This is a genomic window from Mesorhizobium sp. LCM 4576, assembly GCF_001854815.1.
In the GTDB taxonomy this organism is placed as follows: domain Bacteria; phylum Pseudomonadota; class Alphaproteobacteria; order Rhizobiales; family Rhizobiaceae; genus Mesorhizobium; species Mesorhizobium plurifarium.
In genome coordinates, this window is the sequence record NZ_MDDT01000057.1 from 1 (window position 1) to 57,671 (window position 57,671).

Genomic DNA, 57,671 nt, shown 5'->3' on the forward strand with positions numbered 1-57,671 from the left:
CTGGTTTCGGGCAGCTTCTTCGGCATCTCCGCGCTTGCCTGGGCGCTGATCGTCTTCTCCGCTGTTATGATCGTGGTCGTCCACGGCACGTCGTTCGGGCTCAGGCTCTACGCGGTCGGCGGCCATCCCGAGGCGGCGCGCGCGGCGGGCATCAGCGTGCCCTTCTACGTCTCCTTCACCTATGTGCTGAGCGGCTTCTGCGCTGCGGTGGCGAGCATCCTCACCGTCTCGCGCCTGTCGGCCAGCACGCCCGGCTCCGGCGAGCTGCTCCTGTCGGTGCTGGCGGCCGCACTGCTCGGCACCGTCTTCTCCCGCCGCTTCGTGCCGACCATGGGCGGCACGCTGCTCAGCGTGCTGTTCATCGGCCTTCTGGCCAACGGCTTCCAGCTGCTCAACGTCTCCAGCTACTGGGTCAACGGCGTGCAGGGCGCGCTGATCCTGCTGGTGGTGGCCATCACATCCTTTGCCCGTGGTTCGGAGGGTTCGCGATGAGCGTCTCGGCCAACGACAACGCATCCAAGGCGAGTATGCGCGGCTTCCTCGCCAAATACAGCGTGCTCATCGCCTTCGCGGCCATCGTCATCTTCTTTTCGGTGGCGAGCCCGACTTTTCTCACGCCGGCCAACCTCTTCAACGTGCTGGTCAACAACGTCGTCATGCTRGCGATCGTGGCGCTGGGCCTTACCATCGTCATMTCGTCGGGCGGCATCGATCTCTCGGTCGGTGTCTCGGTCGACATAGCAAGCATGATCTTCGTCATGCTTCTAGCCGCCGGCTACAGCGGCGTGGTCGGCGTCGCCGGCGGGCTCGGCGCTGCTTTGATCGTCGGCATCCTCAACGCGATCCTCATCACCAGGCTGAACATCAGCCCCTTCCTGGCGACGCTCGGCGTGCTCTTCATCGGCCAGAGCACGCAGCAGCTCGCCACCAGCGGCGGCCAGCCGATCTATCTCACCAGCGGCTATGCCGCCGACCAGTTCAACGCCATCGCCCGCACCGCTTTGTTCGGGATACCGACCCCGGTCATCGTGCTGATCGTGCTCGCCGTCGCGGTCCATCTCCTGCTGCATCGTTCGGTGTTCGGCCGCTACGTGCAGGCGATGGGCGCGCAGCCGGGCGTGGCCTGGTATTCCGGCATCCGCGTGCCGCGCGAATTGTCGATGGTGCATGTGCTGTGCGCGCTGCTCGCCGGCGTCACCGGCATCCTGTTGTCGGCAACGGTGAAATCCTACGTGCCGCTGTCGGGCAATGCCTTCCTGCTCGACGCGATCGGCGCCACCTTTATCGGCACGACGCTCAGCCGCGAGCGCAAGCCCTCGGTCATCGGCACGCTGCTCGGCGTGCTCCTGCTCGCCATCGTCAAGAACGGGCTGCTGCTCGTCGGCTGGAATTTCTACTGGCAGCAGGTCGGTATCGGCCTGCTCGTCTTCCTGGTGCTGGCCGCAAGCTTCGGCCTGCGCCGCGCCGCCCATTGAGTTCGAAAGGTCAAGTCAGCCATGCCCCAGTTCGACGTCAGCTCGATCGGCTTCTACGTCCTCGACATCCTGGGACGGCCGGTCTCGCGCATTCCCGAAGGCGGCCGCGCCGACTATATCGAGGAGATCCGCATGACCGTCGCCGGCACGGCCGGCGCGACCGGCATGGACTGCGCCATCCTCGGCCTGAAGACGCGGGCCGTCACCACGCTCGGCACCGACGACATGGGTGACTGGTTCCTCGCCAAGCTGAAGAAATACGGCCTGGAGACGAGCCTCGTGCGCCGCGACGGCAGCGTCCAAACCTCGTCCACCATCCTGCCGGTGCGGCCGAACGGCGAGCGTCCCGCGCTGCATGTGCCGGGCACAGCCGCCTTGTTCGAGGTCGCCGATGGCGATCTCGATGCCGCGCTCGACGCGACCGTGGTCCATGTCGGCGGCACCGGCCTGTTGAAGCGCTTTGACGGCGAGCCGACGGTCAGACTGCTGAAGCGCGCCAAGGCGCTTGGCCRTATCACCACCTTCGACCTCATCCAGGCGACGCCGGAGACCTGGAAGCTGGTCGAACCATGCCTTCCCTATATCGACTATTTCGTGCCCAGCATCGACGAGGCCGGCGAGATGGCGCACGACCGCGATCCGGCCCGCGTCGCCGCCTTCTTCAAGGCGAGGGGCGTGAGGAACTGCATCCTCACCCTCGGCGCCGGCGGCGTCTATGTCTCGCCCGAGCATGGCGAGGATTTCCATCTGCCGGCCTTCGAGGTCGAGGTCTTCGACACCACGGGCTGCGGCGATTCCTTCACGGCCGGCATCATCGTCGGCATCGTCAAGGGCTGGGACCTGAAACAGTCCGCGCGCTTTGCCAGCGCGGTCGCCGCCAAGGTGGCGATGGGGCTGGGCTCCGACGGCAAACTCGTTTCATTCGACGACACGGTCGCGGCGATGAACTCGCTTCCGGTCAAGACATCAAAGGTGGAAGCAGCATGACAATTCTCCCTGAGGCCAAGGGCAAGACGGCTCTCGTCACCGGCGCCAGCCGCGGCATCGRCAGGGCGCTCGCCAAGGGGCTCGCCGAAGYGGGCTTCGACGTCGCCATCACCGATCTGCCGTCGCAGGCGGCGGAGCTTGACGTGACCAAAAGCGAGATCGAGGCGGCCGGCCGCAAGGCCTATGTCTACACGATGGATGTCAGCAAGAAGAAGGACATCGAAGCGACCGCGCAGGCGTTGCTTGAAGCGGCGGGCAGCATCGATGTGCTGGTCAACAATGCCGGCATCCTGAAACCCAGCCTGCTGCAGGATCTGGACGAGGCCAATTGGGACGCGCATTTCAACGTCAACGCCAAGGGCGTGCTGATGATGTGCCAGGCGGTGCTGCCGCATATGCGCGCCAGGAAGTCCGGCAGGGTGATCAACATCGCCTCGATCGCCGGTCGGCAGGGCGTGCCGACGCAGGGCCACTACGCCGCGACCAAGGCGGTGGTGATCACGCTGACGCGTGTCCTGGCGCAGGAGGTCGGCATGGACGGCGTCACCGTCAATGCGATCTGCCCAGGCATCATCCTGACCGAGATGGGCAAGAACAATCTGGGCAGCGAAGCGGCGATCCGCCATTGGGAGGATGTCGCGGCGCTGAAGCGCCTCGGCGCGCCGGAGGACATCATCGGTCCGGTGCTGTTCTTCGCCTCGGATCTCTCGGCCTTCGTCACCGGTCAAGCGCTCAACGTCGACGGCGGTATCTACTACCACTGAGGCTTGCAGCGGGCCTGCGCTACAGCCGCGGCCCCGCGACCATCCTGGCGACGCGCGCCATGTCGGCGCTCATTTCGCGATCGTCGTCGAGCGGGGCGACGAGCGCCCGCACGGCCTCATAGCTGCGCCGCGGGCCGTCGCCCATCGAGTCCAGCACGCCGCGCAACTCGACGCCGGTCGCGGCGAAGATCAGTTCCAWCGCCACCAGGTAGCGCAGGCGTTCGATGATCGCGGCGGTCTTGGCCACGACACGCGGCGCCATCGACGACTGGTCCTCGACGCCGTCCGAGATGGCAAGAGGGCTGAGCGACATCGGATTGGCGAGGTGCCGGATCTCGGCTTCAAGCGCGGCGACCGGCTTCTGCAGTTCCGCATAGCCCTGGCGGCTGCCGCCCCTGGCCGACAGGAAGCGCGGCAGCTCCGCCACCGTCGGCGACATCAGCTTCATCGAGCGGTTGGCGGTGCCGACCGCGCAATGCGCCAGCGCCTGGCCGAGGCTTTCCCAGGTCAGCGTGAAAGCGGTCAGGTCGAAATTGCCGTTGGAGACGACCCGTTCGGCCTCGGGCAGGATGACCGGATTGTCGCCGGAATGGCCGAGCTCGATCTCGGTTGCCAGCTTGGCCTGCTCATAGGCATGGAGCAGCCCGCCCCACACTTGCGGCACGCAGCGGAAGCTGAGCGGATCCTGGAGCCGCCGCGCGGCGTTGTCTTGCCACAGCCCGCTTCCGGAAAGCTCTGCCCGCAGCCGCGCGCCGATCTCGCGCTGGCCGAAGGCCGGCCGCGCCGCCAGCGCATCCTCGTCGATCGCCTTGAGCGACGCGCGAAAGGCTTCGTAGTTCAGCGCCACCGCCGCCAGCGACCAATCGATCAGGCAGGCGACCTCCTCGAGGGCAAGGCACGCCGTTCCGGTCGAGAGACTGTTGGCGACGATGATGGCGTGGCCATCCTTCTCGCGCAGGTCGAGCGGTTCGAGCCCTGCAAGCTTGAGCGCCTCGGCTGACGGCATGATCCGGCCTTGATATTCCGTCTCGCCGTCGCCGCGCAGCGCCCGCGCCAGATGGCCGAGCGGCGCAAGGTCGGCGGCGCCCACCGATCCCCAGCTCGGAATGACCGGATGGACACCGGCATTGAGCGCGGCGAGCAGGCCGAGCACCACGCCTTCCGAGGTGCCGGTGCCGCCTGCCGCCATGCCGCAGATGCGCGCGACCATCAGCGCCCGCACCGCCTCGGTCGGCAGCGACGGACCGGCGCCCATCGAGTGACTGAGCGGCACGCTGTGCTGGAAGGCGATCAGGTCGGCCTCGGCAAGCGGCGTGTCGACGCAGGCGCCGAGCCCGGTGGTGACGCCATAGAGCGGCTTGCCGAGCTGGGTGAGACGCTCGATCAGGGCGCGGCTGGCGCGGATGCGGCGCATGGCTTCCTCGCCGAGCACGAGCCGGGCATTGCGCCGCGCGATCTCGGCGACATCTTCCGTGCCMAGCGGCTTGGCGTCGAGGACGATCACTCTGGCTGTCATCGGGCAATTCCTCAGGCCTCCGGACTGGTGGCCGAACGAATGCAGGATATCCGGCATCGGAGCCGGCCATTGTCGAAAATCCGCCGTCGCGGTTGCCGTTATTTTTCCGCGGTCCGGATAAGCGGCACGGCGGCGAAAATTTCCGGCGCCGATGTCACATCGGGCCAAGCCTCGCTCGTCTTGAGATCGGAAGCAACGAAAGGAATCGACCCATGACTGTCAGACTTGACCCCCTTGCCGCCGCTCCTTCGCTGATGAAGGAGTGGCAGCGCGCTTCGCTCGCCATTTCCGGCAGCCTCGATCCGGCGCTGGCCGAGCTCATCGAGATCCGTTCCTCGCAGATCAATGGCTGCGCCAATTGCATCAATATGCATTCGACCTATGCCCGCGAGCGCGGCGAGACCGAGCAGCGCATCTATTTGTTGTCGGCCTGGCGCGAGGCGCCGTGCTATACCGATCGCGAGCGCGCCGCGCTCGGCTGGACCGAAGCGCTGACCAGAATCTCAGAAGGCCATACGCATGAAGCGGCCTATGAAGCGCTGAAGCCGCATTTCTCCGAGGAGGAGCGCGTGAAGCTCACATTGATGATCAACATAATCAATGGCTGGAACCGCATCGCGGTCGGCTTCGGCGGCTTTGTCGATCCGGCCGCCATCAAGGCCGCCAACAAGGCGGCTGCCGCCCAGGCTGCCAACAAGGCGGCCGCGGCTTGACGACGGAGCCGGCATTGACGGGCGCGGYGGCGGAGTTCGAGCCGCTGCGCCCGAAGCTGATGCGGGTCGCCTACCGCATGYTGGGCTCGGTCGCCGATGCCGAGGATGTGGTGCAGGAGGCCTTCATCCGCTGGATGCGGACCGAGCGCGCCGAGGTGCGCCAGCCCGAGGCGTTCCTGCGCCGCACGGTAACTAGGCTTTGCCTCGACCAGCTCAAATCCGCGCGGCATCAGCGCGAGACCTATGTCGGCCCGTGGCTGCCTGAGCCGCTGGTGGAGGAAGACGAGGCGGAGGACGTCACCTTGCCGCTGATGCTGGTGCTGGAGCGCCTGTCGCCGCTCGAGCGCGCAGCCTTCCTGCTGCATGACGTGTTCGGCCTGCAGTTCGAGGAGGTCGCGGCGGAGATCGAGCGCGATCCCGCCGCCTGCCGCCAGCTTGCGGCCAGAGCGCGTGAGCATGTCCGCGAGGCACGGCCGCGCTTCAAAGTCGAGAGAGAGCGCGGGCTGGAGATCGCCGAGGCCTTCTTCAACGCCTCGCGCAGCGGCGACATGAAAGCGCTCGGCGCGATGCTGAGCGCCGATGTCACCRCTCACGCCGACGGCGGCGGCAAGCGCCCGGCGGCGACCGAGCCGGCCCTCGGCTTCGAGGCGGTCATGACGCAATACGCGACCGTGGCGTCGTGGCTGAAGGACAATCCCTCGACGCTCATCCGCTACGGCTTCATCAACGGCCTGCCGGGCTTCGTCACGCTGGAGGTCGATGGCGAACTCCAGACCACGGCGCTCGATATCGAGAACGGCAACATCACGGCGATCTATGTCATGCGCAACCCCGACAAGTTGCGGCATCTGCACTAGCTGGGATGAAAGCAGCTGCGGGAACTTTTGCTCCGCTGGCGATTTTGGATATGCTGCAAGTCCAAATTGCTGGAAGGTCGCTGCCATGACGAAACATTTTGCAATCGCCGCGCTCATGCTTGCCGCGGCAGCCGCGATAGCGGGTCCCGCTGCCGCCGGCGAACATCGCTACCGCGTCGTCGAGCACGAGCGTTATGTTCCGGCCAGCGACGACATTATCGAGACGCTGTTCGGTGGTCCGCGCTACTACGACCAGCAGATGACCAACACGGCGGCGGGCGCCTGCGCGTATCACCGCGTCGGACCGGACGCGAATGCGGTGAACGACATCAACGACCACTATTGCGGGAAGTAGGGTCCCCCGGCGGCGTGCCGCGCGGGYCATTTCGATAAGCCTCGACCCCATTTGCGTTTATGATCCCTGCGAACTCATTGGAGTCGCTGGGGTGATTGTCGTTGGCCGGACCTAGCCTCCTTTGAATGTTGATCCTGTTATGGTTGGCGGGTCATCGCACACATTCGGCTCAAATATTGTATACAATACCAAAGAAAGATGTTGACAATCTGTCGCAGTCGGTTTCCCTTACGCCATACGCGCAGCCTACGAGCAAAACACAAAGCGCGATAACCAAGGGGAACTACCGATATGATCAACCGTCGCTCGACTTTGAAATCAATGGCGCTCGGCGCCGTCTCGACCCTGGCGCTTGCCGCTCTCGGCATTTCGTCCGCGCAGGCTGAAAACAAGGAACTGAAGATCGGCTTCGTCGGCGTCACCAGCGGCCCCGCGGCCGCCTGGGGCACGTCGAACGTGCGCTCGATGCAGACCCGCGCCGCCTGGATCAACGAGACCGGCGGCGTCAAGATCGGCAACGACACCTACAACATCAACATCGTCACCTTCGACGACCAGAAGGACCCCAAGCGCRCCATCGCCGGCATGGAGAAGATGGCGCAGGAAGGCGTCCACTATGTCGTCGGCCMGAATGTCGATGACGGCGCCGCGGCGGTGYGCCCCGTCGCCGAAGCCAACGGCATCATTTATTTCCCCTACGCCTTCCCCAAGGCGCTCTATCAGAAGCCGGCCTCCAATGCCGTGCTCGGTATGATCGCCAACTACCAGTCCGGTCCGGCGATCTACAAATATCTCAAGGAAAACAAAGGCGTGAAGAAGATCGCCTTCGTCGCGGCCAATGAATCCGATCCGCTCAGCCAGCGCGACAGCGGCGTCGAGGCGGCGAAAGCGCTCGGCCTGGAAATCGTCGCCCAGAACGACACCTACCAGAACGACACCCGCGACTTCACGCCGGTGCTGACGCCGATCGTCGCGCTGAAGCCCGACCTGCTCGTGCTGTCGGGCGTGGCGCCGGCCAACGCGCCGCTGCTCATCCGCGCCGCCCGCGAGCTCGGTTATGAAGGCCTGATCTCGACGGAAACCGCGCAGGACGCCAAGGTCCTGGAAGAGGGCGCCGGTGAATACGCCAACGGCTTCATCTCCGTCGGCGGCGCCTCCACGCCGGAAATCGCCTCGGACGCCATGAAGGAATTCGTCACCCGCTACACCAAGATGTTCGGCGAATACAACGACGAGTCCAACACCAAGGTCTATGCGCTCGAATACATCATCGAGACCTTGAAGGCGAACCCGGCAGCCATCAACGACGTAGCCGAATTCAAGAAGACCATGGACAGCTTCTCGGCGCCCAATCCCTTCCTCAAGGGCGACGCGAAGCTCAGCTATGTCGGCATGACGTCCTTCGGCCAGAAGCGTCAGCTTTCGGTGCCGATGGTGGTCAACGAATATAAGGACGGCGCCTTCCAGACCCTCTTCGTCGGCTCCGTCGACTAGCGTTACCTTCGAGCGCCGCTTCCTCCAGCTTGCCGCGAGGTCCGATAGGCCGGACCTCGCGGAAGATCGAAGGTATCCATGGAACAGGTCATCGCCAACGGATTGTATCTCGGTGCCCAATACGCGCTGATCGCGCTCGGGCTAACCCTGATCTTCGCCCTGATGAACGTGCTCAATTTCGCCCACGGCCAGATGTATGTGCTGGGCGGGTTCATCACCTACACCGTCTACGGCCAGCTCGGCCTGCCTTTCGTGGTGGCGCTGCTCGCCTCCGGCGTCACGCTCGCCGTCATTGGCGCGTTGATGGAGAAATTCCTCTTCCGCACCGTCATCCGGCGCAGCCACCGCGAGGAGAGCACGATGCTGCTCGCCGCCGCGACGGCCTTCTTCTTCGACGCCGTCATCCTGCTCCTGTTCGGCGAGAAGCAGCGCGGCGTTCCCAAGATCGTCAAGGGCGTCTTCAACGACGCGGGCATCATCATGCCCTACGACCGCATCGTCGTCGGCGCGCTGGCGATCGTCTTCATCGCCGCCTTCGTGCTCTACATGCAGTACAGCCGGGTCGGCCGCGCCATGCGGGCGCTCGCCCAGGACCGCGTCGCAGCCCAGCTGATGGGCGTCCGCGTCGACCGCTATTCGATGATCGGCTTTKCCATGGGCGCCATGCTCGCGGGCGTCGTCGGCGGGCTTCTGGTCACCATCACCGGCGTCAATTCCGGCATTGGCGGGCCGATCTCGATCAAGGCCTTCCTGATGGTGATGATCGGCGGCGCCGGCGTCGTCGGCGGCGCGATCGCTGGCGGTTTCATCCTCGGCATGATGGAGTCGGTCGGCCTCACCGTGCTGCGCGAATATGGCGACGTGACCTATCTCGTCATCTTCGCCGCCCTGATGGTGTTCCTGTCGGTCCGCCCCAACGGGCTGATGGGCAAGCCGTGGGGTTGATGGCGCCATGATCGTCAATCGCAACACCAGGATCGCCGCGGTCGTCGCCTTCCTAGCGATCGTCTTTGTCGCCGTGCCGGCTGCCATCTCGTCGAGCGGCCGCTTCGACCTCTATTATACGCTGACCTCGGTGGCGTTGCTCAGCATCGCCAGCGCCGGTGTCTGGCTCACTTTCTACATCGGCCGCATCAACATCGGCCAGGGTGCCTACGCGCTGATGGGCGGCTACGTCTCGGCCATACTGGTGATGAACCATGGCTGGTCGTTCTGGCTGACCTTGCCAGTGGCCGGGCTTTTCTGCGCCGCTGCAAGCGTGCTGATCGGCCTGCCGATCCTGCGGCTGCGCGGCGTCTATTTCGCCATGGTCACGCTGGTGCTGACCGAGGTGGCGCGGCTGCTTGCGCTGGCGCTGCCGATCACCAACGGCGCCAAGGGCATCGTCAGCATCCCGCTGCCCGGCGCCCTGTCGATCTTCGGCCTGACCATCATTCCGGATTTCGCCACGCTGCAGAATTCGYGGCTCGCCTTCTATCTGCTGGCGGTCACGCTGATGGTGGTCTGCTTCGCCATCATGTACCGGCTGGTTAATTCGCGCATCGGCAAGCTTTGCCAGTCGCTGCAGCAGAACGAGGAGCTCGCGTCCTCGATCGGCGTCAACATCGCCTGGCTGCGCGTCATCGCCTATGCCGTGTCGTCCTTCTTCGGCGGCGTTTCCGGCGCCATCTTCGCCGCCATCTCGCAATCGATCTACCCGTCGAGCTTCACGGTCAYCGATTCCGTCAACTTCATGCTGAACTGCTTCCTCGGCGGTCTCGGCTATGYGTTCRGTCCGATGCTCGGCAYGCTGGTGCTCTATTTCGGCTGGGACCTTCTGTTCCAGACCGGCCAGTTCCAGCTGCTCATCTATTCCGGCCTGATGATCGTGCTGATGCTGGTGCTGCCCAACGGTCTGCTCAGCCTTGCCGAAACGACCCGGAAGAAGGGTTGAGCGATGGCCGAAATGCTCGAGGTCTCCGGCATCACCAAGCGCTTCGGCGGTCTGGTTGCGGTCAACAACGTGTCCTTCTCGGTGCGCGAGAAGGAGATCCTGTCGGTGATCGGTCCGAACGGCGCCGGCAAGTCGACCTTGTTCAAGCTGATCTCGTCGTTCCTCAGGCCCACAACCGGTGAGGTGCGCCTGAAGGGCGAACGCATCTCCGGTCTCGCCCCGCATATCGCCGCCCGCAGGGGCGTGGTGCRCACCTTCCAGGAGACGACGATCTTCAAGAACATGAGCGTGCGCGACAACGTCATCATCGCGCATCATCTGCGCTCGAAGGCGAGCCTGTTCGGCTTCTTCCTCGGCACTGGCACCGCGAAGGCCGACGAAGCGGACTTCGGCCAATCGGCCGACGAGATCCTGGCGCTGCTCGGCCTCTCCTCGCTCGCCAATSAGACCGCCCGCAACCTGCCGCACGGCCATTTGCGCGCGCTGGGCATCGCCATTGGTCTCGCCACCAACCCTTCCATCCTGCTGCTCGACGAGCCTTTCGCCGGCATGAACCACGACGAGACCATGCGCATGGTGGAAATGGTGCGACGCCTGCGCGAGCGCGGCCTCACCATCCTTCTGGTCGAGCACGACATGCCGGCCGTGATGAAGATTTCGGACCGCCTCGTCGTGCTCAATTTCGGGCAGAAGATCGCCGAGGGAACGCCGTCGGAAATCCAGGCCAACGAGAAGGTGATCGAGGCCTATCTGGGCAGCGAAGACGAGGCGATCGGCCTATGAACCAGATCCTGAACTTCGCCAATGTCGAGCTCTACTACGACCACGTCTATGCGCTGAAAGGCGTTTCGCTCGAGGTCAATGAGGGCGAGACGGTCGCGCTGATCGGCGCCAACGGCGCCGGCAAATCGTCGATCCTTCGCGCCATCACCGGTCTGCGCAAGATCTGGTCCGGCGAAATCCAATACAACGGCAAGCGCATCGATGGTGCCVCCCCCGACGAGATCGTCAAGATGGGCATCGCCATGGTGCCCGAGGGACGCCGCGTCTTCCCCTTCATGTCGGTCAGAGACAACCTCCTGATGGGCGCCTTCACGCGCACCAGCAAAGCCGAGATCGCCGCGTCGATGGAGATGGTGCTGGGGCGCTTTCCGCGGCTGAAGGAGCGCTTCTCGCAGGCCGCCGGCACGATGAGCGGCGGCGAGCAGCAGATGCTGGTCATCGGCCGCGCCTTGATGGCGAAGCCGAAGCTCCTGCTGCTCGACGAGCCGTCGCTCGGCGTCGCGCCAAAGCTCGTTCAGGACATCGCCCGCTCGATCGTCRCCATCAACCGCGACGAGAAGGTCAGCGTGCTTCTGGTCGAGCAGAATTCGCGCATGGCGCTGCGCATCTCGCAGCGCGCCTATGCGCTGACCACCGGCAGTGTCGCGCTGAGCGGCAACTCCGCCGAATTGCTGACCGACGACCGGGTCAAGCGTCTTTACCTGGGCGGCGAGATCTGAGGCTGATTGGAATGCGCATTCTCGTCATCAATCCCAACACCACTCAATCCATGACCGCCAAGATCGGCGAGGCGGCGGCAAGCGTTGCGTCCCAGGCCACCCAGATCGTCGCCGTCAATCCGRCCGACGGTCCGCCCAGCATCGAGGGTTATTTCGACGAGGTCTTCGCCATTCCGGGCATCATCGCCGAAATGGGCAAGGCGCCTGCCGATGCTTATGTCATCGCCTGCTTCGACGACACAGGCCTCGATGCAGCCCGCTGCGCCACCGAGGCTCCGGTCATCGGCATCGGCGAGGCCGCGTTCCATATGGCGAGCCTTGTCGCAGGCAAATTCAGCGTGGTCACCACGCTTGCCCGCTCCGTTCCGGCGATCGAGCACAATCTGGCGAAATACGGCCTCGCCTCGCGCTGCRCCAAGGTGCRCTCGTCGGACGWCGCCGTGCTCGAGCTCGAACGTCCGGGCTCGAATGCCAGGCACCGGATATCGCGGGAGATCGCGCGCGCCATCAACGAGGACCATGCCGAGGCGATCGTGCTCGGTTGCGCCGGCATGGCCGACCTTGCGCACAGCCTGTCCGAGGAGCATGGCGTTCCCGTGCTGGACGGTGTCGTCTGCGCCGTCACGTTGGCCGAGAGCCTGTTCAAGGTCGGTTTGAAGACATCGAAGATCGGCGGCTATGCCGCGCCGCGCGGCAAGCGCTTTTCGGGCGCTTTCGCCTCGCTGTCGCCGACCGGCTGAGAGGAGGTTGCCGGGATTGACCGTCGCGCAAGCCATATTAGATTGAACTCACCTCTACCGGTGGAGGCAAATCAGGCGTGTTGCGCCTGCGCGTTGAAGAGCATGCTGACAGTCCTCAAGGAAGAAGATCGAGATGACAAGCCGGCGGCGCGCTGGTCGCCGATCTATTATGGGTTGAGGGATGCCATCGTCAGYCATCGCCTTGCGCCAGGCACCAAGCTGCCGGAGGACGAGCTGGCCTCGATCTATTCGGTGAGCCGCACCGTCGTCCGCGCCGCCCTGCAGGCTCTTGCCCATGACCGGCTGGCGCGGCTGGAGCCCAATCGCGGCGCCTTTGTCGCCCAGCCATCGAAAATCGAGGCGCGCGAGGTGTTCGAGGCACGAGCCCTGATCGAGCCAAAGGTCGCCGCGCTTGCCGCCAAGGTGGCGGTGCCGTCCGACATCGTGCAATTGCGCCAACATCTTGAGAAGGAGCACGAAGCATTGCATGACGGCCGCGACAGCGATGCCATCATGCTGTCGGCGCGCTTTCATGTCGGCATCGCCGAGATCGCCGCGCATTCGGTGTTCACCAATTTCGTCCGCGATCTCGTCTCGCACTCCTCGCTGATCATCGCGCTCTACTGGAAGCGCCGCGACGCGACCTGCGAGAAGCACGCCCACCACGCCCTGGTCGATGCGATCGAGGCCGGCGACAGCGCCGACGCGGCCGCGCTGATGAACAGCCATCTGGTCGATCTTTTGTCCGGGCTCGACCTCACCGACAAGGTCGAGAAGTCTGACAGCCTGGCGGATTTGCTGCGCGCATAGCGACTTGCAGGYGGTTCAGCTGGATTGCCGAACCGCCTGGGCAGCCTGTTAAGCCGCGGCGGCCTRCGAATAATCCATCCGCTCCAGATCGGCGATGAGGCCGGGTCCGGTCGGCTGCCAGCCGAGATGCTGACGCGTCCATTCGCTCGACGCCGGCATGTCGAGGCCCGCGAACATGGCGAGCCACCCGAAATGGTCGGCGGCCTCTTCCTGCGACAGCGAGACCACCGGCACGTTGAGGCCGGCGCCGATCACTTCAGCGATCCCTCGCATGGCGATGCCTTCCTCGGCGACGGCGTTGTAGCGCACGCCGGCTTCCTGCTTGTCCAGCGCCAGGCGGTAGAGCTTCGCGACATCCAGCACATGCGCCGCCGACCACCGGTTGYGACCCTCGCCGAGATAGGCCGACACGCCCTTGGCGCGCGTCTGCGCGATCAGCGGGGTGATGAGCCCTTGCTTCACCGTGTCATGCACCTGCGGCAGCCGCACCACCGACACCTTGACGCCCTTCTCGGCCATCGCCGCGCCGGTGAGCTCGGACAGGATGCGCGGATTGGGATGGTCGGTGTTGAAGACGTCTTCTCGCGCCGGCTGTCCGTGTTCGGCGGAGCCCATGCCCACACCCGACGTGATGATGAGCAGCCGGTCGGAGCCGGCGAGCGCGCCGCCCAGCGCTTCGATCACCCGCTTGTCCTTCTCGCAATTCGCGACGAAATTCGAGAAATTGTGATCGAAGGCGGTGTGGATCACCGCATCCGATTTCGCCGCGCCGTCGCGCAGGCTGTCGAGATCCTCGATGTCGCCGCGATGCGGCTCGGCGCCGGCGGCGGCAAGCGAGCGCGCACCAGCTTCGGAGCGGGTCAGGCCGAGCACCTGATGTCCGGCGGCAAGGAGTTCGGGCACGATCCTGGAACCGATGAAACCGGTCGCGCCGGTAAGGAATACACGCATGGGAAGGTCTCCTGTGGTTGTTCGGAGACCTTATTTGCGCTATAACTCATCCTGTTAAAGTAGTGACTTTATCATGGTATAATTGCCAACAGGGTGGCGATGGCCCAAGAGATTGCCAACAAACAGGCCGCAAACAAGCTCGGCACCTTTCTGCGCGATCGCCGCATGCGTCTCGATCCCGTAGCGTTCGGCTTCGCCACGGGGCGGCGGCGTACCCAAGGGCTGCGCCGCGAAGAAGTGGCGCAGCGCGCCAACATCAGCCCGACCTGGTACACCTGGCTGGAGCAGGGGCGGGGCGGCGCCCCGTCCGCCGATGTGCTGAACCGCATCGCGGCGGGACTGATGCTGACCGAGCCCGAACGCGAGCATCTGTTCATGCTGGGTCTCGGCCGGCCGCCAGAGGTCCGTTACAGGAACGTCGACAGCGTGACGCCGCGCCTGCAGCGCGTCCTCGACGCTTTGGACCCCAGCCCGGCGATCATCAAGACCGCAACCTGGGATGTGGTGGCCTGGAACCGTGCCGCCGCGGCGATGCTGACCGACTATTCCAAGCTGCCGCGCGAGCAGCGCAACATCCTGCGCCTGATGTTCGGCAATCCCCGCGTGCGCGACGCGCAGGAGGATTGGCGGAGCGTCGCCCGCTTCGTGGTTGGCTCCTTCAGGGCGGATGCCACGCGGGCRGGYGCKGGCGCGGAAATCACCCAGCTCGTCGAGGAGCTTTGCCGGATCAGTCCGGAATTCGAGGCGCTGTGGCGCGACAACGACGTCGTTCCGGCCCATGGCGAAGGCGTGAAGCGCCTGCGCCATCCCGAGATCGGACTGATCGAGCTGGAGTTCTCGGTCTTTGCCGTCGACGGGCGGCCCGAGCTCGGCATGATCGTCTACAACCCCGCGACGCAGGCGGATGCGGAACGCATCCGGTCACTGATTGAGTCCCGCGCTGGCTGATGGCGTGTTCCTCAGGCCCTCGTCGCCGCGCGCCTTAGCGCCTGCGGCGGTTGGCCAAAGCTCCTCATGAAAGCGCGGCGCATGCGTCCGGCGTCGCCGAAGCCGCTCTCCTCGGCGATGCGGTCGAGCGGCGTGTTGCTCGTCTCGACCGCCATCCGCGCGGCTTCGAGGCGCAGGCGTTCGACAGCCTTGGCCGGCGTGGTGCCGGTCTCAGTGGCGAAGGCGCGGGAAAAATTGCGCGGGCTCATGGCAGCGCGTTCGGCGAGGCGCTCTACGGTCAGCGGCTGGGCGAGTTTGGTCCGCATCCACTCGATTAGTTCGACGAACCGGCCCGAACGCCCGCCGAACTCCACAAGGCCGGAGAATTGCGACTGCCCGCCAGGCCGGCGCTGGTGGACCACGAGCTGCTGCGCGGTGCGGCGCGCGATCGCCGGCCCGAGATCGTCCTCGATCAGCRCCAGCGCGAGATCGATGCCGGCCGAGATGCCGGCCGACGTCCACACGCTGCCATCCTGGATGAAGATGCGCTCGGCATCGAGTTTCACCTTCKGATAGCGGCGGGCGAAATCGTCTGTGCTCCACCAATGTGTGGTGGCGCTCCGGCCGTCGAGCAGGCCTGCCTCCGCCAGYAGATAGGCACCGGTGCACACGCTTGCCGTCCGGCGCGGCTTTGCCTGTCGCAGCCAGGCGACGATTTCCTGGGCCGCGGCCATGGAGCGGATGATCTCGCCGCCTGAAACGACAGCCGTGTCGAGGGGCCTGGCATCGGAYAGAGGCCATGCTGAAAGCCGCATGCCCGATGAACTCTCGACCTCRCCGCCGCTGGGCGCCAGCATTTCCAGCCTGTAGCTGCCGGGCTGATAGTGTTCGGCCAATTCGAAGGCTGCCGCGGGGCCAGCTACGTCCAGCAACTGGAAGCCCGGATGGATGATGATGCCTATCATGCGCATGGCAGTTTTTGCCCGATATATGTCATTTCGGCCAAAACCTATCGGAGCTAGCCTGCCGGTCAAGCGTTGAGATCGGAAGGATCAAGCCATGAGTCTGCGTATCGTGTTGTGGAGCGTTCTCGGCGTTCTGCTGATTTTCGTCGCAGCCGGCGCCGCATGGTTGCTGTCGCTGCCTTCCGCGTCGCTGGCCGCGGTGCAGCCGGCGATCGATGCCAAGGAGGCCGAAGCCACGCTCGCGGCGTTGAAGCCGAAGCGCCAGCGCCCGCTGATCGCGATCGTCGGCGTCAATGACGGCACCGAGACGACCGACTATCTGATGCCCTACGGCATCCTGCGCCGCGCCGACGTCGCCGACGTCGTCGCGCTGGCGACGCGGCCGGGACCGGTGCAATTGCACCCGGCTTTGCGCGTCGAGCCCGACGCGACGATAGCGGCGTTCGATGCCCAGCATCCGGAAGGCGCCGACTATGTCATCGTTCCCGCCATGATGCGCGACGACGATCCGGACGTGTTGAGATGGATCAGGGACCAGTCGGCCAAGGGCGCCATGGTGATCGGCGTCTGCGTCGGCGCCACGGTGGTCGGCGCCAGCGGATTGCTCGACGGCAAGCGCGCGACGACGCATTGGTATTCCCTGAACGAATTGCGCCAGAAACATCCGACGATCCGCTACGTTGCCGATCGCCGCTACGTCGTCGACCGGAATGTCGCGACCACGACCGGCATCACCGCGTCGATGCCGATGATGCTGACCCTGATCGAGGCGATAGCCGGCCGCGACAAGGCGGAAGCCGTCGCCCGCGATCTCGGCCTCGACCATTGGGATGCGCGCCACGACAGCGGCGCCTTCAAGTTCACGCGGCCTTTCGCGCTGACGGCGATCGGCAACACGCTGGCCTTTTTCAATCACGAGCAGCTCGGCATTCCGCTGACGCCAGGCATGGACGAGGTGTCGCTGGCGCTGGCTGCCGACGCCTGGTCGCGGACCTTTCGCTCCCGCGCGGTCACCTTCGCCCCAAAGGGCGGCGCCGTCGTCAGCCGCGCAGGTATCCGCATCCTGCCCGACCAGGTTGCAAGCGATTGGCCGGCGGATCGGAAGGTTCCGGCCATGGCGGATGTTCCGCCGGCAAAGGCGCTGGACCGGACGCTCAAGGACATCACGGCACGCTACGGCGAGCGCACCACCGATTTCGTCGCCATGCAACTCGAATATCCGCGGATACAGCCGACGCCGTGAAGCGTCAGTTTTGCTTCCGCCTGCCTGCCCGCTTCGGGGAAGTGCCGGTATCGCCCGAATGCCTGATATGGTCAATGAAGGCGCGCAGCTTGGGCAGAACCTGATGCCTTTCCGGATAATAGAGGAACACGCCGGGCGTGGTCACCGCGAAGCGGCCGAGCAGCGCCTGCAGACGCCCGTCGGCGATCGGCGCTTCGGCGATCGGGCCTGRCACCTGGGCCAGCCCGACACCCTGGATCGCCGCGCCGAGCAGCGACGGATAATCGTGCGCGATGAGCGGTCCCGACACGATTGCCTCGACGGCCTTGTTGCCGTCGACAAAGGACCAGGGCGCGACCGAGCCGTTCGAGCGGCGCAGGCGCAGGCAGGCATGGTCGCGCAGGTCCTCGATGCGCTCGGGCGTCGCGCGCCGGCGCAGATAATCCGGACTGCCGACGATCACCATCGGAAAGGAGGGCGTCAGGCGAACCGCGATCATGTCAGGCGCGATCAGATCGCCCATGCGGATGCCGGCGTCGAAACCTTCCGCGGCGAGATCGGCCAGCTCGCCGCTGGCGACGATCTCCAGCTCGATCTCGGGATAGGCCTGGCAGAAGGAGGCGATCATCGGCTCCAGCAGCATCGGCACCACGGCCGGCGGCACCGAGAGGCGCAACAGCCCGGCCGGCCGCTGGCCCATCCCGCGCGCGATCTCGCTTGCCGCGATCAGCTCCTCGAAGGCCGGCCGGGCGCGCGTGAAAAAGCGCTCGCCGGCTTCGGTGAGGCCGACGCTGCGCGTCGTGCGGATGAAGAGCGCAGCGCCTATGCGCGCCTCCAGCGTTCGTATCGCCTGGCTGATCGCTGACGGGGTGACGGCAAGCTCGGCTGCCGCCTTGCGGAAATTGCGGTGCCTGGCCACGCTCAAGAAGGCTTCGACGCCGTCGAGCGCGCCATGCCTGACTGTGAAGTTCTGCTTCATGACCCATCGACATTATCGCGGATAGTTGCCGGCAGAAAGCGGCCGTATTTCTGGCGTGACCTTGGAAGCCTGAAAGGAAGTGGCGATGACCGATGAACTGGACCGCGTGCGCGATCACTATCGCGCAACAGGATTGACCGATCGATTGAAGACTGYGCTGGCGGTGTTTGGGCCTCAGGAACAGCGGCTGAAGCCCGGGCAACTGGCGACCCTCGACCAGTTCCACACCCGCGGGCTGGCCGCGACAGCGGAGCTCGCCAATCTGGCCGTCATCACTGCCGGCATGTCGGTGCTCGACGTCGGATCGGGCGTCGGCGGGCCGGCTCGCTTCCTTGCGGAGACCTATGGCTGCCAGGTGACAGGCCTCGACCTCAGCGAACCTTTCGTCGAGGCCGCGCGCTACCTGACCGCGCGAACCGGGCAGGACGACAAGGTGTCGTTCGAAACCGGCAGCGCGCTTGCGCTTCCCTTCGAGGACGGCATGTTCGACGCCGCGCTGTTGCAGCATGTGGCGATGAACATCGCCGACCGGCCGCTGCTCTACCGCGAGATCAGGCGCGTGYTGAAGCCAGGCGGAAAATTCGCGACCTTCGACGTCGTGCTGAATAGCGGCGATCCGCTCTATCCGGTTCCGTGGGCGAGGACGCCGGGCGAAAGCTTCCTGCTGACGGCCGAGGCGACCTGCGAGGCGATCGAGGCGGCCGGCTTCGGCACGCTCGTGCGCCGCGACGACACCACCGTCGCCAAGGCCTGGTTCGCCGAGCTCCGCGCCTCCGGCCCGCCGCCTACACTCAATCTCGGCGTCGTCATGGGGCAGGGGTTCGCGGAACTCGCCACCAATCTCGGACGCAATCTTATGGAAGGTCGGCTGGGCATCCTCACGGCGGTGTTCGAAGCCGTTCCCGTCAACTGAGCAATTCCAGGAAAAGTGTTCAGCGGTTAGGCTCGGCGACTTCGCCGTAGCCTTTCGTCCGGAATTGCGAAAACTAAGATTTATAGGAGGCGAAGATGTCACCGGCAGTGATCTTCAACATCCACCTCGCGTTGGGCTATGTGCCCTGGCTGCTTTGCTTCACCGCCTATATCTGGCCGAAGCTCAAATCGATGGAGCCGATAGAGGCGCAGCGCGCGATCGCAGCGCTGCACAGCTTCCGCTTCTTCGGGCTTGTTTTTCTTATCCCGGGCGTCACCGGGCCGGACCTGTCAGCCGGCTTCGCAAGCTTCGCCGCCTATGGCGATTTCGCCACCGGCCTGCTCGCCATGCTGGCGCTGCTTGGCGTGAGGCGGCCCACGATCTTCTGGCCGCTCGCCGTCGCCTTCAATGTCGTGGGCGTTGTCGACCTTGTCGGCGATTACTACCACGGCGTCATGCTCGACCTACCGGGCCATGCCGGGCAGTTGGGCGCCACTTACGCGATCCCGACCCTCTACGTGCCGCTTTTGATGATCACGCATGTCGCGGCCTTCTATCTGCTGGCGCGTTCCAGGCGCCGTCAGCTGGCCGCGGCTTAATACACAGGCGTCGCCATGTGCTTGGGCGCCGGCCACTCGCTCGTGATCTCCGGCTGCACCCGACGCTCGAGATAGGTCGACAGCACGACATAACTGCGCGTCGAGGTCACGCCGGGCGTATCGTAGAGGCGGGCCAGCAGGCCTTCCAGCGCGCGCGTGTCCTCGGTGCGCACCTTGAGCAGCATGCAGGTGTCGCCGGCGACGGTGTGGATCTCCTCGACTTCCGGATATTTGGAGACCGCCATCAGCTCCGGCGTCTTGCCCCAGCCCCTGGTGTCGATATGCACGAAGGCAAGCAGCGGCTTCTTCACCGCCCTCGGATCGATGATCGCCGATGTGGCGCGGATGGCGCCGCCGCGCTTCAGCCGCTTGACCCGCTCGTGCGCCGCCGGCGGCGACAGGCCGACGCGCTCGCCGAGTTCGGCATAGCTGATGGTCGCGTCCTCGACCAGGACGCCTAATATCTTTCGGTCGATAGGGTCGACCTCGCGGGTCGGATGCCTGTTCCGCTGAATGTCATCTGTTTCTGAGTCCATATGGAAATTCTCCATTGATGCGGAATTTAATTCGGCCATTATGATGATATGTCGAACACCAATCAATCAGCAATCATAACCGAGGCCCCCCGCGCGCCGATCCCGGCCGCCGCCTACCTGCTGACCGGCTGCATCGCCGTCATCGGCTCCAATTCGCTGGTTCTGGGACCGATCGCGCCGGCAGTCGCGRCATCGTTCGGCGCCAGCGTGCCGGCAGTGATGACGGCTGCCGCGGCCTTCGGCCTCGGCACGTCGGCCAGCGCGCTTTTCCTGGCTCGCTACATCGACCGGATCGGCGCGCGCCGCATGCTGCAGGGAGCCTTGCTGTTGCTGGCGGCAGCATTGGTCGCCAGTGCCCTCGCGCCGACGGTAATGGCGCTAGTGGCATCTCAGCTCGTTGCCGGCGTCGCCGCCGGCATCGCCATGCCGGCGATCTATGCCAGCTCGGCGGCGATCGCGCCGCCYGGCCGCGAGAGCGGCACCATCGGTGTCGTGCTGACCGGCTGGACGCTTTCGATGGTCGCCGGCGTCTCGCTGTCGGCAGTGATCGCCGACCTCATCCACTGGCGCGCCGTCTTCGCGGCCGTAGCGCTGCTGGCGGGAGCGGCTGTTGCCGGCCTGGCGATGAGTTCGCTGCACGACACCAGGAAAAGCGGCCCCGCGCCGTCACCGCTCGGCGCGCTCGCCGTTGCCGGCATCGTCCCGCTGCTCATCGCCTGCGGCGCCTTCATGACCGCCTTCTACGGCGTCTACGGCTATCTCGGCGATCATCTCCATGAAGCTCTCGGCGAGCCGGTCAGCGCCAACGGCCTGGCGGCCATCGCGTATGGCCTCGGCTTCGGCGCGGCGGCTCTGCTCGACGGCGTCATCGACCGGCTCGGCGCTCGCCGTGTCATGCCCTTCGCCTATCTGCTGGTCGCCGCTGTCTATGTCGCGATTGCCCTGACGAGCACCGGCTTCGGCCTGCTGATCGCGACGATCGCCGTCTGGGGCCTAGCCAACCATTTCGGGCTGAACGTGCTGGTCATGCGCCTCACCGCTCTCGACCCGTCGCGGCGCGGCACCATCATGGGCCTGAACAGCGCGGTCACCTATCTCGCCGTCACCGTCGGCACCGCGGGCTTCGGCCCGATCTACACGAGCCTCGGCTTCGCCAATTGCGTGCTGATCGCGGCCGGGCTGATGCTGGTGGCAGCGGGCGCAGCGGCATGGCGTTCATCCGCCCGGCAATAGGCTTGCATCTGCGTTCGCACCTTCGCTAAGGCTGGCTTGCGAACCGGAGCGGAAGCGCGATGAAGACGAGCCTCGAGATCACCGCCGAGCCCTTGCCGCAGGACCTCGCTTTCCTGAGCGGGAGCCTCACCGCCTTCAACGATGCCGATGTCGGCGCGTCGGGCCGAAAACCGCTGGCGGTTTTCGTGCGCGACGAGCGTGGCGCCGTCGTTGCCGGCATTTCCGGCTATACCGCCTGGGGCTGGCTCTACGTGCAGTGGCTGTGGGTCGACGAAAGGCTGCGCGGCCGGCGCACAGCCGCCGGCATGCTCGACGCCGCCGAACGGGAGGCCATCGAACGCGGCTGCCATGGCGCCTGGATCGACACTTTCAGTCCGACCGCCGAGAAGGTTTACGAGCGCCAGGGCTACAGGCCGTTCGGCGAATTGCCGGATTTCCCGGTCGGCCGCAGCCGCATCTTCCTGCAGAAGAAATTGTAGCCCTGATCAGCCAGCCAGCTTTCCGCCGCGTAGCGGCTCAGGCGCGCCCGTGGTGCTCGGAAAGCTGATCGGCAGGCCGCGCAGCACGCGCACGGCGAGGAAAGCAAAACATTCCGCTTCCACCGCGTCGCCCTTCCATCCAAGCGTCTCGGCCTGCACCACCTCGACGCCGGCGCGGCTTTCGAGCATCGCCATCATCGTCGGATTGTGGCGGCCGCCGCCGCTGACCGCCAGCCGCTTCGGCCGGCGCGGCAACAGGTCGAGCGCCTTGCCGACGGCCGACACGGTGAAGGCTGTCAGCGTCGCCGCGCCGTCTTCGGGTCCGAGTCCTTCGGCCATCGCCGCGGTGAAGTCGAAGCGGTCGAGCGATTTCGGATAAGGCTTCGTCAGGTACGGATGCTGCAAGAGCCTGACGAGCCGTTCTTCGTCGACCTTGCCGGCGGCCGCCAGCCTGCCGTCGCGGTCCATCTCGCCGAGGCCCTTCGCCTTGATGAAATCATTGACCGGCGCATTGGCCGGCCCGGTGTCGAAGGCGACGATATCGCCCTTGCCGTCCCACCAGGTGATGTTSCCGACGCCGCCGAGATTGAGCACGGCGGTATCGCCGCTGACATCGGCCGCCTTGAGCAGCGCCVCATGATAGGCGGCCGCCAAAGGCGCGCCTTGCCCGCCAGCCGCGACATCGGCCGAGCGGAAATCATAGGCGACCTTGGTGCCGAGCAGCGAGGCCATCAGTTCGCCGTCACCAAGCTGGCGGGTGCGGCCGATGCGTCCCGGCTGCGGCGCGCGGTGGAGCACCGTCTGGCCGTGGAAGCCGACGATGCCGATATCGGCCATGCTCATGCCTTGGCTCTCGACCAGATCCTTGACCGCCGCCGATTGCGCCCGCGTCAGCGCCTCCTCCGCCTCGCGGAAGATCGCCGGCTCCGGTCCCTCGAAATTCCAGGCGCGCGCCTGGCGCAGCGTCTCTTCGAGCAGGGCGCGGATCGATCGCGGGTAGGGGGCCAGCGTATACGTGCCGGTGTCGGCGATGCGCTCGCCGTCCGTCTTGATCAGCGCCACGTCGATATTGCCGTCGAGCACCGTGCCGGTCATCAGGCCGACGGCCCAGATTGGTTCCATGATCTTGTCCCCGAATCGTCGTCCAACCACGTGTCGGACGGATCGGCGCGGCAGGCAAGTCTTTCACCGCGCCTAGAGCAATTCCAGGAAAAGTGTGAGCGGTTTTCCGTCCGGAATTGCGTGAAAACAAGAAGATAGAGCGGTTCGCCGCTTCCGTGAAACGGCGAACCGCTCTATGCCGGCCGCCTTTTGCGCCAAAGGACGAAAATCGAGCAACCACGTTCTTGCCTCTTGCCGCCGAAGGCGCGAGCCTGCGGATCCGATATCGAGCTATCCGGAGGAAAGGCCATGGCAGCCAATGTTGCAGTGATCGCGGGCGCCGGCTCAGGCTTAAGCGCCTCGCTGGCGCGGCTTCTCGCCAAGGAAGGTTTCCGCGTCGTTCTCGCCGCGCGCAATGTCGACAAGCTTGCCGCGCTGCTGAAGGAAACGGGCGCGGTGGCCGTGGAAACCGACGTGTCGGACCCGGCTTCCGTCGAGCGGCTGTTCGAGGCGGCCGATAAGGCTGGCCCCCTCGAAATCGCCGTCTTCAACGCCAGCGGCCGCACGCGCGGCCCGATCGCCGAGCTCGATCCGGAGGCGGTCAAGCAGGCGCTGCTTGTCGGTGCCTATGGCGGGTTCCTGGTCGGCCAGCTGGCGGCGCGCCGGCTTCTTGCGCGCGGCTCCGGCTCGATCCTGTTCACCGGCGCCACGGCAAGCCTCAAGGGCTTCCCCGGCTCGGCCGGTTTCGCTATGCCGAAATTCGGCCTGCGCGGGCTGGCGCAATCGATGGCGCGCGAGCTTAGCCCGAAGAACATTCATGTCGCGCATTTCATCATCGACGGCCAGATCGAGCCGACCGGACAGGCGCCCGAGCCCGACCGTCCGGATCGTCGCCTCTCRCCCGACGCGATCGCCGAGACCTATCTCGCCGTCCATCGCCAGCATCGCAGCGCCTGGAGCTTCGAGGTCGAGCTGAGGCCCTGGGTCGAGACGTTCTGACGATCCGTCGCACGAACTGCACAATAACGCACCCGGCCGCGGACTCTTTGTTTTAGAAGGTCTGCATATGCCGTGGTGCCATTTTAGCGATCTGCAATGTAAAAAAGCACAAAATAAAAGATACCTTTACTTAACTTCGGCGTGCATACTGCGAATTGGTCAGAATTGTTGTCCGGCTCTCCTGCACGAATTGAGAATGGGCATGCCGCTTACACGTCGCACGCTGTTTGCAGCCGGAGGCGGAGGGCTGCTGATCGCGCAGGCCCAAGCCGCGGCCACGCCGRCCCGGGCGCAGGACGCTCCAAGACCCATCGTCGGCGACAACAGGCTGCGCATCGCCATGCCGGCCTTCGCTTCGGATCCGTTCTTTCCGGCCGACGGCTCCGGAGCCGGTGGCATCGATATGGATCTTGCGCGCGGCTTAGCCACGGAGCTTGGCGTCGAACCGGTGTTCGACCGGTCTGCGGTGACCTTCGACGCCATGGTGCAAAGGCTGACCTCCGGTGAGGCGGACCTGGCGATCGGCAAGCTGAGCCGCACCCTCCAGCGCGGCCGTTCGATCCTCTATTCGCGGCCTTACGCCATGCTGCACCAGGGCCTGCTCGCCAATCGCGTGAACCTGGCGCGCATCACGCAAGGCAAGCCGCCTGAACAGATCATCCGCGACTTCTCCGGCGATCTCGGCGTGATCGAAGGCTCGTCCTTCGCCACCTATGCGGCGGTCACTTTCCCGCACGCCACGATCCAGCGGTTCGCGGGCTGGAACACGGTCATCGATGCGATCCGCAACGGCACGATCGACCTCGCCTATCGCGATGATTTCGAGATCAAGAAGCTGATGGTCGACGATCCGTCGATGACGGTGGTCGCGCGCTCGATCACGCTGACCGACAAGGTCGACACGATCGCGGTCGGCGTCAGTCCGGCCAATCCGCATCTGGCGGCCTTTGTCGATCTCTATCTCGATCTCGCGCGAGGCCAGCAGGTCCTCAACACCGACGAGATCATCGCCCGCTATCGCCAGGGGAGCAAAGCCTGACAATGGCCGTCTCGGATGCAGCCGCACCCATGCCCTTCGATTGGCGCTTGGCGGCAAAGCGCATCCTGCGCTCGCCATTGACGACGATCATCATGATCCTGGCCGGGATCCTGTGCGGACTCTACTACCCGGCATTCGCCCATGCGATCAGCCCTTTGGCGCAGGTCTACCTGAATTTCCTCAAGATGGTCGTCCTGCCCTATCTCGTCTCGTCCGTCATCTTCTCGATCACGGCTATGGTCCAGGACCCGAAATCGGYCCGCTACCTCGGCAAGGTCGGCATCGCCGTGCTGGTCGTGTCGTTCCTCGCCGTGCTGGTGAGCGGCACCTATTCGCTGATCCTCAAGCCTGGCCAGATCGAAAACCCGCAGTCGCGCATCGAGCTCGGCGAGTTCATCAACTCCCAGGGCAGCGTCTCCACCGATCTCGCATTTCCCTTCCAGCCGCCGCCGTCGACCGGGGATCCGAACGGCGGGCATTCGATCTTCATGGATCTGGTGCCCAACAACGTCTTCAACGCGCTGGCCTCGGGCCAGACCATCCAGGTGCTGTTGTTCTGCCTGCTTTTCGGGCTGGCGATGGGGAAAATCCCGCAGCCCTCGTCGCTCAGCCTGTCGCAGGCGCTCAACGCGGTGTACCGGGCCTGCACGGTGCTGACCAACTGGTTCGTCTGGGGACTGCCCTTCGCAACCTTCATCCTGATCGCCGACCAGACCGCGTCGACCGGCACCAAGCCGCTGATGCTGATGGGYGGTTACCYGCTGGTGATGGGCCTGTCCTGCCTGACATTCCTCGCCGGCGCCTTTGCCGTCATCGCCATACGCTCGCGGCGAAGCTACTGGGCCACGATCAAGACCCTTCAGCCGCTTCTGATGGTGGCCATCACGACGCGCTCCACAGTCGCCTCGCTCCCCTGGGTCATCAACCTTTTGAGCGAACGGCTACGCTTCAACCTTGTGGTGGTCGAGCTGCTCGTGCCGTTGCAGGCGGCGCTGCTGCGAACCGGTCCGGCGCTGGTCTACATCTCGGRCACGCTGTTCATCGCCCAGCTCTACGGCCATCAGTTGGCGATCCCGGACCTCTTGCTTGTCGGCGTCGCCTCCGCGCTTCTAGCGCTAACGACAGGCGGCATGGGCAGCCTGCTGATCCTGTCGCAGATGTCTATTGTTTGCGGTTATCTGAAGCTTCCCTTCGAGGCGGCGTTCGCCCTGTTTGTCGCGGTGGACGCGGCCGTGGACACGCTGATGACGCTGTCCAGCGTCTCCACCGTGGCCGCAAGCACGGCAATGATCGCGCCCAGCCATCGGGAGGCGGCGCAGGGCACTGAAACCATCGCGCAAGAGCTCGAAGCCGAGCCCGCTCGATGATCGACGAAGCCATCCGTCCCCAGCTCGGCATCATCGGTGGTCTCGGGCCGCTGGCATCGGCCGATTTCTACTTCAAGCTCACCCGGATGACCGAAGCGCTGCGCGACAACGAGCATGTGCCTTGCGTCATCCTCAGCGTGCCGCAACTGCCCGACAGGACCGAGGCGATCCTGRCCGGCCATGACGGGCCTCTGGYCCCGCTGACGGCCGCGGTTTCGACGCTCAATGCGCTCGGCGTTGCGTGCATCGCCATGCCCTGCAACACCGCCCATCATTGGTACGACAAGCTGGCGGCGAACTCGCGAGCCGAGATCATCCACATCGGCGACGCGGTGGTGGCGGAGATCCGCCGCGGCCTGGACCGGGGCCGGGTTGCGAACCTCGCAACCCGGGGCACGCTGGTTTCCGGCTTCTACCAGCACAGGATATCGGCGGCGGGGTTCGACCTCTGCCTCCCGCTGGATGCCGAGTTTCAGGAGCGCGTCGACAGCGCGATCATGCTCGTCAAGGCCGGGTCGATCGCGCAAGCCGCGGCCGAGACCGAACGCGCGCTTCATCTCGCGCAGCTGGCCGGCGCCGATGCAGCACTTCTCGGCTGCACCGAATTGTCGGTGGTGGCGGCCAGCCTCGGCGACACGAACGGATTGATCGTCATCGACAGCAATGCGGCACTGGCGCGAGCCAGCCTGACACGATTGGGCTTCGGCGTTCAGGAAGCGCGGGGCCTGCCGAAGGTGCCCCGCTTGCGCGCGAATGGCCGATCGAGCTGGCGCGCCACGCAGCGGGCCTCCTAGAGCAATCCAGGAAAAGTGCGTAGCGGTTTTCCGTCCGGAATTGCGTGAAAACAAGAAATTGGAGCGGTTTGGCGATTCCATGAAACGCTGAACCGCTCGTCACCGCTTCCAGATCAAAGCCGGCTTGCGAGCAGCCGGTGTTCTCCAAGTCACAAAATCTTTGAGAGAATATTTTCCGCCTCCCGTCTGAGAGGAAAAGCGCTTCTTTGCCCAGCCGGGCAGCATTGGCGATGCTGATATCAAGGCTTCGCATCCCGCCAGGCCAAAAAGATTTCAGGATCGCAAGGAACGCATCATGTCCGAAAGTGGCAACGCTTCAAAATCTCTCGTTACGTCAATCACCAGACGCGCCGGATTGGCGGCGCTTCTCGCCACGACATTGGCCGTCATCGGCCTTGCTGCGCCGTCGCCGTCCTTCGCCGAGGACAAGAAGTCGATCAAGGTCGGCATCATCAGCGGCGAGGATGAGGATGTCTGGCGCGTCGTCACCGCCGAGGCGGCCAAGAAAGGACTGACGATTGAGACCGTCGTCTTCAACGACTACACCCAGCCCAACGAGGCGCTGGAGCGCGRTGAGATCGACGCCAACGCTTTCCAGCATAAGCCCTATCTCGACAACCAGATCAAAACGCAAGGCTACCACATCGTGCCGGTCGGCTACACGGCCGTCTGGCCGATCGGCCTCTATTCGAAGAAGCACGCCAAGGTCGCCGAATTGCCGGAAGGAGCCGTCATCGGTGTGCCGAACGATCCGTCCAACGAGGGCCGCGCGCTGCATGTCCTGGACCATGAAGGCCTGATCAAGCTCAAGGACGGCACCGGTATCCTGGCGACGACCGCCGACATTGCGGAGAACCCCAAGAAGCTCGAGATCAAGGAGCTCGACGCCGGCATCGTCGGTCGCTCGGTCGACGATCTCGACGCCGCCGTCGTCAACACCGACTGGGCGCTGAAGAGCGGCCTCGGCCCCGAAAACCGCATCGCGCAGGAACCGGTGGCGGATAATCCCTACCGCAACTTCATCGCGGTCAAGGCCGGAGCCGAGAACGAGCCGTGGGTGAAGACGCTGGTCGCCTCCTATCAGAATGAGGCGGTCAAGGCCGAGTTCGACAAGGTCTACAAAGGCACCGGGATCAGCGCCTATTGATCGGCGCCTGGCTGGCAGCAACAGGCGGTCCGCCTCTGAGCGGGCCGCCATCGTATTTTCGGACTGAGACGGAAACAGAGATGAACCAGCATGTCTCGGCCGGTGTCGCCGATCCCGTCCGCGTCCAGCCGGCCGGGCTTGAAGACGTTGTCCGCCTCGTCGGCCTGAAGCGCCGCTTCGGCGCGACGGCTGCCCTCGACGGTGTCTCGCTCACGGTGAAGAAGGGCGAGATCCTCGGCATCATCGGACGCAGCGGCGCCGGCAAGTCGACGCTGATCCGCTGCCTGAACGGGCTGGAGCGCCCCGATTCCGGCGAGGTCTTCATCGAGGGCCGCGAGATCAGCCGTCTGGGCGAGCGCGAGCTGCAGCCGCTGCGCCGTCGCATCGGCATGGTGTTCCAGCATTTCAATCTTCTGTCGGCGAAGACGGTCGAGGAGAATGTCGCGCTGCCGCTCAAGATCGAAGGGCGGCCGCGCGCCGAGCGCATGGCGCGAGCGGCCGAGCTTCTGCAACTCGTCGGCCTGTCCGAGAAGGCCAGGGCCTATCCGGCCTCGCTGTCGGGCGGGCAGAAGCAGCGCGTCGGCATCGCCAGGGCGCTTGCCGCCCGACCGGCGCTGCTCTTGTCGGACGAGGCCACCTCGGCGCTCGATCCGGAGACGACGCGCTCGATCCTGGCGCTGCTCAAGGATATCAATTCCAGGCTCGGGCTCACCATCCTGCTGATCACGCATGAGATGGAGGTGATCCGTTCGATCGCGGATCGCGTGGCGGTGATCGACGCCGGCCGGATCGTCGAGGAAGGCGCCGTGTGGCAGGTCTTCGCTGATCMGAAATCGGAGATCACCCGCAGCCTGCTCGGCGGCATCCGGCCGCAATTGCCGCCAGAGATCGCCAGCCGGCTGGTTCCGGGCGAAGGCGCGGAAACGATCCTTAGGATCGATGTCGCCGGCGAGGCCGCGCGCGGGGCTTTGCTTTCTGATCTTGCCGCGGCGGTGCCGGGCCAATTCCGCCTGGTGCATGGCGGCGTCGACCATGTCCAGGGCCAGCCCGTCGGCACGCTGTTCCTGGCCGTTGCCGGCGCTGAAGCCGCGCATCTTGCGCAAGTGACGACATTCCTCAAGGAGCGCGACGCGCGGGTAAAGGTGCTTGGCCATGTCGCCGGTCCTGTTTGAACTCCTCATCCGCTCGATCTGGGAAACGGTGCTGATGACCGGGGCGTCCGGTCTGATCTCGCTGGTCTTCGGCCTGCCGCTCGGCCTTGCCCTGGTCGCCACCGATCGCGGCGGCATCGCGGAGAGCCTTTGGGTCAACCGCATTCTCGGCGCCATCATCAACGGCTTCCGTTCGGTTCCTTTCATCATTTTGCTGGTGGCGCTGATCCCGGTGACGCGGCTGATCGTCGGCACCTCGATCGGCACCTGGGCGGCGATCGTGCCGCTGTCGATCGCCGCCACGCCCTACTACGCCCGCATCGCCGAAGTGTCGCTGCGCGAGGTCGACCACGGGCTGATCGAGGCGGCGCGCGCCATGGGCGGCAACCGCTGGACGATCATTCGCGAGGTGCTGGTGCCGGAAGCGCTGCCGGGCATCGTCGCCGGCTTCACGGTGACGCTGGTGACGCTGGTCGGCGCTTCGGCCATGGCCGGCGCCATCGGCGCCGGCGGGCTCGGCGACCTCGCCATCCGCTATGGCTATCAGCGTTTCGAGACCAGCGTGATGGTTGCCRTCGTCGTCGTGCTCATTGTGCTCGTCTGCGGCATCCAGTGGATCGGCGACAAGCTGGTGGCGCGGCTGGATCACCGCGGATGAGGACGCGGGCGGGAGGAACGAACGCAATTTTGCCGCGACCGATGGGAATTGAGCGCGAGCTTCCTCCGTTTGCAATGAGATTGGTTGGTACGTTTCTTCATCCGCAATGACGCCCATGTCATCGTGAGGTGGGGCCGCGAGTCTCGCCAAGAGGAGCCTGTCAATGCCTAGAATAATTCCCGTTCTCGATCTCGACCGCCTGGAGCAGGGCGCATCGGAACTGCGGACATTCTTGTTCGATCTGCGCACCGCCGCCCGCGATGTCGGTTTCTTCTATCTGAGCGGTCACGGCATCACCCAGCCAGAGATCGACGCGGTGCTGGGCGCGGCGCGCCGCTTCTTCGCTTTGCCGGAAGCCGACAAGCTCGGCATCGAGATGGTGAAGTCGCCGCAATTCCGTGGCTATACGCGCGCCGGCGGCGAGCTGACCAGGGGCAAGGCAGACTGGCGAGAGCAGCTCGACATCGGCGTCGAACGCGCGACCATTGCGCAAAGGCCGGGGGTGCCGGCCTGGACGCGGCTGCAGGGCCCGAACCAGTGGCCTGCCGCGCTCCCTGATCTGAAGYCGGCGCTGCTTGCCTGGCAGGCCAAGGCGACCGATGTGGCGATCCGGCTGCTTAAGGCCTTCGCGCTGTCGCTCGACCAGCCGGAGGACGCCTTCGATCCGATCTATCACGGCGAACCGAACCACCGCATGAAGATCGTGCGCTATCCCGGCCGCGACGCCACCGGCGACGACCAGGGCGTGGGCGCGCACAAGGATGGCGGCTTCCTCACGCTCCTGCTCCAGGACGAGAACAAGGGCCTGCAGGTCGAATATGACGGCAGCTGGGTCGACGTCGATCCGATCCCGCAAACGCTGGTCGTCAACATCGGCGAGCTGCTCGAGCTCGCCTCGAACGGCTACCTCAGAGCTACAGTGCACCGCGTTGTCACGCCGCCGGCCGGCGTCGAACGGATTTCGGTGCCGTTCTTCTTCAGCGCCCGGCTCGATGCCACCATCCCGCTGCTCGATCTGCCCGAGGAACTGGCGACCGAGGCGCGCGGCCCGGCCAGCGACCCCGACAATCCGCTCTTCCGCAATGTCRGGACCAATGTGCTGAAAGGCCGGCTGAGGTCGCATCCCGACGTGGCGCGGCGTCACTATGCCGACCTGCTGGAAAAAGTATCGGCCGCAGGCTGACGGTTTCCGATGAGTGAGCGAGATTTTTTCGCGATTTCGATTTTTTTTGGAATTCTGTTCGTGGAAAATACACCGTTCAGGCCCCAAATAGATGGCATCGCTCGGTGTTTTCCTCCCATTGCGCCGGGCGATGTTCCCCTCTGAAGGTTATGACCTTCATTCTTGGCCGGGCCGCTTTCGCGCCCGGCCTTTTTCTTATCCGTGCTGGAATGAAGCATGTCTCCCGAAAGTGGGAACCGGTTTCGGGATAAAGATATGCGCAAAATCAAAAGCCTGAAGCGCATGGAGCGAATCTGAACGATCGCGACGCGCTTTAGGCCGATCAGGCGAAGCTTATGCGGATGGTTCCGTAGCGGCCGAAATCCGAGACGATCTCGTCGCCGTGCCGGCATTCGACAGGCCGGATGAATGAGCCCGACAGCACGACCTGCCCGGCCTCGATCCGCATGCCGTATTGATGCAGCCGGGTGGCGAGCCAGACGATGCCCTTGGCGGGATGATCGAGCACGCCGGCGCCCAGGCCCGTTTCCTCGACCTCGCCGTTGCGCGAGACGATCGCGCCGATCCAGCGCAGATCCGCCTCGCGCGGGCCGGTCACGCGGCCGCCGACGACGATGCCGGCATTGGCCGCATTGTCCGAGATCGTATCGAAGAAGGTGCGGATCTTGCCGGTCTCCTTGTTCATCCGCTCGATGCGGGTGTCGAGGATTTCGAGCGCCGGGGTGATGTGGTCGGTGGCGTCGAGCACATCGTCGATCGAAATGTCCGGGCCGGCCAAAGGCGCCTTCATGACGAAGGCGATCTCGGCCTCGATGCGCGGCTGGATGAAACGATCGGCCGGCACCGTGCCGCCGTCCGCGAAGAACATATCGTCGAACAGGATGCCGGAATCCGGAATGTCGATGCTGAGCGCCGACTGCATCGCCTTCGAGGTCAGGCCGATCTTCCAGCCCTTGATCGTCAATCCCGAAGCGGCYTTCCTTTTCACCAACGCCGCCTGCACGCGGTAGGCATCGTCCATCGTCGCTTGCGGAAATTCGAGGCTGAGCAGCCCGATCTGACGACGGTCGCGCTCGGCTTCGAACAGCCGGCGGGCGGCGTCCTCGACTTGGCTTTCGGTCATCATCGGCCGGCCTCTTCGTCGACGACGCCGTTGCGCAGGAGTCCAATGCCTTCGGCCTCGACCTCGATCACGTCGCCCGGCCTCAGCCAGACCGGCGGGTCGAAGCGGGCGCCGGCGCCCGTCGGCGTGCCGGTGACGAAGACGTCGCCTGGCGCCAGTGTCGTGAAGGTCGAGATGTAGGTGATGATCTTGCGGAAGGAAAAGATCATGCGGCCCGTGCGATCCTGCTGGCGGATTTCACCGTTGACGCGCGTGGTGAGCGCAATGTCCGCGATCTGCGCCTCGTCGGTGAACGGCACGAGCCATGGCCCGATCGAGCCTGTGCGGTCGAAATTCTTGCCTTGGGTGACGTTGAACTTGGCGTGGCGCACCCAGTCGCGGATCGTGCCTTCATTGCAGAGCGAAAGCGCCGCGATATGGCCGAGCGCATCGGTCTCGGCGATCCGTCGTCCGCCCTTGCCGATGACGATGACGATCTCGCCCTCATAGTCGAGCTGAGACGATTCCGGCGGCCGCACCAGCGGCGCATCATGGCCGACGAAGGAGCGCGGAAAGCGGATGAACAGCGACGGGTTGGAAGGCGCCGCCTGGCCATCCTTGTATTCCTCGTTGCGGTCCGGATAGTTGACGCCGACGCAGATGATCTTTTCGGGGGAGGGGACCGGAATCTCGTAGGCTATGTCCTCGACCCGGAAATCGGCCGCGAGGCCGTCGGCCTCCTCGGCGAGTCTCACGAGCGCACCGGCCTCGATCACCTCGCGCAGCGTCGGCCATTCGGGATGGCGCGTCGAGAGATCGACGACGCCCTTGTCGGTGATCGCGCCGTAGCGCGTCTTGCCGCCGACGGTGAAGGTGGCGAGGCGCGCCATGCTCATGCCGATGCCCCCTTACGGCGCCACGATCGGCGAGGCCGCCAGGTCGGCCTTGCGCGGTTCCACACCCGCGAACACGCTGCCTTCCTCGAACCAGCTTCGCGGCGCCGGCGCGCCCCACAGCGTCTGGCGCTGCGGATCCTTGAGATCCCACTTGATCGGCTCCAGGTCCGGGTCGACCGTCTGGTAGTCCGAGCAATAGATCTCGATGCGGTGGTTGTCGGGATCGCGGATGTAGAGGAAGAAGGCGTTGGAGATGCCGTGCCGTCCAGGGYCGCGCTCGATATTGCCGACGTAGCCGGTGGTCGCCATCAGGTCGAGCAGGTCGATGATGTTGAGCGGCGTCGGCACCCAGAAGGCGACATGGTGCAGCCGCGGGCCGAAGCCGTTGGTGAAGGCGATGTCGTGCACGCCACCCTTGCGGTGCGTCCAGGCCGCCCACAGCTTCCCGGTCTCTTCGTCCTGCGTGTACTCGGTCACGCGGAAGCCGAGCTCATTGTAGAAGGCCACTGATTCATCGACATTCGGCGAGAAGCAGTTGAAGTGGTCGATGCGCAGCGGTTTCACGCCACGATAGAGCACGTATTTTTGATGGATCGGCGGCAGCCGCTCCATCTTCGAATAGAATTCGAGYGGGATGCCGTGCGGATCGCGGGTGCGGAAGGTGCGCGACTGGTAGGGCCGCTCCACCCACTCCACCGGTAAACCTTTGCCCTTGAAGAAGTGCTCGGCCTTGTCGAGGTCCTCGTCGGAGAAAACCTTGAAGCCGAGTTCGCGCGCTTCCGGCGTCGCCGCCTTGCGCAGCACGATGCAGTGATGGCCGCGTTCCTCCATGGCGCGCAGATAGATGGCGCCGCTCGTCTCGTCGGTCACCTGCAGGCCGAGCGTGTCGACATAGAAGGCGCGTGACTTGGCAAGGTCGGTGACGGCAAGCTCGACATGGCTGAGCCGCACGATGTTGAAGGCAGGGTAGAGGTTGGGTTGGGGCAGGGCCATTGGTGTCTCCGCTCAGCCGCCGAGCTTCTGGATCGAATGCGGCGCCGTGGCGAACGCGATGTTCTTGGTTTCCATGTAGAAGTCGAACGACCAGTCGCCGCCGTCGCGGCCTATGCCCGAGCTCTTCACCCCGCCGAACGGCGTTGGCAGGTGCCGCACATTCTCCGAATTCACCCAGATCATGCCGGCGTCGAGCGCATCGGTGAAGCGCAGCGCGCGGGTGACATCGGAGGTCCACAGATAGCCGGTGAGGCCGTATTGCGTGTCGTTGGCGAGAGCCAGCGCCTCGGCTTCGTCCTTGAACGGGATCGCCGTCAGCACCGGCCCGAAGATTTCTTCCTGGGCGACGCGCATCTTGTTGGTGGCGCCGACGAACAGCGTCGGGCTGACATAGCAGCCGCCGCCCGGTCCGGCGAACTTGCCGCCGCCGGCGGCGACCACCGCGCCTTCCGATCTGCCGATCTCGATATAGGAGAGCACCTTCTCCTCATGCACCGGATGGAYGAGCGGACCGACCACGGTTTCAGGATCGAGCGGATGGCCGATCTTGATGCGCTTCGCCTTCTCCGCCACCAGGTCGGTGAACTTGTCATGCACGGATGCCTCGACCAGCAGGCGCGACGATGAGGTGCAGCGCTCGCCGTTCAGCGAATAGATCATGAAGACGGCGGCGTCCGCCGCGCGCTCCAGGTCGGCATCGGCGAAGACGATGACCGGGTTCTTGCCGCCGAGCTCGAAATGCACGCGCTTCAGTGTTTCAGCGCCCTGTTTCATGATCATCGATCCGGTGCGGCTTTCGCCGACGAAGCCGATCGCCTTGATGTCGGGATGTTCGGTCAACGCCCGGCCGGCATCCTCGCCGAAACCGTTGACGAGATTCCAGACGCCCTTGGGCAGGCCGGCTTCCTCGGCGATCTCGACCAGCAGCCGGGCGGTCAGCGGCGACAACTCCGCCGGCTTGTGCACCACCGTGCAGCCGGCGGCCAAGGCCGGCGCGATCTTCCAGGTCGACAGCATGAAGGGCGTGTTCCACGGCGTGATCACGCCGACCGGGCCGATCGGCACGCGCGTCGTCATGTTGAGCTGGCCCGGCGCCCGGAGCGAGCGGCCGTCACGCGCCTCCGGGGCGCGGTCGGCATAGAAGCGGAAGTTCTCGGCGCCGCGCAGTGCCGCCTTGGCCATGAACTTCAGCGACTGGCCGGTATCCATGCATTCGACGAAGGCGATTTCTTCCGCCCGCGCGACGATGGCGTCGGCTATTTTATGCAGCAGCTTCTTGCGCGCGTCGCCAGAGACCGCCGCCCAATCCTTGAAGGCGGCCTTGGCCGCTTTGGCCGCGCGGTCGATATCGGCCGCCTTGCCGCGTGCCACCGTCGCGATCGGCTTGAGGTCGACCGGCGAAAGCGTCTCGAAGGTCGAGCCGTCGGCCGAGGGCACCGCTTCGCCGCCGATCTGGTTGAGCACGCCGTCCTTGCGGAAGCGTTCGAGATAGGCCTCGGCCTTCCTCAGATTATCGTCCAGTGCCGCCATGGGTTCTTCCTGTTGCTTGCTTGCCGCCGCTCATTTGCCGCGCAGTCGCGGATGGATGGCGTTCTTCTTCCAGCTGAGCTCGGCGTCTATCTCGCGGATCTCCAGCGACAGCGCGAAATGYGGCGTGGAAAACAGCGAGGAAAGATGGTCGGTGACCGCCGCGAAGATCGCCTCGCCGGCGCTCTTCTTTTCCGCCGCGCTACGGCCCTTGCCGATGCGGAAATTCATGTCGATGAAGCCGTTCTCGGGAAGCCGGTCGGCGATCGCATAGGCTTCGGCCCGGAAGGCCCGTACCCGCACGGCGCCGGACTCGAACAAGCCTGTTTCGAGGATGGTGCGCGAGACCAGCGCACAGAGCTCACCCATATCGACCTTCGCATCGAGATTCGCCGAATATTCGATCGCCATATGGGGCAAGGATTCCTCCGCCGGCAGCGCCGGTTCTTGTAATTAACATGTGAATTACATCTTGACGGCGGAATGTCAAGCGTCGTTGTCGATGCGCCGTGGCGGCTTGGGACGCAGGATTGCCGGTCTCGGCAAAATCGCGGATATAACTCGATAGCCGTCGAATTTCGCTCCGAGTCGCCAGCGGAAATTGAATTGGAGACCTGACCTTGCTACCGCCCAGCACTCGCCGCTCCTTGCCCATGGCACTGCTTCGCGCCCGCGAAGTGATCATGGCGCACTTCCGGCCGATGCTTGCCCGCCACGACATCACTGAGCAGCAGTGGCGTGTGCTGCGCGTTCTTGCCGAAACCGGCCCCCTGGAGGCAACCGAGCTCGCCAACCGCGCCTCGATCCTGCCGCCCAGTCTCACCCGGATCATCAAGGCGCTGGAGGAGCGTGGCTTCATCACCCGCAACAAGGTCAAGGACGACGGCCGCCGCGCCTTGCTCGCCATCAGCCCGGCCGGCGTAGCGCTGATCGAGGAACTGGCGCCCGAACGTATCGCCATCTACGACGCCATCGAAAAGCGCTATGGCGCCGAAGAGCATGAGCGCCTGCTCGACATGCTGGAAAGCCTGATCCAGTCGGAGACGGTGGAGGGCTGAGAAGCCTATCCGCCAAAACTCCCCAGCGCGCTTGGCTGCATGTAGTTGCGTCCGACATAGAGCAGCGCCGCCTCGTCGCTGCCGTGGCGGATGTCGACGACGCGGCCGAACATCACATTATGCGTGCCGACCTTGTTGACCGCGCCGATCTCRCAATCGAAGCTGACGATGGCGTCAAGCAGCGCCGGCATGCCGGACGGCATGGTCTGCCAGCGCGCGGCTTGGTAGCGTTCGGTCATGTCGCGGATTGCGCCCGCGAATTTCGCCGCCAGATGCATATGCGACTGGGTCAGCACATTGACGCAGAAGCGTTGGTTGGCGAGGAACATGCCGGTCTGCGCCGAACGCTCGTTCATGCACACCAGCAGCGTCGGCGGGTCGTCGGAGACGCTGCACATGGCGGTGGCGGTAAAGCCGCCGCGCCCCGCCGGGCCGTCGGTGGTGACGATGTTGACCGGCGCGCAGACCCGCGCCATGGCCTCGCGGAATTCCAGCCTCGCGACTTGTGTTGTCATGGCCGCTTCCATGGCGGGCTTCGCTCAGTTGGCCTGCGCGGCAAGCGGCGGCAGCCAGGTGTCGCCGGTCCAGCCTTTTTCGTCATAGTCGGCCATGCATTGGTCGACCAGTTCCTCCATCTGCTTCAGYCGGCCGCCGCGCTCGGCGCCCTTCAGCACCTGCAGCCGCACCTCTTCCGGCGCGCCGGCATAGTTGAGCTCGTAGAGCGCGTGGCGGCCGCCGAATTCGGTGCCGGTCGCGTCCCAAAGCAATTTCATGATCTTGATGCGCTCGACATGGCCCATGTCGTTGGAACCGCGCACATATTGAGCGAGATAGCGGTCGATCTCCGGATTGTCGAAATCGCGCGCCGAGGACGGCAGATAGATGAGGCCGGAGGCGATTACCCGGCGCACCGTGTCGATGACGCGCGGATAGGCTTCCGACATGAAGGTGCGGTAGGCAAGCGCGGCCTCGAGATTTGGCAGCACCGCGCCATTCGCCCACGGTATCGGATTGTGCGCCATCGCATTGGAAAAGCTCCAGAACATGTGGCGCAGCGCGATCACTTCGCCGAGCGCCGCCTGGTTCCCGCGGAAGGCGTCGCCGCCCGTGGCCCGCAGCGCCTTGGCAAGCAGTCCGGCGAGGAAGTCGAGCTTCACGGCAAAACGCGTGCAGCCCTGGAAGCAATAGCCATGCATGAAGCCCGACGCCGGGTGGAACGACAGGATCTTCTGCGCATCGCGCAGCACCAGCACGTCCTCCCAGGGAATGAACACGTTGTCGAGCACCAGGATCGCGTCGTTCTCGTCGAAGCGCGACGACAGCGGATAGTCGAAGGGGTGGCCGACGCTGTTGGCCGTCTGCTCGTAGGAGACGCGGCAGAACATCTTTATGCCCGGCGCGTTCATCGGCACGATGAACATCACCGACAGCGACGGATCCTCCGTCACCGTCGCCGAGCTCTGCGCCAGGAAATTATAGTGGGTGAGCGCCGAAGACGTCRCCACAACTTTGGCGCCCGACACCCAGATGCCGGCATCGTTTTCCTTGGTGATGTGCACGAACACGTCCTTCACCTGCTCGGCCGGCTTATGGCGGTCGATCGGCGGATTGACGATGGCGTGGTTCATGAACAGGACCGCTTCCTGGGCGCGTTTATGCCAGGCGCGCGCATTGTCCTTGAACGGGCCGTACCATTCGGCATTAGCGCCGAGCGTGTTCATCAGCGCCGCCTTGTAGTCGGCGGTGCGGCCCATCCAACCATAGGTCATGCGCGCCCAATGTGCGATCGCGCCCTRCTGCGCGGCGAGCTCGGCGGGAGAATGGGCGACACGGAAATATTTGTGGGTGTAGCCGCCCGAGCCGGTGTCGGTGGGCGAGGTCAGCACAGGCTGCTGGTTGGGATCATGCAGCGCGTCGTAGAGGCGCGCCAGCGACCGCGCCGAATTGCGCATCGCCGGATGGGTGGTGACGTCGGCCACCCGCTCGCCATTGATATAGACCTCGCGCCCGTCGCGCAGGCTGGCCAGATATTCGGCGCCCGTAAACGGCCGCGATTTGTCGGCCCGGAAATCTTCCGATCGCATCATGATCCTCCCTTGATCTCTTGAGAGTAGCCGCGGACAGCGCAATGGTTTATGGACGAAAGCGCAAAACCGCTTGGACTTTTTCGGGCGTCTCATGAGCCAGACCGCTATCCCGGAATTCTTCGTCTAYGGCGAGCCGGCGCGGGTGCTCGACGTCGGCTTCCTGCATGTCGAGACCGTGCAGGCCCGCGCTTCGGTGCATCGCGGCCAGGTCCTGGCGCACAAACACCCGCAAATGGCGCAGATCACCTTCTGGACGAGTGGCCAGGGCATCTACCGGATCGAGGACAGGACCTGGAGTTTTTCGGCACCGACAGTAAGCTTCATGCCGAGCGGCGTCGTGCATGGGTTCGACATCGAGCCGGGCACCGACGCGACCGTCGTCTCGATCGCCGRTGAGGCCCTCGCGGCGATCGCCGAGCATTCGGCGTTGGCGCTCGACCAGCCGGTCTTTGTCACCGGTCAGGGAGAGGCGGTGCTCTGGCAAAGGCTCAGCGAGACAATCGGCATGATCCAGGCCGAATATGTCGAGGCGCAAGCCGGCGCGGAAAAGATCCTGCCGCCGCTGGTCGCGGTGGCACTGTCGCACATCRCCCGCCTCTATGCGCAATCACATGCGGTCACCGTGCCTGCGGCGGTTGCTCTGGGCGGCCGGCTCAGACGGCTGATCGACCGCCATTTTCGCGACGACTGGCCGGTCGAGCGCTATGTCGAGGAACTCGGCACCACACGCCATCTGCTCGACAAGGCTTCGCATCATGTACTGGGATCCGGCGTGCGTCAGGCGATCGGCGAAAGGCGCCTGGTCGAAGCCAAGCGCCTTCTGCTCTTCACCATCCGCACGGTCGAGGACATCGCCTACGAGACCGGCTTCAACGATCCGACCTATTTTTCGCGCTTCTTTCGCCAGGCGGTTGGGGTGGCGCCGGCGATGTGGCGAAAAGAGCGGTTAGGCAGTAGGGTAAGGGCCGGTGTCATCGTCAACGCCAATCGCATTCAGCTCCTCGAATAGAGGCTGCGCGCGCGATCGGTACTGGCAGCGGTCGATTTAGCCTTCGGTCCCTGCGCCGGCTCCAAAGACACCCGCAATAAAAAGCTGCTCAAGGCGGCTGTGGATTAGTGTTCTCGTCACTTCCGACCTTGTCGTGYCGTGCAATCCAACGGCAATCAATTGGTCAATCATCGCCRCCGCTTGCCTCGATATCGTTACCGAGAACTGCACAGAATCGGAACTAGTCTCACGCTTGACGGGCATGTCCAGGCACAATGTTCTTGCAATGTAAGAGCATTGTTACTAGCATTGTGACCAAAAGGCGAATCGACTCTGATACGCACTTTTGCTTCAATAAAAAAAGGGACGGCAGAAGCCGTCCCAGTTACCAAGCGAAGAGGTGAAGGGCTCTGACTATCTCTCGTAAACGGGAGCGTCCTTGGAGCCCTTCACCAACCCGATTGCGTTCAGGCAATCGGCTTTGTTCCAGTAGGATTCACCGCTGGCGATGATTTCATGGTTGTTTGACTTGAAACGCCAACGCCACTCATACCCAGATTTGTAGATTTCGTAGTAACCGGTGCTGGTCGCCATAACTTGGATCTCCTTTCGTATGGCTACAGTTGAAAAATACGCAACTCACCTGTTCAGCTATCGCTTTCAGGATAAGACCTACACGGTTGACATCGTCGCGAAGGATGCCGCCGAAGCCAAGGAAAGGCTCAAGGCCTTGGCTTGGGCTCAATATGACGGCGAACTTGTCGCTAGAATGCCTGCTGGGTCTGGTCCCCTCGTTCGAATCGCTGTACTGTTACGCAACGTCACGCATACCATAGTCAGTCGATTCGCATAAGCTGCGAACCACTATTTATGGTAGCGTCAATGTGCCAAAACACAAGATGTTGCGGCTGCGGTTGAGTTACCCACAACCTTATCCCCAGTCTTCACAACCGTTATGGTTGAAACCAGCGTGTTTGCGCCCTCAGCCGCCATCATCCAGCTCTTGCTGCGAAACCCTAGGCCGCGGCAGCTRCTAACCCCGMATCCAGCCCCTCGGCAATCTTCGCCACATCGGCGGCCGTGATGACCAGCGGCGGCGACAGGATGATGTTGTTGCCGGAGACACGCAGCATGACGCCCGCRCCATAGGCGCCGTCCGCGACGGCGGCCATCGTCTTCTTGTCGGCCGGCTTCTTGGCTGCGCGGTCCGAGACCAGCTCGAGCGCGGCCATCAGGCCCTGGTAGCGGACATCGCCGACAAGCTGGTGCTTGGCCTTCAACGCTTCCAGCGCCTTGCCAAGCTCAACGCCGCGCGCGACGGCATTTTCGTTGACGGCCAACCGCTTCGTCTCGGCGAGCGCCGCCAGACCGGCCGCGCAGCCGACGGGGTGGCCGGAATAGGTGTAGCCGTGGCCGATCGCGCCGAAGCTCGTCTTGTCGGCCTCGAACACATCGGCGACCCTGGCGCCGATCATTGTCGCCCCGAGAGGGAAATAACCCGATGTGATCGCCTTGGCGATGGTCATGAAATCGGGCTTCACGCCGGAGAGCCGCGAGCCGGCCCAGGCGCCGGTCCGGCCGAAGCCGGTCACCACCTCGTCGGCGATCAAAAGGATGTCGTGACGGTCGCAGATCGCCCGCACCATCGGCATGAAGCTCTCATGCGGGACAATGACGCCGCCGGCGCCGAGCACCGGCTCCATGATGAAGGCGGCGATCGTGTCGGCGCCCTGGAAAGCGATTTCTTCCTCGATCGCCCGCGCGCAGAGCTTCGCTAGCTTCGCCGGGTCGGTCTCGTCGAACGGATTGCGATAGGTCATAGGTGCCGGCGTGTGGAAGACGCCGGGCAAAAGCGGCTCGTAGTTGCGGCGGAAATTGGCATTGCCGTTGACCGAGGCGCCACCGAAATGCGTGCCGTGATACCCCTTCTTCAGCGCCAGGAACTTCGTTCGATCGCCCTGGCCGCGGATCTTCCAATATTGCCTGGCGAGCCTGAGCGCTGTCTCGACCGAATCCGACCCCCCCGAGGTGAAGAAGGTGCGCACCATGCCCTCCGGCGCAAACCATTGCGTCAGCTCGTAAGCGAGCTCGATGGACGGTCCGGTGGAGGTGCCGCGAAAGCCGGAATAATAGGGGAGCGCATCGAGCTGCGCGGTCATCGCCTTCTTGATCGGATCGCAGCTGTAGCCGAGGTTGACGTTCCACAAGCCGCCGACGGCGTCGAGCACGGTGCGGCCCTCGGCGTCGGTGAYCGAAACGCCTTCACCCTTCATGATGATCTTCGGCGGGCTCGCCCGCATTTCGGCCGGATGCGCCATCGGATGCCAGATCGGCTTGGCGTTGTTCTCGGTGAGGAAGTTGATGTCACGCATCGGGAGGAACTCCGGTTTTCCAATCAGGAGAGCGTAAGGCCGAAATGGCTGAGCGCCTCGGCATAGCTTCGCGCCGGCTCTGCGACGTCGAAGTGAACGGTGAGCATGCCGGCGGCAACCGCGCCGTCGACATTGCGCTTCTGGTCGTCGACGAAGACGCAGGCCGAAAGCGGCAGCTCGAGCGCCTCGCCGACCATCGCATAGGCTCGGCCGTCCGGCTTGAGGATTTTGCTATAGGTCGCATCGACGATCGTCTCGAACAGCGAAAGCAATGGCAGCCGCTCGCGGAAGGATGCGCCATAGAACAGGTCGAGTTCATTCGACAGGATGGCGAGGCGGACACCGGCTTCATGTGCGATGCGGATCGCACGCTCGGCCTCGGGCCGCACCACCGCCTGCGGATCGGCGCCGCGCGCCCGCTGCACGAAGGTCGACATGTCCTGCCAGTCCTCGCCCACCAATTGGCCGACTTCGCGCGTGCGCGTTTTCCAATAGTCGCGCTCGCTGATCTCGTCGGCCTGCATCGAGCGCCACAGCGCATCGGAGGCTGGGTCGAACGGCCCGCGCCAATCGAGCGTGCCGGGCGCGAGGCCAAGCGCCTGCTCGGTCAGTGCATGCGTCTCGAACAGCGTGCGGGTGACGACGCCGCCGAAATCGAGCACCAGCGCCTGCGGCCTCACCCCGCTCATGCCGGCTGCCTACCGGTGACGCCGGGAGGCACGATGCCTTCGGCCACCCAGCGGTCGAAGATCTCCAGCGCCTTGGCGCTGAAGGCGGCGTCATTGATGTGGCCGGCGATCTCATGCAACTCGGCATTCTCCGGCACGTTCGCCCGCATCTCTTCGATAAAGGCCGAGAGCGCGTCGGGTTCGTAGAGCGGTTCGCCCTTCTGATCCCATTGCTGGATGCCGCCGGCGGGTAGGATGAAGGCGGTCGGGCCGGTCGCCGCGGCAAGCTTCTCGCCGATGGCGCGCGCGATCTCCTGGCGCGTCGCGCCATCGGAGGTGACCGAGGCAAGCAGCCGGTTATGCGCGTGATAGGGCCRCTCGGTGAAGCGCGACGGCACGGCCTGCCAGGTCGGGAAATCCACCATGTCGATGGCGCCGGGCGCGACGATCTGCGGGATGCCTTGCCGCCCGGCATTCTCCAGCCGGTCGGCGCCCGAATTCACCACCGAGCCGGTGAGCTGGTTGGCGAGCTCCTGCAGGCTGAAGTCGAGCACGGCGACAAAACCTTTCTGCGCCGCGATCGCCTCCAGCGCCCGTCCGCCCATGCCGGTGGTGTGGAAGACGATGACCTCATAGCCGCGCTTTTCCAGCTCCGGCTTCAAGGTCACCATGTATTGCAGGCAGCTTTTGCCCAGCGAGCTCATGCCGATGCATGGCCTGGATTCGTCGGGTTTGACGACAGCCCGCGCGGCGCCGACCACGGCGCCGCAAGCCTGCGACAGCACCGCCTTGCAGGCGCTGTTGAGCCCATAGAGGCCGCCTGCCCACAGGATCATCATCAGGTCGGTGGCGATGCGCTCCGGCGGCACGAGGTGCGAATATGCGATCGTCGAGACGACGAATTTCGGCACGCCGAGCGGCAGCGCCAGCGCCACATCGAGCGCAAGGTCGGTGCCCATCGAGCCGCCCAAGGCGATGAAGCCCTCGATCTCGCCCTTGTCGTGCAGCGAGCGGGCGAGCCGCGAGGCACCAAGCGCCATCAAGGTCATCGCCGAATTCTCGTCGCCGCTGGCGATGATCGCCTCGATCGTCGTATCGGCGGCCTTGGCCACGGCATGCCGGTCGTGCTCTGGCCTGTAKGGCGGATCGCCAAGCACGCTGACATCCATCATCACGGCAACGCCGCCGACGGCCTCGATGCGCTCGCGCATGAACAGAAGCTCGTCGGCCTTGGTGTCGCCGGTGCCGATAACCAGGATTCGGCGTTTCTCCTCCACATCAATCTCCCTGCAGTCTCTTGTTGGCTGTTACGCCCGCTTCTGGCCAGGCAGGCGGCCGAACAGCCGCTCGCCGATCTCGCGCGCCGCCGCGGCGACGCTCGCGCCGTGGCGCTCGATGTCGCCTTTGTGGATGCGCACCCTGGGGGCGGCGATGGCGATGGTGCCGATGGCGAAACCATCGGCGCCGAGGATTGCGGAGGCCACGCTGAGCACGCCTTCCTCATAGCCTTGCGAGCCGGTCGAATGGCCGCGGGCGCGGGCTGCGGCGACATGCTCGACGAGCGTCTCCACATTGTCGATCGTATGGGGCGTGAACGCCGACAGCGGCCCTGCGAGAATGCCTTCGCGGATGCGCTCCTCGGTAAAGGCCAGGAAGGCGATGCCGGAGGCCGTCGCATGCATCGGCAGCACATCGCCGGGCTGCACGCTGACGCGGTTGGCCTTGGTTGATTCGATGACTTGAAGGGTGATCAGACCACGCTTTGAGTACTCGGAAAGATGCACGGTTTCGCCGGTTTCCGCCGCCAGCGCCTCGACCACCGGCGCCGCCATGCGCAGGAACGGAAACTGCGCCTCGCGCATCAGCGCCAACCGCGTCAGGCCGGCGCCGAGCCGGTAGAAGCGCGTCGTCTCGTCCTGGTCGATCAGACCTTGCGCGATGAGCGAAACCAGCAACCGGCGCGTCGTCGCCTTGTCGAAGCCCGCAACCTTGGCAATGTCGGCAAGCGCCGCCTCGGGCGCGCCGCTGCCCAGCACCTCCAGCAGCGAAATGGCTTTGGCAACCGTGCTCATCGCGTCTCCCTCAGATACTTAACGTGCGAATTAACTTGACAGCAAGTCGATTCCTTTGCAAGTCTAATATCGAAATGCCGTTGCAGATAATGAAATGCATATCGGCCCTCTCAGAAGGCCCTCGGCATCTCAGGGACACTTGGTTTCCGCAGCGCGGAATGGAGGGAAAAATGACCACACTTGAAGCCGGTGAACTGAACCGGCTGAGGAAGAACAGCCTTGGCGTCGGCGCCATCACCTTCATGGTGATCTCGGCCGCTGCGCCGCTCACGGCCGTCGCCGGCGGCACGCCGCTCGGCATGCTGATGGGTAACGGCGCCGGCTTTGCCGGCACCTATCTGATCGTGACGCTTTTGCTGCTCCTGTTCGCGGTCGGCTATGTCGCCATGTCGCGCCACATCGGCAATGCCGGCGCCTTCTACGCCTATGCCGCGCGCGGCCTTGGCGGCCTCGCCGGCGGCGCCGTCGCGCTGATCGCCATCCTCTCCTACAACGCCATGCAGATCGGCGTCATGGGCCTGCTGGGCGCCGCCACCGCCGGCCTTTTCGCCGGCTGGGGCATCAATCTGCCCTGGTGGGTGTGGAGCTTCATCGCCATCGCCATCGTCGCCGTGCTCGGTTACCGCCAGGTCGACCTCTCGGCCAAGATCCTGACGGTGCTGGTGCTTGCCGAATATGTCGTCGTGCTGATCCTCGACCTCACCATCCTCAAGACCGGCGGCGACAGCGGCCTGTCGGCCGCGCCCTTCAGCTGGAGCCAGATCACCAGCGGCGCGCCGGCGATCGCCATCCTGTTCTGCTTCGCCGCCTTCATCGGCTTCGAGGCGACGACGATCTATGCCGAGGAGGCGCGCGACCCCAAGGTGACCATTCCGCGCGCCACCTATTTCTCCGTCATCCTGATCGGCCTGTTCTACATGGTCACCGCCTGGCTGATGGCGGTCGGCGCCGGCGTTGACAAGCTGGTGCCGTCGCTGCAGGCGCTGCAGGATCCGACCACTTTCCTGTTCGGCCTCTCCGACCGTTACGCCGGAACGCTGCTCACCCACGCCATGAGCATCCTGTTCGTCTCGAGCCTGTTCGCAGGCGTGCTGGCGTTCCACAACGCGGTCGCCCGTTACATCTATGTCGCCGGCCGCGAGAAGCTTCTGCCGCAGACGATCGGGGTCACGCATTCGGCGCATCAGAGCCCGCATGTCGCTTCGGTCATCCAGAGCGTGCTCGCGGCGGTCGTCGTGGGGCTTTTCGCCGTGCTCGGCCTTGATCCGGTGCTGGCGCTGTTTTCGTGGCTCACCAACGTCGCCACGCTTGGCGTCATCGTGATGATGGCGGTGGCCTCGCTGGCCGTGGTGATGTACTTCCGCGCCAATCCGTCCAATCAGGAGAATGGGCTGAAGACCACGATCCTGCCGGCGCTGACCTTCATCGCTTTCGCCGTCATCATCTACCTCATCGTCATCAACTTCGGCAGCCTGTCGGGCGCGGGCGGCTTCCTCGGCGTGTTCCTGCCGGCGTTGGTATTGATCGCCGCCGTGGTCGGCGTGCTGCTGGCAGGCGCCTTGCGGGGCAGGGATCCGGCGGCCTTCGAACGGCTCGGCCAGCCGCTGAAGGATTGAGGAACAATAAACAAGGGGCGGCGCTCGTGCCGCCCCTTCAAATTGCCTTAGGAGCAAACTCGTAATGATCAACCAGGACACCATCGACACGCTGCGCAAAACGGAGGTCGGCGCGCGGCGTCTGTTCATCGATGGAGCCCCGGTGGATGCGCAGAGCGGCGCCAGCCTTGAGGTGATCTCGCCGATCGACGGCCGCCCCTTCGCCCGCATCGCCGATGGCGGCGTCGCCGACGTCGACCGCGCCGTAGCCTCGGCGCGCAAGGCCTTCGCCAAGGGCTCCTGGTCGCGTGCGGCGCCCGCCTTGCGCAAGAAGGTGCTTACGAAATTTGCCGAGTTGGTCGAAAAGCACGCGCTGGAACTGGCCGTGCTCGGCGTGCGCGACAACGGCACCGAAATCGGCATGGCCTACAAGGCCGAGCCGCTGTCTGCCGCCGGCACCATCCGCTACTATGCCGAGGCGATCGACAAGGTATATGGCGAGATCGCGCCGACGGCCGACAACGTGCTCGGCCTCATCCACAAGGAACCGCTCGGCGTCGTCGGCGTCATCGTGCCGTGGAACTTCCCGCTGATGATCGGCGCCTGGAAGATCGCGCCGGCCTTGGCCGCCGGCAATTCCATCGTCGTCAAGCCGCCGGAGATCGCCTCGCTCACTTTGCTGCGGCTGGCGGAACTGGCCGTCGAGGCCGGCTTGCCGGAAGGCGTCTTCAATGTCGTCACCGGGCGCGGCTCGGTCGCCGGCGAGGCGCTCGGCCTGCATATGGATGTCGACGCGATCGCCTTCACCGGCTCCGGCCCGGTCGGTCGCCGCCTGCTCGAATATGCCGCGCGCTCCAACCTCAAACGCGTGTTCCTCGAGCTTGGCGGCAAGTCGCCCAACATCGTCTTTGCCGATGCGCCTGATTTGAAGCAGGCGGCGGTCGTTTCGGCCAACGGCATCTTCCGCAATTCCGGACAGGTCTGCGTCGCCGGCTCGCGGCTGCTGGTCCAGGCCTCGGTCTATGACCGCTTCATGGACGAGCTCCTCAAGGCAACCACCAAGCTGAAGGTCGGCGACCCGCTCGACCTTGGCAGCGATATCGGCGCGGTGTCGAGCGCCGAGCAGCTGACCAAGAATCTCGGCTTCGTCGCCAAGGCCGTGGAGGAGGGCGCCCGTCTCGTCACCGGCGGCGAACGCATCCTGGCCGGGACCGGCGGCAGCTACATGGCGCCGACGATCTTCGAGAACGTGACTGAGACGATGCAGCTCGCCCGCGAGGAGGTGTTCGGGCCGGTGCTCGGTGTCATGCGCTTCGAGACGGAGGAGGAGGCGGTGCGGCTCGCCAACGCGACCGTCTATGGGCTCGCCTCGGCCGTATGGACCTCGAACCTGTCGACCGCCCACCGTATGGTGCGCGCCATCAATGCCGGCGTCGTCCACGTCAACACCTACGGCGGCGCCGACGTCACCGTGCCGCTCGGCGGCTTCAAGCAGTCCGGCTTCGGCCGCGACAAGTCCCTCCACGCCATCGAGAAATACACCGACCTCAAGACGGCGTGGATTTCGCTGGGGTGAAGCGCCAGCGCCTGACTTTGCACGTCCACACGACTTAAACAGGCGGCCGCTTGCGCGGCTCGCTTCGAGGCACTCCTGTCGTTGGCGGAAACGCTCCGGCTGCCTTGTTGGTCCCGGCCGCCGCAACCCGATTTGCCTGCCCGTTTTACGGATTCTTGAGCGGGGGCCGAAAAAAGACTCGACTCAAATGTCATGACGTTCGTACGATGTGTCCATGACGTGGGACATGAAYGATCTCGACCAGGGGCCTTTGCCGCTCTGGTTCCAAATCGCGGACCGGCTGCGCGCGGCGATCGAGCGCGGCGAGTTCAGGCCCGGCGATGCCTTGCCGTCGGAAGCGCGGTTGAACGAGCGCTTCGGCGTGAGYCGGACGACGGCGCGCGCCTCGCTCGACCGTCTCGAGCAGGAGGGGTTGATCAGCCGCCGCTCCGGCAAGGGATCGATCGTGCTGACGTCGCGGGTCGAGCAGCCGCTTAATCTGCTGTCGAGCTTCTCCGAAGACATGCTTCGCCGGGGCTTGCAGCCATCCTATGTGACGCGAAGCGCCGACTATGCCCTGCCCACGGCGGAAGTGGCCGAGGCGCTCGGCATAGACCGCAAGACCCGCGCCTTCCGCATCGATCGTCTGCTCAAGGCCGACGGTTGGCCGATAGGGATGTCGGAATCCTGGATATCGCCGGCGGTGCTCAATTCGCATACGCCGAGCAGCAGGGACCTCGACGTCGGATCGCTCTACACCTGGCTCGAGCGCAACCACGGCGCCAGGATCGCCGGCGGGCAGGAGCTGATCGAGGCGGCGACAGCGACGAGGAAACTCGCCGAGAGCCTGGACATTGCCGTCGGCGCGCCGCTGCTGGTTGCCCGGAGGCGGTCGCATGCAGCCGACGGCGCGCCCATCGAATACGCGGTCATGCACTATCGCGCCGACCGCTACCGTTTCCGCGTCGATCTGGTGCGGCAATGACGGGTCGAGCCGCGCTGTTCGTCGGCGATGTCAGTTTCGACCTGACGATGACCGTGTCGCACATACCGGAGCCCGATGAGAAAGTGCACGCGGCCACGGCGATCGAATCGCCCGGCGGCGTGGCCGCCAATGCGGCGGTGGCTTGCGCCCTGGCTGGGACTCCGGTTCGGCTTGCCGTCGGCGTCGGCGACGATGTCGTCGGGCGGGCGCTGGTCGATCAGTTGGAGACGACCGGCGCCGAAATCGCATGGCATGTCTATCCCGGCATGACTTGCCGGGTTGTCGTCCTGCTGGAGCCTCATGGCGAGAAACGCCTGCTGCTTTATCCCGGCGTCTCGATGTACCCGCAACGGCTGCAGATCGAGGCGCTTTCGCTTGACGACACCGGTTGGATCCATACCGCCGTCTACGACCGCTCCGCCGCCGCCGCGCTGATCGACCGCTGCCGGGCGCGGGCGCTGCCCTGGTCGCTCGACCTGGAGCCTTCCACCTTTCCCGACGGGATAGATCTCATGCGCGATTTCATCGCCGGTGCCGCGGTTGTCTTTTGCAATGGCCGTTCCATGGCCGCCATCGGCGGCAATTCGATCGAGCGCTTGCTGGCGATGGGCGCCAAGACGGTCGTTCAGACACGAGGCGCCGACGGCGCGACGCTGCATCGGGCGGAAGGGCATCTGGATATCGCGGCGCCGCGAGGCCCTGTCGTCGACACCACCGGCGCCGGCGACTGCCTGGCCGGCTGGTTCATCGCCGAACGATTGCGCGGCACGGCGCCCGAAGCAGCGCTTGAGACTGCCGTCGCCGCGGCCACGCTGAGCTGCGCCCGGCTCGGATCGCAATCATCCTATCCCAGACGGCAGGATCTGCCCGGCCTGATAATCCAGGCCTGACGACCGCCGGACGACGCAACAGAGAGCCAGCAATGAAAGCGACGCAAGTCCTCCCCCCCAAGATCAATGCCCTGGAAGAATTGTTCCAGGTCAGGAAGCCGATCATCGGCGTCATCCATCTGCAGGCCCTGCCGGGCGCGCCCCGTTATCAGGGTCAGCCGATGCGCGACATCTATGCCGCCGCTGTCGCCGACGCGCGCACCCTGTCGGCGGGCGGGATCGACGGCATCATCATCGAGAATGCCAGCGACATGCCGTTTCGCAGGCCCGAAAACATCGGTCCCGAGACCGTGGCCGCCCTGACGGCCGCGTGCCTGGAGGTAAGAGGCGCCGTCGACACGCCGATCGGCATCACCTGCGTCGCCAACGGCGTGGTTCCGGCGCTCGCGGTCGCCAAGGCGGTCGGCGCCCGCTGGGTCAGGGCAAACCAGTGGGTCAACGCCTATGTCGCCAATGAGGGTTTCCTGAACGGCCCGGCGCCGGAGGCGATGCGCTACCGCTCGGCAATCGGCGCGACCGATGTCCGCATCTTCGCGGATGTCCATGTCAAATTCGGCGCGCACGCGATCACGGCCGATCGCAGCATTCCTGAACAAGCGACCGACGCCGAATGGTTCGACGCCGACGTTCTCATCRCCACCGGCACGCGCACCGGGTCTCCGACCGAGCCGCGCGAGGTCCAGGAGGTGAGGAGCGGCACGACGCTGCCCGTCATTGTCGGATCCGGTCTCAACCCGGATCAGGTTCCGAGCCTCTTCGAGGTTGCCGACGGCGCCATCATTGGCCAGTGGCTGAAGCGCGACGGGGTCTGGTGGAACCCTGTCGATCCGGCCCGCGTCGAGCGACTGGTCGCCGCCGTCTCGCGGCTGAGGAGCGGCGGATGACCCTGCTTACCAAAGCGACCGACGTCTTTTCGGCGGCGGCCAGCGAGCGCTGCGTCGTGCTGTTCATCGCCAAATCCCAGCCAAGGCTGCCTGGCGTTTTCGATGCAGGGCACCTTGCCGCCATAGGCGCGGTGCTTGGCGAATTGGAGGCCGAGGGATGGCTCCTCTCGCTGCGGGCCATGGTCGACCCGTCCGAGAAGACCGCGCCTACCGCGTTCGAGACCGGTTTCGCCCATGACGCCGATGTCGTCGGCGTGTTCGAGGCGCCGACGATCTCTGCGGCGCTGCGGGGCACGGTGCGGCTGGAGAGCGCCGGATGGTCTCGGCGCTTTGCCACGCAATGGCTGGTCGGCCCGCGGGAGTTCGCCGCCGTGAACGGGATCGGACCGGCGATCGACCGCAAATGGGGTTTCTTCGCGCTCTGGGAATGGAACGACGCCTGGGCGGCGGCATCCGCCGAAACCCGCCGCGACTATGACGCCGAATGCGATGTCGCGTTCCAGGGCGATCTCTCCTTCAACGTCAACATCGCCGGGCRCCACCGCCTGGACTGGGCCAGTTCCTGGCATCATCTCGGCGTCTGGGAATCCGATCGCCCCGAAACCGTCGACGCCGCGATCCGCGGTCATGAGCGCGCGGCCGATTTCAAGTTCACGACGTCCAGGCATTTGCTCGGGCGGCGGCGTCCGCTCACCGAGCTGCTTGCCGGCGCCCCAGGAGGAATATCATGACGGAAAGCATCTGGATCCACTATGCGCGGCCTCGCCCGCATTGGTACGGGCTGAGCGAAGCCGAGCAGGCGGCGCGAAGGAAGGCCTGGGCGGAGGTGTCAGCCGCCTCGGGCAAGGCCGGCGCCRCATTTGTCGGCAATTATCATGTGCGCGGACAGCACGATTTCGAGACGGTCGAGATCTGGCGCTTTCCCGACGCCGAGGCCGCCTTCGATCATTGGTCGCGGCTGACGGCGGCGGCCTACAACGAGTGGTTCGCCTTCTCCAACAATATCGGCCTGGCCGCGGAATCGGCGCCGTGAGCACGATCCCGCTCCTCGAGGCGCAAAACATCCGACGTCGGTTCGGGCACGTTCATGCGCTCGACGGAGCGAACTWCGCCGTCTATCCGGGTGAGATCTGCGCCCTCATCGGCGACAACGGCGCCGGCAAGTCGACCCTGGTCAAGATATTGTCGGGCGCCGATCGTCCGGACGAAGGCCGCATCCTCATCGACGGACGCGAGGTTTCCTTCGACAGTCCGTCGACCGCGCAGCAACTGGGCATTGCGACCGTCTATCAGGATCTGGCGCTCGCGCCCGAACTCGCCGCTTCCGACAATCTCTTCCTCGGCCGCGAGATCATGYGGGCCGGACTGCTCGGACAACTCGGTTTTCTCAACCGGCGCGAAATGCGGCGACGCGCGGCCGATCAATTCGCAAGGCTCAGCGTGCATCTCAGATCGCCGGGCGTGCCGGTTTCGGCACTTTCGGGCGGCCAACGTCAGTCCGTCGCGATCGCACGTGCGGCGTTGTGGGCAGACAAGATCATCTTCATGGACGAGCCGACCGCAGCACTWGGCGTGCAGCAGACGGCCCGTGTCCTCGACCTCATCCGGCAGGTGCGCGACCAGGGCATCGCCGTGGTCCTGATCAGCCACAACATGCCGCAGGTTCTCGAGATCGCGGACAGGGTCGAGGTGCTGCGGCTTGGCAAGCGGGTCGCCCGCTTCGAAACCAGGGCGGCGACCGTCGAAAGCCTGGTGACCGCCATGACCAGCGGCACCGATGCAGGGGACGTGGTTCAATGATCCGGCTCAACGCTAAAGCCGCGGGCGGCGATGGCACCGAACGCGAAACAGGCGCGGAGCGGTTGAGCAGGCTGATCGGCGGAGGCTGGATATTTCTCCTGCTGTTTGGCCTGATCGTCATCTTCTCGGTCATGCGGCCCGAGCAGTTCGGCTCTTCCTACAATCTCACCATGCTGGCCGTGAACGCGGCCATCCTGCTCGTGCTCTCGATAGGCCAGACCTTTGTCATCGCTTCGGCAGGCATCGATCTGTCGGTGGGGGCGGTCCTGGTCTTCTCCTCGGTGACCTCCGCGCAGGTGATGCTCTGGCTGTCGGGCACGCCCGGCGGCACCTATGGCACGACCGACGGTGGCTGGGGTGTCATTGGCGCCGGCCTCGTCGTCGCTCTCGTCAGCGGCGCCGGCTGGGGGGCGCTGAACGGGTTCCTCGTCGCCTTCGCCCGCATCCCGGCGCTCATCGTGACGCTCGGCTCGCTCGGCATGGCGCTGGGCTTTGCCCAGATCCTGACCGGCGGCGTCGATGTGCGCGCCGTCCCGGAACTGCTGGTGAGCGAGATCGGCGCGGGAACGATCGCCGGCGTGCCGGTCCTGGTGATCATCGCTGTCATCGTCACCATTGTCGCGGCAATCGTCCTRCATCTCACACGCTTTGGCCTGCACGTGTTCGCCGTCGGCTCGAATGCGGAAGCCTCCCGCCGATCCGGCATCAAGCTCAGGTCCCGCATCGTCCAGATCTACGTCTTGTCCGGAGCGCTCGCGGGGCTCGCCGCGATGATGTCGATTGCCCGTTTCTCCACGACCACGWTCGGCGGCCACGCGATGGACAATCTTTCCACGATCTCGGCCGTCGTCCTTGGCGGCACCAGCCTCTTTGGCGGCATTGGCAGCATCGCCGGGACAGTGATCGGCGTGTTCATCCCGATCGTATTGCTCAACGGCTTCGTGATCCTCGGCATCCCCCCGTTCTGGCAGACGGTGGCGATGGGCGCCGTGCTCATCCTCGCCGTCTKGATCGACCAGCTCAAACGCCGCGCGCGAGAACGCGGTTGAGAAAAAAGTGCCTTCCAACAACCAGAGGAGAATAAAAATGACGAAGAAGAAATATCTGCTTTTTGCAACCGCCGCCCTGGCCGCATCGGTCTGCGCGAGCCCTGGAAATACCGCCGAAAAATCGGTGGCGTTGGTGCTGGGTGTCAAGGGCAGCCCCTTCTACCAGGCGCTCGCCTGCGGGGCGAAGGCCAAGGCCAAGGAGCTCGGGCTGGACCTGACGGTCTCGGCGCCCGATCAGTTCGCGGCGGATTCGCAGGTGCCGGTCGTGAACGCCGTCACGGCGACCGGGCCGGCCGTCGCGGCAATCGTCCCAACCGATATGCAGGCGCTGATCGCGCCGATGAAGCAGTTGAGCGATCGCGGCACCAAGGTGATCACCGTCGACCAGACGATCGGCGACAGCTCGTTCGTCCAGACCCAGATCCTCACCGACAATGAGGCGGGCGGCAAGCTTGGCGCCGACGCGATGAACACGTTGCTCGGCGGCAAGGGCAAGGTCCTCGTCATCACGCAGCCACCCGGTTCCGCCGCCCAGGATGCGCGTACCACCGGCTTCGAGGAAGGGCTCAAGAAATATCCCGGCATCGAATATCTCGGGCCGCAATATCAGAGCGACGATCCGCAGAAGGCGGCCGAGATCATCACCTCGACGCTCTCGGCCCACCCCGATCTCGCGGGCGTCTTCTCGACCAACGACCAGGGTGCCATCGGCGCCATCACCGGGCTGAAGCAGGCGGGTGCGGCGGGCAAGGTGAAGGTCGTGGCCTATGACGCCGCCACGGCCGAGGTCAACGCGTTCAAGAACGGGACCATACACGCCCTTATCGCCCAGAACCCCAAGCAGGAAGGCGAGGTGGCGATGGAGGCCGCGGCCAAGCTGATCGGCGGCGGATCGCTCGACAAGACGACGCTGACCGAGATCGTCACGATCAAGGCCGGCGACACGGCCGCCGCCGAGAAATACGAATACAAGGGCGATTGCGAATGATCTGAAACGGCCGCTCCGCCCGGTTCGGACGGCGACCTCCGCGATGATCGCGAGGGCTCGCCTCCGCGGCTGGGCGGGACCGGAAGCCGGTGGTGAAGCTCATCGGATCGCCTGGCTTTCCTCGACGGCCTCCCGGCAGATGCGATCTGACCTCGACTATCCGCTTGGYAAGCGGTGCTGTGTCGGGCCAAACTGGCCAATCTGCATGCCTGCCTCAAGGAGACTTCGAAAATGACCGCCAGTGTTTTTTCCGGCTGCATGCCGGCGCTGATGACGCCCTGCACCGATGACCGCCTTCCCGACTTCGACGCTCTGGTGCGCAAGGGACGCGAGCTGATCGCCGCCGGCATGTCGGCCGTCGTCTATTGCGGCTCCATGGGCGACTGGCCGCTCTTGACCGACGCGCTGCGCATGGAAGGCGTCGAGCGCCTGGTGAAGGCCGGCGTCCCGGTGATCGTCGGCACGGGCGCCGTCAACACCGCCAGCGCCGTGGCGCATGCCGCGCATGCGCAAAAGGTCGGCGCGCGCGGCCTGATGGTGATCCCGCGCGTTCTGTCGCGCGGGCCGTCGGTGACGGCGCAGCGCCATCATTTCAAGGCGATCCTTGCCGCCGCGCCCGACCTGCCGGCCGTCATCTACAACAGTCCCTATTACGGCTTTGCCACGCGCGCCGACCTCTTCTTCGCGCTGCGCGCCGAACATCCGAACCTTGTCGGCTTCAAGGAGTTTGGCGGCCCGGCAGATCTGCGCTACGCGGCGGAAAACATCACCAGCCGCGACGACGACGTTGCGCTGATGATCGGCGTCGACACCGCCGTCTTCCATGGCTTCGTCAATTGCGGCGCATCCGGCGCCATCACCGGCATCGGCAATGTGCTGCCCAAGGAAGTGCTGYATCTGGTGGGCCTCAGCCAGGCCGCGGCGAAGGGCGACGCCGAAGCGCGCCGGCTGGCGCAGGAACTGGACGCGGCTTTGGCCGTTCTGTCCTCTTTCGACGAGGGTCCGGACCTCGTGCTCTATTTCAAGCACATGATGGTGCTGAAGGGTGCCCCCGAATACAGGCTGCACTTCAACGAGACGGACGCCTTGAGCGACAGCCAGCGCGGCTATGCCGAGCAGCAGCTCAAGCTGTTCGACAGCTGGTATGCGCAATGGTCGAGGCAGCCCGCAATGGCACGATACGCGGCCTGAGCTGACATCTCGGCCGGACCCGCCGGCTGAGGCGAACAGGCCCGCGCTTGCCGCGGGCCTGTTCATACATTCAGGTCAGGCGGCCTTGACCTTCAGTTCTTCCTCGCCGCRCACCATCCTGGTCACGCCGGCGAAGTCGAGCTTGCCGGAACCGAGCACCGGCACTTTCGGCACGATGCGCACTTCGGCCGGCACCATCAGGTCCATGGCGCCGTTCGCTTTGGYGAAGGCCAGGAAGTCGGCGCGGGTGGCGCCGGACGCCTCCGTGATCAGGATCAGCTTCTCGCCCTTGCGCGCGTCGGGCATCGTGGCGACGGCCGACAGCGAGCCTTTCCACAGTTCGCCCGCCAGCGCCTCGACCGCGGCAAGAGAAACCATCTCGCCGCCGATCTTGGCGAAGCGCTTGGCGCGGCCGCGGATCGAGATGAAGCCGGCGTCGTCGACCGTGACGACGTCGCCGGTGTCGTGCCAGCCGTTTTCCAGCGGCTCRATGACGCCCGGATTCTCGGCGCGCAGATAGCCGGCCATGACGTTCGGTCCGCGCACGAAGAGCCGGCCGCCTTCGTCGACGCCGGGGACCGGCTCGAGGCGATATTCCATGCCGGGCATGATTTTGCCGACGCTGCCCGATTTGTTGTACATCGGCGTGTTGATGGCGATCACCGGCGCGGTCTCGGTCACGCCATAGCCTTCCAGGATGCGCAGACCGAACTTCTCCATATAGGTCGTGCGCGTGGCGGCCTTGAYCGGTTCCGCGCCGGCGAAGCAGTAGCGCACCGAGCGGAAGTCGTACGGATGCGCCGTGCGGGCGTAACCGGAGAGGAACGTATCGGTACCGAAGATGATCGTCGCGTTCGACCCRTAGATCAGTTCCGGCACGATGCGGTAGTRCAGCGGCGAGGGGTAGAAATAGACCGGCACGCCGGAGATCAGCGGCAGCACCGTGCCCGCCGTCATGCCGAAGGAGTGGAAGATCGGCAGCACGTTGAACACCTTGTCGCCCGAATGGAAGTCGATGCGCGAGGCGGCCTGCGCGGCATTGGCCAGGATGTTGCGGTGGGTGAGCACCACGCCCTTGGGCGTGCCTTCCGAGCCGGAGGTGAACAGGATCGCTGCCGGATCGTCCGCCTTGCGCGCCACTCGCGGCGTCGTCTTGCGCAACAGGCCGAGCAGCTTGTCCTTGAGGCCGATCGTGGCCCGCAGGTCGTCGAGCCAGACGATGTCGACCGAGCGGCCGATCTCCTCCACCACCGGCCCGAGCTTTGCTTGTTCGACGAAGGCCCGGGAGGTGAGCACGGTGCGCACCTCGGCGGCCCTGCAGGCCGACAGGATGTTGGCGGCACCGGCGGTGAAGTTGATCATCGCCGGCACCTTGCCGGCCGACATGAYGCCGAGCAGCGTCGCGCAGGAGCCGTTGGCGTTGGGCAGCATGATCCCCAGCGTCTCTTGTCCCGCATAGAGATGCTCGAACTTCTCGCCGAGCACTGCGGCGGCGGTCAGCAACTTGCCGTAGCTCAGCGAACCCGTGACAGGATCCTGCACGGCAAGCTCCTTCAAGCCGCGCTCATTGGCCGTCTCGATG

61 protein-coding genes (1 of these 61 running past the window's edge) are annotated in these 57,671 nt (G+C 65.0%); 42 read left to right on the plus strand and 19 right to left on the minus strand.

Annotation, left to right across the window (positions count from 1 at the left end; all coding sequences use genetic code 11):
* From LCM4576_RS25785 to LCM4576_RS25800, 4 genes are all read left to right on the plus strand, one after another.
* Positions 1-492: ABC transporter permease (locus LCM4576_RS25785; protein ID WP_407067406.1), on the plus strand; the 492-nt coding region annotated here is incomplete at its 5' end.
* Positions 489-1,475, plus strand: coding sequence for an ABC transporter permease (locus LCM4576_RS25790; protein ID WP_071035326.1), 987 nt, complete (start codon positions 489-491; stop codon positions 1,473-1,475). The genes LCM4576_RS25785 and LCM4576_RS25790, both read left to right, overlap by 4 nt.
* 21 nt (positions 1,476-1,496) lie before the next feature.
* Positions 1,497-2,462: a carbohydrate kinase family protein gene (locus LCM4576_RS25795; protein WP_071035327.1), complete on the plus strand. Its 966-nt coding sequence runs from the start codon at positions 1,497-1,499 to the stop codon at positions 2,460-2,462.
* Positions 2,459-3,226, plus strand: coding sequence for an SDR family NAD(P)-dependent oxidoreductase (locus LCM4576_RS25800; protein WP_071035328.1), 768 nt, complete (start codon positions 2,459-2,461; stop codon positions 3,224-3,226). The genes LCM4576_RS25795 and LCM4576_RS25800 overlap by 4 nt, the downstream gene beginning before the upstream one ends.
* Positions 3,227-3,245: 19 nt before the next feature.
* Here LCM4576_RS25800 and hutH read toward each other — a convergent pair whose 3' ends face one another.
* Positions 3,246-4,742 (minus strand): histidine ammonia-lyase, encoded by a 1,497-nt coding sequence (gene hutH / locus LCM4576_RS25805; protein WP_071035861.1) that lies wholly within the window; start codon positions 4,740-4,742, stop codon positions 3,246-3,248.
* A 212-nt stretch (positions 4,743-4,954) separates the two neighbouring features.
* On the opposite strand from hutH, the gene LCM4576_RS25810 reads away from it, so the two are divergent.
* The 10 genes from LCM4576_RS25810 (at position 4,955) to LCM4576_RS25855 (ending at position 13,146) form a co-directional block, all read left to right on the plus strand.
* Positions 4,955-5,455, plus strand: coding sequence for a carboxymuconolactone decarboxylase family protein (locus LCM4576_RS25810; RefSeq protein WP_040980123.1), 501 nt, complete (start codon positions 4,955-4,957; stop codon positions 5,453-5,455).
* A gap of 59 nt (positions 5,456-5,514) precedes the next feature.
* Positions 5,515-6,312, plus strand: a complete 798-nt coding sequence (locus tag LCM4576_RS25815) for a sigma-70 family RNA polymerase sigma factor (RefSeq protein ID WP_071035862.1) — start codon at positions 5,515-5,517, stop codon at positions 6,310-6,312.
* A gap of 85 nt (positions 6,313-6,397) precedes the next feature.
* The gene (locus LCM4576_RS25820) at positions 6,398-6,667 is read left to right on the plus strand and encodes a hypothetical protein (RefSeq protein WP_040980126.1); all 270 of its coding nucleotides are present in this window, start codon (positions 6,398-6,400) and stop codon (positions 6,665-6,667) included.
* A 291-nt stretch (positions 6,668-6,958) separates the two neighbouring features.
* Positions 6,959-8,161 (plus strand): ABC transporter substrate-binding protein, encoded by a 1,203-nt coding sequence (locus LCM4576_RS25825; protein ID WP_071035329.1) that lies wholly within the window; start codon positions 6,959-6,961, stop codon positions 8,159-8,161.
* Between the two features lie 78 nt (positions 8,162-8,239).
* Positions 8,240-9,106, plus strand: a complete 867-nt coding sequence (locus LCM4576_RS25830) for a branched-chain amino acid ABC transporter permease (protein WP_071035330.1) — start codon at positions 8,240-8,242, stop codon at positions 9,104-9,106.
* 7 nt (positions 9,107-9,113) lie between these two features.
* Positions 9,114-10,094, plus strand: coding sequence for a branched-chain amino acid ABC transporter permease (locus LCM4576_RS25835; RefSeq protein ID WP_071035331.1), 981 nt, complete (start codon positions 9,114-9,116; stop codon positions 10,092-10,094).
* A gap of 3 nt (positions 10,095-10,097) precedes the next feature.
* On the plus strand, positions 10,098-10,877 hold the full coding sequence (locus LCM4576_RS25840) for an ABC transporter ATP-binding protein (RefSeq protein WP_071035332.1): 780 nt from the start codon (positions 10,098-10,100) through the stop codon (positions 10,875-10,877).
* Positions 10,874-11,596, plus strand: coding sequence for an ABC transporter ATP-binding protein (locus tag LCM4576_RS25845; protein WP_071035333.1), 723 nt, complete (start codon positions 10,874-10,876; stop codon positions 11,594-11,596). The genes LCM4576_RS25840 and LCM4576_RS25845 overlap by 4 nt, the downstream gene beginning before the upstream one ends.
* Before the next feature lie 11 nt (positions 11,597-11,607).
* On the plus strand, positions 11,608-12,336 hold the full coding sequence (locus LCM4576_RS25850) for an aspartate/glutamate racemase family protein (protein ID WP_071035334.1): 729 nt from the start codon (positions 11,608-11,610) through the stop codon (positions 12,334-12,336).
* A 102-nt stretch (positions 12,337-12,438) separates the two neighbouring features.
* Positions 12,439-13,146 carry a GntR family transcriptional regulator gene (locus LCM4576_RS25855; protein WP_071035863.1) on the plus strand — a complete coding sequence of 236 codons (708 nt, stop codon included), beginning with the start codon at positions 12,439-12,441 and terminating at the stop codon, positions 13,144-13,146.
* Between the two features lie 48 nt (positions 13,147-13,194).
* Here the strand turns inward: LCM4576_RS25855 and LCM4576_RS25860 are convergent, their stop codons facing one another.
* Positions 13,195-14,097 (minus strand): SDR family oxidoreductase, encoded by a 903-nt coding sequence (locus LCM4576_RS25860; protein WP_071035335.1) that lies wholly within the window; start codon positions 14,095-14,097, stop codon positions 13,195-13,197.
* A 99-nt stretch (positions 14,098-14,196) separates the two neighbouring features.
* Here LCM4576_RS25860 and LCM4576_RS25865 point away from each other — a divergent pair, with 99 nt between their 5' ends.
* Positions 14,197-15,045, plus strand: a complete 849-nt coding sequence (locus tag LCM4576_RS25865; protein WP_071035336.1) for a helix-turn-helix transcriptional regulator — start codon at positions 14,197-14,199, stop codon at positions 15,043-15,045.
* Between the two features lie 11 nt (positions 15,046-15,056).
* On the opposite strand, the gene LCM4576_RS25870 is transcribed toward LCM4576_RS25865, so the two are convergent.
* A complete protein-coding gene (locus LCM4576_RS25870) occupies positions 15,057-15,989 on the minus strand; it encodes a GlxA family transcriptional regulator (RefSeq protein WP_071035864.1) in 933 nt (310 codons plus the stop codon).
* A 94-nt stretch (positions 15,990-16,083) separates the two neighbouring features.
* Between LCM4576_RS25870 and LCM4576_RS25875 the strand changes: the two genes are divergently transcribed.
* Positions 16,084-17,232 carry a DJ-1/PfpI family protein gene (locus tag LCM4576_RS25875; protein WP_071035337.1) on the plus strand — a complete coding sequence of 383 codons (1,149 nt, stop codon included), beginning with the start codon at positions 16,084-16,086 and terminating at the stop codon, positions 17,230-17,232.
* A 4-nt stretch (positions 17,233-17,236) separates the two neighbouring features.
* Here LCM4576_RS25875 and LCM4576_RS25880 read toward each other — a convergent pair whose 3' ends face one another.
* Positions 17,237-18,190, minus strand: a complete 954-nt coding sequence (locus tag LCM4576_RS25880) for a LysR family transcriptional regulator (RefSeq protein WP_071035338.1) — start codon at positions 18,188-18,190, stop codon at positions 17,237-17,239.
* 85 nt (positions 18,191-18,275) lie between these two features.
* Between LCM4576_RS25880 and LCM4576_RS25885 the strand changes: the two genes are divergently transcribed.
* Positions 18,276-19,103, plus strand: a complete 828-nt coding sequence (locus LCM4576_RS25885) for a class I SAM-dependent methyltransferase (RefSeq protein WP_071035339.1) — start codon at positions 18,276-18,278, stop codon at positions 19,101-19,103.
* A gap of 95 nt (positions 19,104-19,198) precedes the next feature.
* Positions 19,199-19,702 (plus strand): hypothetical protein, encoded by a 504-nt coding sequence (locus LCM4576_RS25890; RefSeq protein ID WP_071035340.1) that lies wholly within the window; start codon positions 19,199-19,201, stop codon positions 19,700-19,702.
* Here LCM4576_RS25890 and LCM4576_RS25895 read toward each other — a convergent pair.
* Positions 19,699-20,238 carry an Lrp/AsnC family transcriptional regulator gene (locus LCM4576_RS25895; RefSeq protein WP_071035865.1) on the minus strand — a complete coding sequence of 180 codons (540 nt, stop codon included), beginning with the start codon at positions 20,236-20,238 and terminating at the stop codon, positions 19,699-19,701. The genes LCM4576_RS25890 and LCM4576_RS25895 overlap by 4 nt on opposite strands.
* A 48-nt stretch (positions 20,239-20,286) precedes the next feature.
* On the opposite strand from LCM4576_RS25895, the gene LCM4576_RS25900 reads away from it, so the two are divergent.
* On the plus strand, positions 20,287-21,471 hold the full coding sequence (locus LCM4576_RS25900; RefSeq protein ID WP_071035341.1) for an MFS transporter: 1,185 nt from the start codon (positions 20,287-20,289) through the stop codon (positions 21,469-21,471).
* Between the two features lie 59 nt (positions 21,472-21,530).
* The gene (locus tag LCM4576_RS25905; RefSeq protein ID WP_071035342.1) at positions 21,531-21,950 is read left to right on the plus strand and encodes an N-acetyltransferase; all 420 of its coding nucleotides are present in this window, start codon (positions 21,531-21,533) and stop codon (positions 21,948-21,950) included.
* A gap of 6 nt (positions 21,951-21,956) precedes the next feature.
* Here the strand turns inward: LCM4576_RS25905 and LCM4576_RS25910 are convergent, their stop codons facing one another.
* The gene (locus LCM4576_RS25910; protein WP_071035343.1) at positions 21,957-23,072 is read right to left on the minus strand and encodes an anhydro-N-acetylmuramic acid kinase; all 1,116 of its coding nucleotides are present in this window, start codon (positions 23,070-23,072) and stop codon (positions 21,957-21,959) included.
* A 288-nt stretch (positions 23,073-23,360) separates the two neighbouring features.
* On the opposite strand from LCM4576_RS25910, the gene LCM4576_RS25915 reads away from it, so the two are divergent.
* From LCM4576_RS25915 to LCM4576_RS25950, 8 genes are all read left to right on the plus strand, one after another.
* Complete coding sequence (locus LCM4576_RS25915) at positions 23,361-24,050, plus strand: SDR family NAD(P)-dependent oxidoreductase (RefSeq protein WP_071035344.1); 690 nt, start codon at positions 23,361-23,363, stop codon at positions 24,048-24,050.
* Between the two features lie 202 nt (positions 24,051-24,252).
* On the plus strand, positions 24,253-25,089 hold the full coding sequence (locus LCM4576_RS25920) for an ABC transporter substrate-binding protein (RefSeq protein WP_071035866.1): 837 nt from the start codon (positions 24,253-24,255) through the stop codon (positions 25,087-25,089).
* 2 nt (positions 25,090-25,091) lie between these two features.
* Entirely contained in the window at positions 25,092-26,456 is a 1,365-nt protein-coding gene (locus LCM4576_RS25925) for a dicarboxylate/amino acid:cation symporter (RefSeq protein ID WP_071035345.1), read from the plus strand.
* Positions 26,453-27,250 (plus strand): aspartate/glutamate racemase family protein, encoded by a 798-nt coding sequence (locus LCM4576_RS25930; RefSeq protein ID WP_071035346.1) that lies wholly within the window; start codon positions 26,453-26,455, stop codon positions 27,248-27,250. The genes LCM4576_RS25925 and LCM4576_RS25930 overlap by 4 nt, the downstream gene beginning before the upstream one ends.
* Before the next feature lie 295 nt (positions 27,251-27,545).
* Positions 27,546-28,397 carry a MetQ/NlpA family lipoprotein gene (locus tag LCM4576_RS25935; RefSeq protein ID WP_071035347.1) on the plus strand — a complete coding sequence of 284 codons (852 nt, stop codon included), beginning with the start codon at positions 27,546-27,548 and terminating at the stop codon, positions 28,395-28,397.
* Between the two features lie 80 nt (positions 28,398-28,477).
* Entirely contained in the window at positions 28,478-29,569 is a 1,092-nt protein-coding gene (locus LCM4576_RS25940; protein WP_071035348.1) for a methionine ABC transporter ATP-binding protein, read from the plus strand.
* Positions 29,550-30,206, plus strand: a complete 657-nt coding sequence (locus LCM4576_RS25945; RefSeq protein WP_071035867.1) for a methionine ABC transporter permease — start codon at positions 29,550-29,552, stop codon at positions 30,204-30,206. The genes LCM4576_RS25940 and LCM4576_RS25945 overlap by 20 nt, the downstream gene beginning before the upstream one ends.
* A 163-nt stretch (positions 30,207-30,369) precedes the next feature.
* Positions 30,370-31,389 carry an isopenicillin N synthase family oxygenase gene (locus LCM4576_RS25950; protein ID WP_071035349.1) on the plus strand — a complete coding sequence of 340 codons (1,020 nt, stop codon included), beginning with the start codon at positions 30,370-30,372 and terminating at the stop codon, positions 31,387-31,389.
* Positions 31,390-31,711: 322 nt separating this feature from the next.
* Here the strand turns inward: LCM4576_RS25950 and hpaH are convergent, their stop codons facing one another.
* From hpaH to LCM4576_RS25975, 5 genes are read right to left on the minus strand one after another with little or no spacing between them, the layout of a single operon-like run.
* Positions 31,712-32,515, minus strand: coding sequence for a 2-oxo-hept-4-ene-1,7-dioate hydratase (hpaH, locus tag LCM4576_RS25955; protein WP_071035350.1), 804 nt, complete (start codon positions 32,513-32,515; stop codon positions 31,712-31,714).
* Entirely contained in the window at positions 32,512-33,387 is an 876-nt protein-coding gene (locus LCM4576_RS25960; RefSeq protein ID WP_071035351.1) for a fumarylacetoacetate hydrolase family protein, read from the minus strand. Before LCM4576_RS25960 ends, hpaH begins: the two co-directional genes overlap by 4 nt.
* A 12-nt stretch (positions 33,388-33,399) precedes the next feature.
* Positions 33,400-34,380 (minus strand): 3,4-dihydroxyphenylacetate 2,3-dioxygenase, encoded by a 981-nt coding sequence (hpaD, locus tag LCM4576_RS25965; RefSeq protein WP_071035352.1) that lies wholly within the window; start codon positions 34,378-34,380, stop codon positions 33,400-33,402.
* A 12-nt stretch (positions 34,381-34,392) separates the two neighbouring features.
* Positions 34,393-35,910 (minus strand): 5-carboxymethyl-2-hydroxymuconate semialdehyde dehydrogenase, encoded by a 1,518-nt coding sequence (gene hpaE / locus LCM4576_RS25970; RefSeq protein WP_071035353.1) that lies wholly within the window; start codon positions 35,908-35,910, stop codon positions 34,393-34,395.
* Positions 35,911-35,940: 30 nt separating this feature from the next.
* A complete protein-coding gene (locus LCM4576_RS25975; protein WP_071035354.1) occupies positions 35,941-36,327 on the minus strand; it encodes a 5-carboxymethyl-2-hydroxymuconate Delta-isomerase in 387 nt (128 codons plus the stop codon).
* A gap of 233 nt (positions 36,328-36,560) precedes the next feature.
* On the opposite strand from LCM4576_RS25975, the gene hpaR reads away from it, so the two are divergent.
* Positions 36,561-36,965, plus strand: coding sequence for a homoprotocatechuate degradation operon regulator HpaR (hpaR, locus tag LCM4576_RS25980; protein ID WP_244508438.1), 405 nt, complete (start codon positions 36,561-36,563; stop codon positions 36,963-36,965).
* Positions 36,966-36,970: 5 nt separating this feature from the next.
* Here hpaR and LCM4576_RS25985 read toward each other — a convergent pair whose 3' ends face one another.
* Positions 36,971-37,480 (minus strand): flavin reductase, encoded by a 510-nt coding sequence (locus LCM4576_RS25985; RefSeq protein WP_040980261.1) that lies wholly within the window; start codon positions 37,478-37,480, stop codon positions 36,971-36,973.
* Between the two features lie 24 nt (positions 37,481-37,504).
* Positions 37,505-39,049 (minus strand): 4-hydroxyphenylacetate 3-hydroxylase N-terminal domain-containing protein, encoded by a 1,545-nt coding sequence (locus LCM4576_RS25990; protein ID WP_071035868.1) that lies wholly within the window; start codon positions 39,047-39,049, stop codon positions 37,505-37,507.
* Between the two features lie 94 nt (positions 39,050-39,143).
* Here LCM4576_RS25990 and LCM4576_RS25995 point away from each other — a divergent pair, with 94 nt between their 5' ends.
* Positions 39,144-40,061 carry a helix-turn-helix domain-containing protein gene (locus LCM4576_RS25995; protein WP_071035355.1) on the plus strand — a complete coding sequence of 306 codons (918 nt, stop codon included), beginning with the start codon at positions 39,144-39,146 and terminating at the stop codon, positions 40,059-40,061.
* Between the two features lie 393 nt (positions 40,062-40,454).
* Here LCM4576_RS25995 and LCM4576_RS26005 read toward each other — a convergent pair whose 3' ends face one another.
* A complete protein-coding gene (locus tag LCM4576_RS26005) occupies positions 40,455-40,634 on the minus strand; it encodes a DUF1508 domain-containing protein (protein ID WP_071035357.1) in 180 nt (59 codons plus the stop codon).
* Positions 40,635-40,653: 19 nt separating this feature from the next.
* Between LCM4576_RS26005 and LCM4576_RS26010 the strand changes: the two genes are divergently transcribed.
* Complete coding sequence (locus tag LCM4576_RS26010; protein WP_071035869.1) at positions 40,654-40,893, plus strand: hypothetical protein; 240 nt, start codon at positions 40,654-40,656, stop codon at positions 40,891-40,893.
* A 163-nt stretch (positions 40,894-41,056) separates the two neighbouring features.
* Here the strand turns inward: LCM4576_RS26010 and LCM4576_RS26015 are convergent, their stop codons facing one another.
* The 4 genes from LCM4576_RS26015 to LCM4576_RS26030 are packed head-to-tail and all read right to left on the minus strand — an operon-like array spanning position 41,057 to position 45,152.
* A complete protein-coding gene (locus LCM4576_RS26015) occupies positions 41,057-42,412 on the minus strand; it encodes an aminotransferase class III-fold pyridoxal phosphate-dependent enzyme (protein WP_071035358.1) in 1,356 nt (451 codons plus the stop codon).
* 23 nt (positions 42,413-42,435) lie between these two features.
* Positions 42,436-43,101: an HAD-IA family hydrolase gene (locus LCM4576_RS26020; RefSeq protein WP_071035359.1), complete on the minus strand. Its 666-nt coding sequence runs from the start codon at positions 43,099-43,101 to the stop codon at positions 42,436-42,438.
* On the minus strand, positions 43,098-44,357 hold the full coding sequence (locus tag LCM4576_RS26025) for a Tm-1-like ATP-binding domain-containing protein (RefSeq protein WP_083361537.1): 1,260 nt from the start codon (positions 44,355-44,357) through the stop codon (positions 43,098-43,100). Before LCM4576_RS26025 ends, LCM4576_RS26020 begins: the two co-directional genes overlap by 4 nt.
* A 30-nt stretch (positions 44,358-44,387) precedes the next feature.
* On the minus strand, positions 44,388-45,152 hold the full coding sequence (locus LCM4576_RS26030) for an IclR family transcriptional regulator (protein ID WP_071035361.1): 765 nt from the start codon (positions 45,150-45,152) through the stop codon (positions 44,388-44,390).
* Between the two features lie 158 nt (positions 45,153-45,310).
* Here LCM4576_RS26030 and LCM4576_RS26035 point away from each other — a divergent pair, with 158 nt between their 5' ends.
* The 11 genes from LCM4576_RS26035 to LCM4576_RS26085 all read left to right on the plus strand — a co-directional run bounded on the left by LCM4576_RS26035 (position 45,311) and on the right by LCM4576_RS26085 (position 56,089).
* A complete protein-coding gene (locus LCM4576_RS26035) occupies positions 45,311-46,768 on the plus strand; it encodes an APC family permease (protein ID WP_198540318.1) in 1,458 nt (485 codons plus the stop codon).
* A 64-nt stretch (positions 46,769-46,832) separates the two neighbouring features.
* A complete protein-coding gene (locus tag LCM4576_RS26040; protein ID WP_071035363.1) occupies positions 46,833-48,323 on the plus strand; it encodes an aldehyde dehydrogenase in 1,491 nt (496 codons plus the stop codon).
* A gap of 214 nt (positions 48,324-48,537) precedes the next feature.
* Complete coding sequence (locus tag LCM4576_RS26045) at positions 48,538-49,287, plus strand: GntR family transcriptional regulator (RefSeq protein WP_083354861.1); 750 nt, start codon at positions 48,538-48,540, stop codon at positions 49,285-49,287.
* On the plus strand, positions 49,284-50,177 hold the full coding sequence (locus tag LCM4576_RS26050) for a carbohydrate kinase family protein (protein WP_071035365.1): 894 nt from the start codon (positions 49,284-49,286) through the stop codon (positions 50,175-50,177). The genes LCM4576_RS26045 and LCM4576_RS26050 overlap by 4 nt, the downstream gene beginning before the upstream one ends.
* A gap of 32 nt (positions 50,178-50,209) precedes the next feature.
* Entirely contained in the window at positions 50,210-51,061 is an 852-nt protein-coding gene (locus LCM4576_RS26055) for a BtpA/SgcQ family protein (RefSeq protein WP_071035366.1), read from the plus strand.
* A complete protein-coding gene (locus tag LCM4576_RS26060; RefSeq protein WP_071035367.1) occupies positions 51,058-51,792 on the plus strand; it encodes a hypothetical protein in 735 nt (244 codons plus the stop codon). The genes LCM4576_RS26055 and LCM4576_RS26060 overlap by 4 nt, the downstream gene beginning before the upstream one ends.
* Positions 51,789-52,094 carry a hypothetical protein gene (locus LCM4576_RS37380; protein WP_071035368.1) on the plus strand — a complete coding sequence of 102 codons (306 nt, stop codon included), beginning with the start codon at positions 51,789-51,791 and terminating at the stop codon, positions 52,092-52,094. Before LCM4576_RS26060 ends, LCM4576_RS37380 begins: the two co-directional genes overlap by 4 nt.
* Positions 52,091-52,861, plus strand: coding sequence for an ATP-binding cassette domain-containing protein (locus LCM4576_RS26070; protein WP_071035369.1), 771 nt, complete (start codon positions 52,091-52,093; stop codon positions 52,859-52,861). The genes LCM4576_RS37380 and LCM4576_RS26070 overlap by 4 nt, the downstream gene beginning before the upstream one ends.
* Positions 52,858-53,910 (plus strand): ABC transporter permease, encoded by a 1,053-nt coding sequence (locus LCM4576_RS26075; protein ID WP_083361538.1) that lies wholly within the window; start codon positions 52,858-52,860, stop codon positions 53,908-53,910. The genes LCM4576_RS26070 and LCM4576_RS26075 overlap by 4 nt, the downstream gene beginning before the upstream one ends.
* Before the next feature lie 37 nt (positions 53,911-53,947).
* The gene (locus LCM4576_RS26080; RefSeq protein ID WP_071035370.1) at positions 53,948-54,898 is read left to right on the plus strand and encodes an ABC transporter substrate-binding protein; all 951 of its coding nucleotides are present in this window, start codon (positions 53,948-53,950) and stop codon (positions 54,896-54,898) included.
* 231 nt (positions 54,899-55,129) lie between these two features.
* Positions 55,130-56,089, plus strand: coding sequence for a dihydrodipicolinate synthase family protein (locus LCM4576_RS26085; protein WP_071035871.1), 960 nt, complete (start codon positions 55,130-55,132; stop codon positions 56,087-56,089).
* A gap of 75 nt (positions 56,090-56,164) precedes the next feature.
* Here the strand turns inward: LCM4576_RS26085 and LCM4576_RS26090 are convergent, their stop codons facing one another.
* Positions 56,165-57,671, minus strand: partial view of an acyl-[ACP]--phospholipid O-acyltransferase gene (locus LCM4576_RS26090; RefSeq protein ID WP_071035872.1) — the 3' portion only. Its footprint extends 1,898 nt past the window's final position; 1,507 of the gene's 3,405 nt are visible here — the last part of the coding sequence; the start codon falls outside the window, past its right edge — the gene reads right to left on this strand; its stop codon occupies positions 56,165-56,167.

Coding starts and splice junctions, on each gene's coding strand:
- LCM4576_RS26080 (WP_071035370.1), top strand. CDS start 53,948: ATGACGAAGAAGAAATATCTGCTTTTTGCAACCGCCGCCCTGGCCGCA.
- LCM4576_RS25905 (WP_071035342.1), top strand. CDS start 21,531: ATGAAGACGAGCCTCGAGATCACCGCCGAGCCCTTGCCGCAGGACCTC.
- hpaR (WP_244508438.1), top strand. CDS start 36,561: ATGGCACTGCTTCGCGCCCGCGAAGTGATCATGGCGCACTTCCGGCCG.
- LCM4576_RS25960 (WP_071035351.1), bottom strand. CDS start 33,387: ATGAGCATGGCGCGCCTCGCCACCTTCACCGTCGGCGGCAAGACGCGC.
- LCM4576_RS26020 (WP_071035359.1), bottom strand. CDS start 43,101: ATGAGCGGGGTGAGGCCGCAGGCGCTGGTGCTCGATTTCGGCGGCGTC.
- LCM4576_RS26010 (WP_071035869.1), top strand. CDS start 40,654: ATGGCTACAGTTGAAAAATACGCAACTCACCTGTTCAGCTATCGCTTT.
- LCM4576_RS25875 (WP_071035337.1), top strand. CDS start 16,084: ATGAGTCTGCGTATCGTGTTGTGGAGCGTTCTCGGCGTTCTGCTGATT.
- LCM4576_RS26030 (WP_071035361.1), bottom strand. CDS start 45,152: ATGAGCACGGTTGCCAAAGCCATTTCGCTGCTGGAGGTGCTGGGCAGC.
- LCM4576_RS26040 (WP_071035363.1), top strand. CDS start 46,833: ATGATCAACCAGGACACCATCGACACGCTGCGCAAAACGGAGGTCGGC.
- LCM4576_RS25810 (WP_040980123.1), top strand. CDS start 4,955: ATGACTGTCAGACTTGACCCCCTTGCCGCCGCTCCTTCGCTGATGAAG.
- LCM4576_RS25820 (WP_040980126.1), top strand. CDS start 6,398: ATGACGAAACATTTTGCAATCGCCGCGCTCATGCTTGCCGCGGCAGCC.
- LCM4576_RS26035 (WP_198540318.1), top strand. CDS start 45,311: ATGGAGGGAAAAATGACCACACTTGAAGCCGGTGAACTGAACCGGCTG.
- LCM4576_RS26050 (WP_071035365.1), top strand. CDS start 49,284: ATGACGGGTCGAGCCGCGCTGTTCGTCGGCGATGTCAGTTTCGACCTG.
- LCM4576_RS25895 (WP_071035865.1), bottom strand. CDS start 20,238: ATGGACTCAGAAACAGATGACATTCAGCGGAACAGGCATCCGACCCGC.
- LCM4576_RS26005 (WP_071035357.1), bottom strand. CDS start 40,634: ATGGCGACCAGCACCGGTTACTACGAAATCTACAAATCTGGGTATGAG.
- LCM4576_RS25890 (WP_071035340.1), top strand. CDS start 19,199: ATGTCACCGGCAGTGATCTTCAACATCCACCTCGCGTTGGGCTATGTG.